Here is a 57,671-nt window from a genome sequence, read left to right on the forward strand (position 1 = left end):
GACACGGGGCCGGTGATCATCATCGCGATGGGCTGCGAGAGGATAAACAGCCCAAGGATCTTGCCGCGATGGCGCACCGGGAACCATTGGGTGATGTAGTACAGCACGCCCGGGAAGAACCCGGCTTCGGCCGCACCGAGCAGAAAGCGCATCACATAGAAGCTGTGAGGCCCCTGCACGAACGCCATGCCGATGGTGATGGTGCCCCAGGTGATCATGATGCGGGCGAACCAGCGCCGCGCGCCGAAGCGGTCGAGCATCAGGTTGCTGGGAATCTCGAACAGGAAGTAGCCAATGAAGAACAACCCAGCACCCAGGCCATAAGCCGCATCACCGATGCCGACGTCGGCGCCCATGTGCAACTTGGCAAAGCCCACGGCGGAACGGTCCACGTAGGCGATCAGGTACAGCAAGATCAGGAAGGGAATCAGTTTCAGCGTGATGCGCCGGATAAGCCGTAATTCCTCGCTCATGGGGTCGATCTCCGATTGTTGTTCTTATAGGAATCGGGGATGCCTCTCGCAGAAAATCCGCCAGGGTCATACCTCAGTTAAGTCAGACTATATAGTAGGACTATTTGCAAAACAACTCTTCCAAAGCGAACATTTTGCGCTTATGTTTAGCCGTAGAGAGAACATATAGTCATACAATAAGAGAATCGATCATGTCTGATAAAAAGCCCGGCCTACGCTCTGCCCAGTGGTTTGGTACCGCCGACAAAAACGGCTTCATGTACCGCAGCTGGATGAAGAATCAGGGCATTGCCGACCATCAGTTCCATGGCAAGCCGATCATCGGTATCTGCAATACCTGGTCGGAGCTGACCCCGTGCAACGCGCATTTCCGCCAGATCGCCGAGCACGTCAAACGCGGTGTGATCGAGGCCGGTGGCTTCCCGGTCGAATTCCCGGTGTTCTCCAATGGCGAATCCAACCTGCGCCCCACTGCCATGCTGACGCGCAACCTGGCGAGCATGGACGTGGAGGAAGCCATTCGCGGCAACCCGATTGATGGTGTGGTGCTACTGACCGGCTGCGACAAGACCACCCCGGCCCTGCTGATGGGCGCCGCCAGTTGCGACGTGCCGGCCATCGTGGTCACCGGCGGGCCGATGCTCAACGGCAAGCACAAGGGCCAGGACATCGGCTCGGGCACCGTGGTGTGGCAGCTCAGTGAACAGGTCAAGGCCGGCACCATTACCCTGGACGACTTCCTTGCGGCCGAAGGCGGCATGTCGCGCTCGGCGGGTACCTGCAACACCATGGGCACCGCGTCGACCATGGCCTGCATGGCCGAGGCACTGGGCACTTCCCTGCCCCACAACGCGGCGATTCCGGCAGTGGATGCGCGGCGCTATGTGCTGGCGCATATGTCGGGCATGCGCGCGGTGGAGATGGTGCGCGAAGACTTGAAGCTGTCGAAGATCCTCACCAAGGAGGCGTTTGAAAACGCTATTCGCGTGAACGCGGCCATCGGCGGTTCGACCAACGCGGTGATTCACCTCAAAGCCATCGCCGGGCGCATCGGCGTCGAGTTGGACCTGGACGACTGGACCCGCATGGGTCGTGGCATGCCGACCATCGTCGACTTGCAGCCGTCCGGGCGCTTTCTAATGGAAGAGTTCTACTACGCCGGCGGCCTGCCTGCCGTGTTGCGCCGCCTCGGCGAAGCCAACCTGATCCCGCACCCGAACGCCTTGACCGTGAACGGCAAGTCCCTGGGCGAGAACACCAAGGACTCGCCGATCTACGGCCAGGACGAAGTGATCCGTACCCTGGATAACCCGATCCGCGCCGACGGCGGTATCTGCGTGCTGCGCGGCAACCTCGCCCCGCTCGGCGCAGTGCTCAAGCCGTCAGCCGCCAGCCCGGAGCTGATGCAGCATCGCGGTCGTGCGGTGGTGTTCGAGAATTTCGACATGTACAAGGCGCGCATCAACGATCCGGAGCTGGACGTGGACGCCAACTCGATCCTGGTCATGAAAAACTGCGGGCCCAAGGGTTACCCGGGCATGGCCGAGGTCGGCAACATGGGCTTGCCGGCCAAGCTGCTGGCCCAGGGCGTGACCGATATGGTGCGTATTTCCGATGCGCGCATGAGCGGCACGGCGTACGGCACGGTGGTGTTGCACGTCGCGCCGGAAGCAGCAGCGGGCGGGCCGTTGGCCACGGTGAAGGAAGGCGACTGGATCGAACTGGACTGCGCCAACGGCCGCTTGCACCTGGACATCCCCGATGCAGAGCTGGCGGCGCGCATGGCAGACCTGGCGCCACCGGAAAAACTCATCGTCGGCGGCTACCGCCAGCTGTACATCGACCATGTGTTGCAGGCAGACCAAGGCTGCGACTTTGACTTCCTGGTGGGCTGCCGGGGGGCGGAAGTCCCGCGTCATTCCCACTAATTGGGATGCTATGATGCCGCGTCTTTAAGCCAGAGCCTCCCCGTCGTTATGGATCACCAGCCGCCCAAGCCGCGCAAGAGCATGCATGCCCAGATCGTTCAGGACTTGGGCATGCACATAGTTTCCGGTCGCTTCAAGCCGGAAGAAAGACTGCCCATGGAGGCCACGCTCTGCGAGGAGTACAAGGTCAGCCGCTCGGTGCTGCGCGAGGCGACCCGGGTTCTCAGCGCCAAGGGCCTGGTGTATTCCAAACCACGGGTGGGCGCCGTGGTGCGGCCGCGCTTGAAGTGGCACCTGCTCGACCCGGATGTGTTGTCCTGGCTGATGCAATCCACGCCCCACAGCGAATTCTTCAATACCCTGGCCGGCGTGCGGCGCATCCTCGAACCGGAAATCGCCGCCATGGCCGCCACGACGGCGACCGATGACGACATCGCCACCATCGAAAAAGCCTACCAGGGCATGGAAACCGCGAAGACCCACGAAGACCTGTTGCAGGCCGACCTGGACTTCCACCGCGCCATCGCCGACGCCACGCGCAACGACTTGCTCGCCTATATGTGCAACATGCTGTCGTTGCCGTTGCGCGAGTCGATCAACATCACCAACCGTCGCCCGGACATCCAGGGCCTGAGCCTGCCCCGGCACAAGGCGATTCTCACCGCGATCCAGAACCGCGATGCGCTGGGTGCACGGCATGCCTCACTGGTGCAGTTGGATGACACGCGGGTGGCGTTGGATACGGTGATGAATGTGCTGACGCCGCTGTAATGTAAACGCAATCAAATGTGGGAGGGGGCTTGCCCCCGATGGCGGTGGGTCAGTCACAGCATCATCGACTGGTCTACCGCTATCGGGGGCAAGCCCCTCCCACATTGAAGCTGTGCAGGCCTTTACAGGGTGTAGGCGATGCCGACCTGCACAGTGCGGGGTGCGCCTGGGTAGGCGTAGATATTGCCGAACGCGCCCTCTTCATACTCGCGGTTGAACAGGTTCTTTACATCCAGGTTCAGTCGTACCTTGTCATTGACCTTGTAGTAGCCCAGCAGGTCCACAACGGTGTAGGCGTCCATCGAGAACGCCGTATTGGCGGTCTGGCCGGCACGCTGGTCGACATACTTGCCACCCGCGCCCAGGCCCAGGCCTTTGAGGGCGCCGTCCTGGAATTCGTAGACGTTAAGCAGGCTGAAGCTGTTGCGGGGAATGTTCAGCAGGCGCGTGCCGGGGCGAATGGTGTTGTCCTTGGTGACTTCGGCATCCACGTAGGCGTAACCGCCGATCACGCGCCACTCGGGGGTGATATTGCCCGCCACATTCAGGTCGAAACCACGGCTGCGGACTTGGCCAGCGGCGACGCTGAAGGTTGAGTCGATAGGGTCGGTGGTGAGGACGTTTTTCTTCTCGATCTGGTAGATCGCCGCGTCGACGCTCAGTTGACGGTCCAAGGCTTCCCATTTGACGCCCATCTCATAGGACTTGCCCTTTTCCGGCTCAAACCCGCCACCTTGGCGAGCAGCGCCAGTGTTCGGCTTGAACGAACGTGCGGCGTCAGCGTAGACCGCGACGGTATCGGTAAGGTCGTAGATCACGCCCACACGTGGGGTGACCGCGTTATCAGCGGCTTGCCAAGGTTTAACCCCGGTCACGTAGCTTTCGTAGTCATGCTCAAAACGCTCAAAACGCGCACCGGCCAAGACTTTCAGGCGCTCGGTGAGGGCCACTTGGTCCTGCACAAAGGCTGCGTAGGTCTTGAGGTTTTCTTTGTCGTGGGTCGGTGTTCGCGTGAGCGGTGGGCGTGCCTGGCCGTAAACAGGGTCAAAGATATCGATCGGGTAAGTGCCCGCGGTGGCACTGGAACGCTGGATGATCGACTTGTAGTCGTAATCCTCATACTCGATGCCGGTCAGCAAGGTGTGCTCGAAACCACCGGTGGTGAAATGCCCGGTGAGGTTGAGTTGGTAATCCTTGTCGGTCCATTCCAGCTTGCGATAGTTGAAGTTGCGTTGCAGCGTGCGGCCATCGGCGCTCAGGCCGTTGGCTTCAATGGCGTTGCCCTGCAAGGTGCCGTCCAGCCACTGGAAACCGCCGCCCAGGGTCCAGTTTTCGTTGAGCAGGTGTTCGAAGCGCAACTGCGCCATGCTGTTGTCGTTGTGCAATTTGCCGACGTCTTTATCGCCCCAGAAGGTATCGCGCGATGCGTTGCCTTTTTGGGTGGGATAGCGCGTCAGGCCACGGTCCAGCGGGTGGTTGTTACGCATGAAGTCGCCTTCGAAGATCACCTTGGTGTCGTCGGTGGCTTGCCAGGTGATGACAGGCGTCACGCCGTAGCGTTCGGTTTCCACATGGTCCCGGAAGGTGTCGCCGCCCTCGCCCACCACGTTCAGGCGATAAGCGAGGCGACCTTCTTCATCCAAAGGGCCGGAGGCATCCAGGGTGCCGCGTTTCATGCCTTGATCATTCAACTGGCTGCCCAGGGTCACGGTACGCTCTGCCAGCGGCTGCTTGGACACCACGTTGAACGTGCCGCCTGGATCGCCACGGCCATACAGCATGGTTGCGGGACCGCGCAGTACTTCGAGGCGTTCGATGGTGTTGGCGTCCGGCATGTTCGGGTAGCCGCGGTTGATCGGGAAACCGTTGCGGTAGAACTCGCCAGTGGTAAAGCCGCGCACGGTGAAGGTGGTCAGGCCCTGGCCGCCGAAGTTGTTGGCGCGGCCGACGCCGCCGGCATAGTCAAGGGCATCCTGCAGGCGGGTGGCGCCAATGTCTTCGACCACATCCTTGGACACCACGCTGATGGACTGCGGTGTTTCATGAATCGACGTGTCGGTGCGCGTCGCGCTGGCTGAGCGTGTGGCGTGGTAGCCCTTGACCGGCCCCTGAGCTGTTTCATAGTCCGCCGTGCCCGTCACAGTGGTCGCTTGCAACTCCAGACTGGTTTGCTCGGTGGGCGCCACTTCTGCCCAGGTGAACGGGGAAAACGCCTGCAACACACAGATGGAAATCAGGGTACGACGCATGGATGTTGGACCTAGTGAATGAGCCAGATGGGACGGCAAACCTGCCAAGAATTCGCGGCGCATGGTATATCAACGCATTCTCGTTTGACATCCATTCTCATTCGTTATTTTTTGAGTATCCGCTTTGTATCAATTCTCAGATAAAAAAAAGCCACTCGATTGAGTGGCTCCATAAACCGCTTGGCTCGCCTCAGCGATAGCGTTCCAACCAATGCGCATACGGCGCTGGCAAGGTCCAGGAGGACTTATCCACGCCCAGCTCTTTGGCGGCAAAGTACGCCCAATGCGGGTCAGCGAGGTGCGCGCGGCCCACTGAGACCAGGTCCAAATGCCCCGCCTGCAACGCGCTTTCTGCCAATTGTGGCGTACCAAAACCCCACGCCGAGGTCACCGGGATACCGGCTTCGCGGCGCACGCGTTCGGCAATCGGGCCCATAAAGGCCGGGCCCCACGGGATGTTGGTGTCGGGGATGGTGAAACCGACGCTGACGCTCAGCAGGTCCAAGCCACCGGCTTTGAAATTACGCGCCAGTTCGATGGATTCGGTGAGGGTTTGCTCGTCACGACCGTCGTATTCGATCACACCGAAACGCGCGGTCAGCGGCAGGTTTTCCGGCCAGACTTCACGCACGGCGGCCAGGGTTTCCAGGAGGAAACGGCTGCGGTTGTCGAAGCTGCCACCGTAGGCATCGGTACGTTGGTTGGAATGCTCGGAGAAAAAGCTTTGGGCCAGGTAACCGTGGGCGAAGTGCAGTTCGATCCACTCGAAACCGGCGTCACGGGCGCGACGGGCGGCGTCGACGAAATCCTGTTTAACGCGAGCGATGTCGTCCAGGGTCATGGCGCGCGGCACATTGGGCAGGTTGGCACCGAAGGCGATGGCCGACGGCGCAATGGTTTCCCAATGGCGTGCGTCGGAAGCCGGAATGTGGTCATCCCCTTCCCATGGACGGTTGGCACTGGCTTTACGCCCGGCGTGGGCAATCTGAATGCCGGGCACTGAACCTGCGGCCTTGATCGCCTTGACCATCGGCACGAACGCCTGAGCATGTGCATCGCTCCAGATGCCGGCACAGCCCGGAGTGATGCGGCCTTCAGGCGCAACGGCAGTGGCCTCGACCACTAACAAACCGGCACCGCCACGGGCCATGCCGGCCAGGTGCACGTGGTGCCAGTCGTTGACGATGCCGTCTTCGGCCATGTATTGGCACATTGGCGGGATGGCGATGCGATTGCGCAGGGTTACGTCTTTGAGTTTGAAGGGTTCGAACAGAGCGGACATGGGAACTCCAGCAGCGAGTGAGTGATTCGATAGTTCGATGGTAATCGAACTATGGTATTCGGCGATACCCCCCTGTTATCATCCGCCCCATGCGAGCCTTCAAACACCCTACCCCTGAAGATCTGACCCTGGAGCGTCTGCTGTACGCCCTGAGCGACCCGGTGCGCCTGGAAATCGTGCGCTGCCTGGCCGGCGTGCCAGAAGCCACTTGCGGCGAACTGGACGGCGGGCGCCCCAAGTCCAGCATGTCCCACCACTTCCGCGTACTGCGCGATGCCGGCCTGGTGCACACCCGCAGCGTGGGCACGACCCATATGAATTCGTTGCGCGGCGATGTGCTTGAGGAACGGTTTCCAGGGTTGTTGCAGAGCATCCTGGCGCAAGCATAAACCCCGATCAGTCCAGCAGCGTGATCAGTTGCGACTCGATCGTCAGCGCCTGCACCTCCAGCACCGCCAACGTCACCGGCAACTTGAAGCGCCGCCGCCCTGCACTGCCGGGGTTCACATACAGCGTTGCGCCCCGCCATTCGATCACGGGCTTGTGCGAATGACCGGTGATCACCAGCCGTACATGCGTATCGAGTCGTGCGGGGACGTCGGCGATGTCATGCACTACCAACGTCCGCCACCCGTCCACATCCAGCATCAGATGGTCGGGCACCTGCCGTGCCCACGGCGCGTCCTGGTCATTGTTGCCGCGCACCACGTGCAGGGGTGCGATCTGCGCCAATTGCTGAAGAATTTCAGGGCTACCGATATCGCCGGCATGGATGATCTGTTCGCATCCCTGCAACGCCGCCACGGCTTCAGGCCGCAGCAGGCCGTGAGTATCGGAAATCACGCCAACTTTCATAGGGCCTCCGGGGTGGACGTCGACCCCTGAAACACCGGCGCGCCATCCAAATACACGCGGTCTTTACCGTTGCCCTTGGCAGCGTAGAGGTTGCGGTCGGCACGCTTGAGGACCGCCGACATTTCGGCCCCGGCCGTAAAGCGCGCCATGCCCGCACTGCAAGTGTAGTCATGGGGCGGCGCGACACTGCTGCGGATCGCTTGCAGCAGGCGCAGCGCGTAATCGGTGGCGAGACCAGGGTCATCGCCCACCAGCAGCACCCCGAATTCTTCGCCGCCAATCCTGCCGAAACTGTGGCTGCCTGGGGTGGATTTAAAGCACGCGGCCATGGCGCAGAGAATCCTGTCGCCGACGTCATGGCCGAACTGGTCATTCTTCAATTTGAAACTGTCGATATCCAGCATCATGAAGTAGCCGGTATCACCGGCCGCAATCAGTTTGGCGAAGCTCTCCATAAAGGCCCGCCGGTTCAGGATGGAGGTCAAATAATCGGTCTCGGCCAACTCCCGAAACTCACTCTCCACCAGTAACACGGAACGCAGGTTCTTCAGGTAGTAGACATTCAAGATAAATCCGATGGCCACCGACGCGGCGCAAAAGATGAACACGTAGGTGTCGACGCCTGCGTAAAGGCTCAGCTGAATCTGGGGCCACGTCAGTAACCACACCAATGCGGCGCAGAACAGAAAATCCTGAACCACGATAAACAGGATTGCGCTGCTCATTACCAAGGTCACGGCCAGCGGCAAGGCGAACACCTGCAGGTCGGGGCGGGTGTGAACCACATAGGCAAAACCCGCGGACAGCAGCACCATATAACCCACGCCCAGCGCCCGCCACAGCACATACTGAGTCACCACCCGGTGAACCCCATACACCACGCACAGCCCCATCGTGACCAGCACGACCGGCCAGCCGAACATCCCCCCGCGATCAACCAGCAACACCGCCAACCAGGCGAAAATCCCGATCAATTCCGCCTGGGCAATTGCGGGCGACAACAGCCTTTGCATCCGTGGCCTGAGCTTCACATTAGCCGGCATCCCGTCACTCCCTATGCATGAGTGGCCGCTTTGGTATCGACATGACTCAGTTGAAGACTGTGCAGGCAGGTCGCAAACGAATACGCCATGAAGCGCCTTACCAACACGATAAAAGGTGGCAGGACTTCAAGCAATGTCTTGGAATGAATCTTGAAATAGCCCCGGTCAGCCCCCTCTTGCACCAAGCGAATAACATGGGTCTTGGACACCGAGAGTTGCTCAGCGATGGAAAGGTAGGACGAAGACCTGAAACTTGCCCCCTGGTTATCCAACGCACACGCATCGTTATAGATCGCCAGCATCAACATATGCCCGGCATCGCGCTTTACCAGCCAATAACAGTCGGGCATCAGCAGGTCGATGGTCACATTATGGGAGAGAAGGACCGAAAACCCTTTGAAATAACGTGCCAGATAAGCGCGATCATCCAACCCGTTCATTGAGCCGCAAACCGCGGTTTCCGGGCACATCACGCCCAGCGGCTCGACCACGGACGTGAGCATCAGCCTGATCTCCTCGCAGGCTAGGGGTGACGGGCTGAATACCCGCAGACGGCTGTCATCCGCATGCCTCGACACCGTCATGAACCCCAACGCCCTGAACAGCAGGAAGATCGACTCCAGACTGTTTCTGGAACAGAACCCGCGCGCCGTACAAAACTCTTTCACCTCGGACAGTAAAGGCACCTGCTTGGAGAAATAGGTGCTCAATAACGTAAAGGACACCATCAAGCGACTGAACTTCAGTGCGGTCTTGTAGAAAAATGGTCTTTTTGAATAGGACTCCAGCAAGATCGAATAATGGGTACGAATACACGCTTCAAAATCCACATGGCGCTCAAACGCACGCGCCGACTGTTCCACCGCCAACTTCAACGAACCACTGCACATGAGAAAGAGCCCTGATCAAACAACTTGGATTCACTGATCTCAATTGCAGCACAGATAATGGCGTTTTGCCTTGAGCGCAATCTATCGTGATTAACGCAGGGGACACCGTCGCTACCAAAATTGTTCCAAAAAGACCCCGGTGGCTTAACCGTTTCAGTCACCACAGCGAACCTTCCCCGCAAACCAGCGTCCGAGCTAAGGCACAGTTGTCTACCGCTCGCCACGAGGTTGTCGTTTGAAAGCCGCCATCATCAAAAAGTACCGCCTGATCATCAAGACCATGGGCTATGTGGGCTGGTCGCTGTTCTGGCTGTTGCTGTGGGACGTCGCCGTCACCGTGGACTTCATGCTGTTTCTCACCGCCAAGATCAACTTGCCGCTGATGCCCCTCACTCTGCTGGGCTCGGCACTGATTGTGCTCATCAGCTTTCGCAACAGCAGCGCCTACAACCGCTGGTGGGAGGCGCGCACGCTATGGGGCGCGATGGTCAACAATTCGCGCAGCTTTGCGCGCCAGGTGCTGACGCTACTGGACGACCCCGACGGTGAAGTGAACCCGGTCAAGTCCACCCTGCTGCGCCGCCACGTGGCCTACGTGAATTGCCTGGCCGCGCACCTTAAGGGCGAGCCATGCCCGGATGAAATCCGCGCGTTTATCCCCACTGAGGAATTCGCCCGCAACGGTGCCACCAATAACTTTGCCAACGATATCCTCACCGGCTCGGCGGCCATCCTGGCCCGGGAATACAAAGCCGGGCACCTGGACAGCATTCGCCTGGCCCGGCTGGAATCCACCCTGGTGGACTTGTCCAACGCCCAGGGCGGCATGGAGCGTATCGCCAACACCCCACTGCCCTACCCTTACGTGTATTTCCCGCGGTTGTTTATCTCGCTGTTCTGCCTGATCGTACCGGTGGGCCTTGTGGAGTCCCTGGGCTGGTTCACGCCGCTGGCCTCGACGGTGGTGGGCTTTATGCTGCTGGCCATCGAACGCATCGGCACCGATTTGCAAAGCCCGTTCCGCTCCAGCGAACACCAGATCCAGATGGAAGCCATCTGCGAAACCATCGAAAAAAACCTGCAATCGATGCGCCGCGACGCCCTGGCCGATACCCAAATCGGCTGATCACGACTGCGGCCCTAAAGTGCGTGACTCCTCGGTCGATAAACCGGGGGTACGCATGGGCTACACCTCTTCATAACAACACATGCGACGTTCTGCGCTACCCACTGCCTTGCCAAAACTATAAATACTCCGCAGGTGAAGTCATGAATATCAAGCAGAAGCTGACCTGGGCGTTCGCGGCTATCGCGTGCGTCCCCGTCATCCTGGTCGCCGTGTTGGTAGTGTTGAATCTGCGCGAGGGGGCCCTGGCCAACTTCCTCGACAGCAGCGGCCGCGAAATCCGCCAGATCGACAATGGCATGAAGCAGTTCTTCGACGGCATCAGCCAGAACGTCGAATTTGTGGCCAAGGACCCGCGCGTTGTCGCGGCCAAGGACCTCAAGAGCTACGCCGGCGCCGACGCCGCGCAAATTCCCCTTACACCCACCAACAAAGAACTGCTGGATATCTTCGACCAGTTCGCCAAGAGCCATCCGAGCACCGCTTACCTGTCCCTGGGCCTGAGCGACGGCGGTTACGCCAGTTGGCCGGACGACACCAAACTGAACAACTACGACCCACGCGTACGCCCTTGGTACCAAGCGGCCATCGCCGCGCCTGGCGCTACCGTGCGCACCGGCGCCTACTACTGGGCACCGGATGATGTGGTGCTGATCGGCACCGTGCACACCGTCGCCGACGCCAGCGGCAAAATCCTCGGCGTGGTCGGCCTGGACGTGTCGCTCAAGCAGCTCACCGAACTGGTGCGCAACATCAAGCTGGGCGACAGCGGCTACCTGATGCTGGTCGAAGCCAATGGCAACGTGCTGGTGGACCCCAGCGACGCCAAGCACAACTTCAAGCCGATGGCAGACCTCGGCCCCAACTACGCCGAACTGTCCAAGCGTGGCGACGGCGTGACCCAAATCGACATCGACGGCGTGGCTTATATGGCTAACGTGGTCAGTTCAAAAGACTTGGGCTGGCGCTTTATCGGGCTGATCAAGCGGGACGAAGTGATGGCGGGTGCGACCAGCCTCACCTGGCTGATCGCCGCGATCGCTGCCGCGTTGGCCTTAGTGTTCGCGATTGTCGGCGCCAGTTTTGCCAGCGTCATTGTCCGCCCGATCCGTGGCGTGGCCGACGGCCTGCAAGAAATCGCCGAAGGTGAAGGCGACCTGACCCGCCAGCTCAAGGTGCAAGGCAAGGACGAAACCGCCAGCCTCGCCGGCTGGTTCAACCAGTTCCTGAGCATGATCGCGCAGTTGGTGCAGCGCATCGGTAACGCATCATCCGACCTGCAAACCGCCGCCGCCGACACCAGCGAAGTGGCCAATAACATGAACCAGGCCGCCGGCCGCCAGCGTGAAGCCGTGGAACTGGTCAGCACTGCGTTCAACGAAATGGTCGCCACCGCCAACGAAGTCGCACGCTCCTGCAGCGCCGCGGCCACCAGTGCCGACGAAGGCTATCGCGATGTGCACGCCGGTCAGCAGCACATCGGCGAAGCCACGGGCAGCGTGCTCAAGCTTAGCGAAGACCTGCAGAAATCGACTCAGACCATGCAGTTGCTGGAGCAGGACAGCCAGAACATCAACACCATCCTCGATACCATCCGTTCGATTGCCGAGCAAACCAACCTGCTGGCACTCAACGCGGCGATCGAAGCGGCCCGCGCCGGTGACCAAGGCCGAGGCTTCGCCGTGGTTGCAGACGAAGTCCGCGCCTTGGCGCGTCGCACCGCGGACTCCACCGGCGAAATCGACAGCCTGCTGGGCAACCTCGCCCGCCGCACCCAGGAAGTCACGCAGCAGATGCAAGGCAGCCTGTTGGTGTCCCACACCAGCGTGGAACGCATCCAGCAGGCTCGCGACAGCTTCGACAAGATCCTTGGCTCCGTGGACTCGATCCGCGACCAGAACACCCAGATCGCGACCGCCGCTGAGGAACAGCACCAAGTGGCGGAAGAGATCAACCGGCACATCGCGCAGATCCATGCCGATGCGCAGTTGGTGGAAGGTTTTGCCCATTCGGCGCAGACCGGCTCAGGTCGTTTGACGGATATTTCCGGTCAGCTCAAAGGGTTGGTGGGACGCTTCAAGTTTTAGGCATTGTCAGACAGAGGGCGTATGCGGACACACACGTCAGCCGCATCGCCCTCAAGGAAGACGTCAACCCATACATGGCCAGTGACTTGAGCCACGACGGTACCGGGATCGGAATGACGAGGGTCATCTGATCCGCTCCGATATGCTCGAAGAGTTCGAGCAAAGCTGCCTGTAAAGACGGTGGTCGAACGCTACGCCCCATCCACTCAACCGATGGGGCGTTTCGTTGAGGCTCAAAGTGCGCTCATCCTGATACGGCTATCGACACGCCTGAATACGCGCTCCCCGCACCGCTGCCCATCGAGAAAACCCTCCTATCCAACGCGGCATTTGACCGCACTGCATCATCGCAGCAACTGTAATAGTCTATTGCAGGACTCTAATGTACTAACCAGTTACTTATCTTGCTAAAATCGCGTCTTTGCCCTCTCACATTCGAGTCCTTTCGACATGAAACGAGCATCGCGCGCTACTGGCGTCTCTAGATTCTTACTCCTGGGCCTGGGCGTTATCATCGCCCTGCTCGGCATCGCGCTCGCCGTCGGCGGCGCCAAACTGGTTAGCCTGGGAGGTTCCTGGTACTTCCTGATCGGCGGCGTGGCCATGGCGATTGCCGGCCTGTTGATTGCCCGGCGTAACCCGGCGGGTGCGTGGTTGTTTGCCGCGTTCCTGGTGGGCACGGCCATTTGGGCCGTGGCGGATGTGGGCCTGGTGTTCTGGCCGCTGTTCTCGCGGCTATTCATGTTCGCCGCGATTGGCCTGGTGGTCGCGCTGGTGTACCCACTGCTGGTCGGCAAGCCTGCGCGCGGTGCCTATGGCGTTGCCGCCGTACTGGCGGTGGGCGTAGTGGTTGCGGCGGGCAATATGTTTGTCGCCCACCCAAGCGTCGCCCCGACCGGTGCCGGCCCAGGCGTCACGCCGGTGGCCCCGGCCGATGCGCAGAAAGATTGGGCGCACTACGGCAACACTGAAGGCGGCAGCCGCTTCGCCGCGCTGGACCAGATCAACCGCGACACCGTCAACAAGCTCAAAGTAGCCTGGACCTACCACACCGGCGACGTGGCGATCAGCGACGGCAACGGTGCCGAAGACCAACTGACCCCGCTGCAGATCGGCAACAAAGTGTTCATCTGCACCCCGCACAACAATCTGATCGCCCTCGACGCCGACACCGGCAAAGAACTGTGGAAGAACGAAGTCAACGCCAAATCGGCGGTCTGGCAGCGTTGCCGCGGCATGGCCTATTTCGACGCCACCGCGCCGATTGCCCAGCCGACCCAGCCCAACAGCTCGCCGATCATTGCCGCCAGCGTTCCAGCGGGTGCGCAGTGCCAGCGCCGTCTGCTGACCAACACCATTGATGCCCGCCTGATTGCGGTAGACGCCGACACCGGCAAATTCTGTGAAGACTTCGGCACCCACGGCCAGGTGGATTTGAAAGCCGGCCTGGGCAATGTGCCGGACAGCTACTACCAGCTGTCTTCCGCGCCATTGATCGCCGGTACCACCGTGGTGGTCGGCGGCCGCGTGGCGGATAACGTGCAGACCGACATGCCAGGCGGCGTGATCCGTGGTTTTGACGTGATCAGCGGGCAAATGCGTTGGGCCTTCGACCCCGGCAACCCGGAAGACAAACAAGCCCCAACCGGCGACAGCACCTACGTGCGCAGCACGCCGAACAGCTGGGCGCCGATGTCCTACGACCCGCTGATGAACACGATTTTCCTGCCGATGGGCAGCTCATCCACCGACATCTACGGCGTGGAACGCACCCAGCTCAACCATAAATACGGCGCTTCGGTATTGGCGCTGGATGCCTCCACCGGTGCTGAAAAGTGGGTGTACCAGACCGTCCACAACGACCTGTGGGACTTCGACCTGCCGATGCAGCCAAGCCTGATCGACTTCACCCCGCCGGGCAGCGACAAAGCCGTGCCTGCGGTAGTGATCGGCACCAAGGCCGGCCAGATCTACGTGCTCGACCGCGCCACTGGTAAACCGCTGACTGACGTAAAAGAAGTGCCGGTCAAGGCCGCCAACATCCCCAATGAACCGTACTCGCCAACCCAGCCTAAATCGGTAGGCATGCCGCAGATCGGCGCGCAAACCCTGACTGAATCGGACATGTGGGGCGCCACCCCGTACGACCAGTTGCTGTGCCGCATCGACTTCAAAGGCATGCGCTACGACGGCCTGTACACCGCGCCGGGCACCGATAAATCCCTGAGTTTCCCGGGTTCCCTGGGCGGCATGAACTGGGGCAGCATTTCCACCGACCCGGTGCACGGTTTTATCTTCGTCAACGACATGCGCCTGGGCCTGTGGATCCAGATGGTGCCGTCGCAGAACAAAGCCCAGTCTTCGTCCGGTGGCGAAGCGCTGAACACCGGCATGGGCGCGGTCCCGCTCAAGGGCACGCCGTATGCCGTGAACAAAAACCGCTTCCTGTCGGTGGCCGGCATTCCGTGCCAGGCGCCGCCGTTCGGCACCCTGACCGCCATCGATATGAAGACCCAGAAAGTCGCGTGGCAGGTGCCGGTTGGCACCGTTGAAGACACCGGCCCGCTGGGCATCCGTATGCACCTGCCGATCAAGATCGGTCTGCCGACCCTCGGCGGCACGCTGTCGACCCAGGGCGGCCTGATCTTTATCGCCGGCACCCAGGATTTCTACCTGCGCGCCTTCAACAGCGGCAACGGTGACGAAGTGTGGAAAGCCCGCCTGCCGGTCGGCAGCCAAGGCGGCCCGATGACTTACGTATCGCCGAAAACCGGCAAGCAGTACGTAGTCGTCACCGCCGGCGGTGCACGCCAATCCACTGACCGTGGCGACTACGTGATCGCCTACGCCCTGCCATAACCTCCCCCAAGCGCGGTGCCCCCCGGCACCGCGCTTTCTGTCTGGAAGACCCGCATGACACCCACTTCTCATCTCTCTTTTGGGCGCCTGTTGCTCGGCCTGGCCCTGGGCGCCGCCCTGCCCGTCCAAGCCGATGACACCACCCTGACCGGCGACTGGGGCGGCCTGCGCCGTGAACTGGAAGACACCGGTGTGCGCTTCACCGGCGACTACAGCGGCGAAACCGCCTACAACGCCCACGGCGGTCAGCACCGCTCGGCGCGCTACTCGCAAAACCTCAAGCTCGGTGTGCAGTTCGACCTGGGCAAGCTCTACGGTTTCACCAACGGCGACCGCATCCAGGTCACCGTCAATGACCGTCGCGGCAACAGCGCGTCCGAGGACCTGGTGGGCAACCGTCTGCCGATCCAGGAAAACTACGGCGGTCTCTACACCCGCCTCACTGAGCTGAGCTACGAGCGCACGCTCTTCACCCCAGCACTCAACGTGAAGCTCGGCTACATGGCCATGGGCAATGACCTCGGCGGCCTGGACAGCGGCATCCTGTGCAACTTCATGAACGCCGGTTTCTGCGGGCATCCGCTGAACATGTCCGGCGGCAGCGGCTGGACCAACTACCCGAACGCGCGTCTGGGCGCACGGGTGAAATACGACCTCTCGCCGGCCTGGCAAGTGCGGGTGGCGGCGTTCAATGTCGACCCGGAAAGCAACGGCGACTCCAGCCGCGCCTGGAAGTTGAGCCCCAAGCACACCACCGGGACCGTGGTGCCGATTGAGCTGGTGTACAAGCACGCAGGCCCCCTGCCCGGGGAATATAAGGTGGGTTACTACTACGACAGCTCCGATGTGAAACGCATCGGCAGCACTGAAAAAGTCAGCGGTCGCGGCGGTCACTATCTGCTGATCGACCAGGCGGTGTGGGCCTCCGAATCGTCGGCCGGCCGTGTGCTGCACGCCTTCGGCCAATACTCCGCCGCCAGCGAAGCGGCCTCGCCGTTCAGCAAGTGGTATGGCGCAGGTGTAGTGCTCTACAAACCGTTCGAAGGCCGCCCGCGGGACACCCTGTCCCTGGGTTATGGCCGCGCCGTGCCAAACCCGCGCAGCCGCGACGTGCAGGAACTGGCAGCGTTCAACGCCGGGTCCAGCTACCCCAACCTCGACAACGCCGAACAACTGATCGAACTCAGTTACGGCTACCAGGCCACGCCATGGCTGAACCTGCGCCCGGATGTGCAATACATCATCGAGCCAGGCGCGTTTTCGGGTGACAACATCGACAATGCGCTGGTGTTGGGGTTGCAGGTCAAGGCAGTGTTCTAAGCGCCTGAACGCGGTCAAAAAATGTGGGAGGGGGCTTGCTCCCGATGGCGGTGTGTCAGTCAATGAATGGCTTGACTGACACACCGCCATCGGGAGCAAGCCCCCTCCCACAGTGGGTTCAGCAGTGTATGTAAGGCCTTACTCAGGGACAGATAACGCAAACTCCGCGCCCCGCTGGTACTCCCGGGGCGTACAGCCAAACTCGCGACGAAACACGGTGTGCAGGTACTGCGCCGAGGTGAAGCCGCAGGTCGACGCGATGTCGGCAATCGCCAGGTCGCGGTTTTCCAGGCCTCTGGCGGCAGCCGCGAGTTTGAAGCGCAGGATTTCGTCATGCACGCTGCAATTGCGCACCTTACGAAAGTGCGCTTCCAGGGATGAACGCGACACACCGACATACGCCGCCACTTGAGCGGTCTTGATGCCCTGGCAAGCGTATTGGCGGATAAACAGCAGCGCCTGCATCACGTACGGATTGCCCAAGGGTTGATGAAGGCTGGAGGCCTGGACGTTGATTGCGTCCGGCGGCACGAGGATTTGCGTACCGGTGCAAGGCTTGCCGTGCAACATCTGGTGCAACAGCGCAGCGGCAGTGCGACCCATGGTTTCGGTGCCCTGGATCACCGAACTCAGCGGCACTCGCGTAAGGGTTCGGGTCAGCGGATCGTTGTCGATGCCGATCAGCGCCACTTGTTCCGGCACGGCGATGCCGGCTGTGAGGCAGGCTTGCAGCAATTGCCGGGCACGGGCATCGGTCACGGCAATAATGCCAATGGGCTTTGGCAAGCTGTGCAGCCAGGCGATCTGCTGCTCCACTGCGCTGTCCCACAACGGCGCGCTGGTGCCGAGGCCGCGATACACCTCCACCTGCAAGCCGTCGCGCAGCATCAGGCGGCGAAAGGCTTTTTCGCGCTCCTGGGCCCAGCGGTTGGCCTGCGCTTCGGGCAGGCTGAAGCAGGCAAAGCGCGTCAGCCCTGCCTCGATCAAATGCGCGTAGGCCAACTTCATCAATGCGTAATTATCGGTGGCCACATAGGGGATGCCCTTGGGGTACGCGCGGCCGTCTTCATAGGAGCCGCCCACCGCTACCACCGGCAACTGACTGTCGGCCAATGCCTCGCCTATCAGCGGGTCGTCGAAGTCGGCAATGATACCGTCGCCCTGAAAACGCTCGATGCCTTTGAGGCGGCATAGAAAGTCCTCTTCCAGGAACAAATCCCAGGACACACGCGTACTGCTCAGGTAATTACCGATGCCGGCGATGATGCCGCGGTCGTAGATTTTGCTGCCGTTGAACAGCAGCGCGATTCGGTGCACGGGCGGTAGGGTTTTCATTGTTTTTGTCCTGGGGCCTGTCGCGACAGACTAGCCCTCGCTGCACAAAATCGCACTACGCCTTGGTGATTTTCATAATCGCCAGCCCCATCGCCGTTGCTAGTATCCAGACACCGCCAAGAACAATAAGGAAAACGCCATGCCGTACTTCCCCGGTGTCGAGAAGGTTCGCTTCGAAGGCCCCAGCAGCGATTCCCCCCTCGCCTTTCGCCATTACGACGCCAACAAGTTGATCCTCGGCAAACCCATGCGCGAGCACCTGCGCATGGCTGCGTGTTACTGGCACACCTTCGTGTGGCCCGGTGCCGATATGTTTGGCATGGGCACCTTCAAGCGCCCGTGGCAGCGCAGTGGCGACCCGATGGAGGTGGCCATCGGCAAGGCGGAGGCGGCCTTTGAGTTTTTCTCCAAACTGGGCATCGGCTACTACAGCTTTCACGACACCGACGTGGCGCCCGAAGGCAGCTCGCTCAAGGAGTACCGCGAGCACTTCGCACAGATGGTCGACCATCTGGAGCGTCACCAGGAACAAACCGGGATCAAACTGCTGTGGGGCACCGCGAACTGCTTCAGCAACCCGCGCTTTGCCGCCGGCGCTGCCAGTAACCCGGACCCTGAAGTGTTTGCCTACGCCGCCGCCCAGGTGTTCAGCGCGATGAACGCCACCCTGCGGCTCAAAGGCTCAAACTATGTGCTGTGGGGCGGCCGTGAAGGCTATGAAACCCTGCTCAACACCGACCTCAAGCGCGAGCGCGAACAGCTCGGGCGCTTTATGCGCATGGTGGTGGAACACAAGCACAAAATCGGCTTCAAGGGCGACCTGCTGATCGAGCCCAAGCCCCAGGAGCCGACCAAGCACCAGTACGACTACGACAGCGCCACGGTGTTCGGCTTCCTGCATGAGTACGGCCTGGAACACGAGATCAAGGTGAATATCGAGGCCAACCACGCCACCCTGGCCGGGCACAGCTTCCATCACGAGATCGCCACGGCCGTATCCCTCGGTATCTTCGGCAGCATCGACGCCAACCGTGGCGACCCGCAGAACGGCTGGGACACCGACCAATTCCCTAACAGCGTCGAGGAGATGACCCTCGCCACCTATGAAATCCTCAAGGCTGGCGGGTTCAAGAACGGCGGCTATAACTTTGATTCCAAGGTACGGCGTCAGAGCCTGGATGAGGTGGATCTGTTCCACGGGCATGTGGAGGCCATGGACGTATTGGCGCTGGCCCTGGAGCGTGCGGCGGCCATGGTGCAAAACGACCGATTGCAGCAGTTCAAGGACCAGCGTTATGCCGGTTGGCAACAGCCGCTGGGCCAAGCCGTGCTGGCGGGTGAGTTCAGCCTGGAATCGCTGGCAGAACACGCGTTTGCCCATGAACTGAACCCGCAGGCGGTGAGCGGGCGACAGGAGATGCTCGAAGGTGTCGTGAACCGGTTTATCTACACCTGACCGATGCTGTGCGCAGTTGATTGTGACTGCAGTTGTAGTGAGCGGGCTTGCCCCGCGCTGGGGCGCGAAGCGGCCCTGAAATCAGGCACCTCGGTGTGTCACGTAAAATTGCATCGTCTGGTTTGGGGTCGCTTCGCGCCCTAGCGCGGGGCAAGCCACTCACCACAAAAAAGCCAGGCTACACACAACGCAAACAGCAACAGCAGTGTTCGGCTAGAGTCTTCCAACAACAATAAAAGGACGCACCAACATGAAGTCATTCAAACGTACCCTGCTCGCCACCGCCCTGGCCCTGCTCGCACTGCCGGTGATGGCCGATTCCGCCCACCCGAAAATCGGTTTTTCCATCGACGACCTGCGCCTGGAACGCTGGTCCCGCGACCGCGATTACTTCGTCGCCGCTGCGGAAAAACTCGACGCGAAGGTCTTTGTGCAGTCCGCCGATGCCAACGAGCAGAAGCAGATTTCCCAGATCGAAAACCTGATTTCCCGGGGCGTCGATGTGATCGTTATCGTGCCGTTCAACGCAACGGTGCTGACCAACGCGGTGGCCGAAGCCAAGAAAGCCGGGATCAAGGTGGTGTCCTATGACCGCCTGATTCTCAATGCGGACATCGACGCCTACATCTCCTTTGATAACGAAAAGGTCGGCGAAATGCAGGCCAGCGGTGTGCTGCAAGCGGCGCCCAAGGGCAACTACTTCCTGCTCGGCGGCGCGCCTACCGACAACAACGCCAAGGTGCTGCGCGAAGGCCAGATGAAGGTGCTGCAACCGGCCATCGACAAGGGCGATATCAAGGTAGTCGGCCAGCAGTGGGTCAAGGAGTGGAACCCCACCGAAGCCCTGAGCATCGTCGAAAACGCCCTGACCCGGAACAACAACAAAATCGACGCCATCGTCGCCTCCAACGACGCCACCGCCGGCGGTGCGATCCAGGCCCTGGCCGCGCAGAAACTGGCGGGCAAGGTGCCGATCTCCGGACAGGACGCTGACCTCGCCGCGATCAAACGCGTGATCGACGGCACCCAGACCATGACCGTGTACAAACCGCTCAAGCTGATTGCCACCGAAGCCGCCAAGCTCTCGGTGCAACTGGCACGTAACGAGAAGCCCACCTACAGCTCGCAGTACGATAACGGCAGCAAGAAAGTCGACACCATCCTGCTCACCCCGACTTCGCTGACCAAGGCCAATATCGATCTGTTGGAGAAGGACGGGTTCTATACCAAAGAGCAGATCGGCGGGCAGTGACCGCCATGGCTGACTATCTGCTGCAAATGAACGGCATCGTCAAAAGCTTTGGCGGTGTCAACGCGCTGAACGGCATCGACATCACTGTGCGGCCGGGGGAATGTGTCGGCCTGTGCGGTGAAAACGGCGCGGGTAAATCCACACTGATGAAGGTGCTGTCGGCGGTCTACCCGTACGGCACCTGGGAGGGTGAAATCCTCTGGGATGGGCAACCGCTCAAGGCTCAGTCCATCAGCGAAACCGAGGCCGCCGGTATCGTGATCATTCACCAGGAACTGACCCTGGTGCCCGACCTGTCGGTGGCCGAAAACATCTTTATGGGCCACGAACTGACATTGCCCGGCGGGCGCATGAACTACCCGGCGATGATCCACCGCGCCGAAGCGTTGATGCGTGAACTCAAGGTGCCGGACATGAACGTCGCCTTGCCGGTGTCGCAGTACGGCGGCGGCTACCAGCAACTGGTAGAAATCGCCAAGGCGCTCAATAAAAAAGCGCGCCTGCTGATCCTCGACGAGCCCTCTTCGGCCCTGACCCGCTCGGAAATCGAGGTACTGCTCGACATCATCCGTGACCTCAAAGCCAAGGGTGTGGCCTGCGTGTACATCTCCCACAAGCTCGATGAAGTGGCGGCGGTGTGCGACACCATTGCGGTGATCCGCGACGGTAAACACATCGCGACCACGGCCATGGCCGACATGGACATCCCCCGGATCATCACGCAGATGGTCGGCCGTGAGATGAGCAACCTCTACCCCACCGAGCCCCATGCCATCGGCGAGGTGATTTTCGAGGCGCGCAACGTCACCTGCTATGACGTGGACAACCCCAGGCGCAAGCGTGTCGATGATATTTCCTTCGTGCTCAAGCGCGGCGAGATCCTCGGCATTGCCGGGCTGGTGGGCGCCGGACGCACGGAGTTAGTGTCAGCGCTCTTCGGCGCCTACCCCGGCCGCTACAGCGCCGAGGTGTGGCTCGACGGCCAGGTAATCGACACGCGCACGCCGCTCAAATCGATTCGCGCCGGGCTGTGCATGGTGCCCGAGGATCGCAAGCGCCAAGGCATCATTCCCGACCTGGGCGTGGGTCAGAACATCACCCTGGCGGTCCTCGATACCTATGCGCATATGACCCGCATCGACGCCGAAGCTGAACTGGGCAGCATCGACCAGCAGATCGCACGCATGCACCTCAAGACGGCCAGCCCGTTTTTACCGATCACCAGCTTGTCCGGCGGCAATCAGCAAAAAGCCGTGCTGGCGAAAATGCTGATGGCCAAGCCCAAAGTGCTGATCCTCGACGAACCCACGCGCGGGGTGGACGTGGGCGCCAAGTATGAGATCTACAAACTGATGGGCGCCCTGGCGGCCGAAGGCGTGTCGATCATCATGGTCTCCTCGGAACTGGCCGAAGTGCTCGGCGTGTCCAACCGCGTGCTGGTGATCGGCGACGGCCAGTTGCGCGGCGATTTCATCAATGAAGGGCTCACCCAGGAACAGGTGCTCGCCGCTGCGCTCAGCCAAAACAACAATAATGATCGGAAGACCGCGTAGATGAATCAGGTCAAACAGCTGTTTACCCGCTACAAAATGCTTGCGCTGGTGATCGCCGTGGCGGTGATCTGGCTGTTTTTCAGTTGGCAGACCGAGGGCGGTTTCCTCACACCGCGCAACCTGTCGAACCTGCTGCGGCAGATGGCAATCACCGGGATTCTGGCGTGCGGCATGGTGCTGGTGATTATTAGCGGCGAGATTGATTTGTCGGTGGGTTCGTTGCTGGGGTTGTTGGGCGGGTTGGCGGCGATCCTGGATGTGGTTTATCACATTCCGCTGCTGGCCAATCTCAGCCTGGTGGCGCTGTGTGGGCTGATGATCGGTTTGGCCAACGGTTACATGACGGCCTACCTGCGCATCCCCTCTTTTATCGTTGGCCTGGGCGGCATGCTGGCGTTTCGCGGGATTCTGCTGGGGATCACCGGCGGCACCACCATCGCGCCGGTGTCGCCGTCGCTGGTGTATGTAGGCCAGGGGTATTTGCCGCATTCGGTGGGGATTGGCCTTGGAGTCTTGCTGTTTGCCCTGACCCTGTTGTTGACCTGGAAACAACGGCGCAACCGCGCGCTGCATGGCTTGGCGCCGCACGCCCTGGTGCGCGACGTGCTGCGCGTGGCGGTGATCGGCGCGGTACTCGCCGGGTTCGTCACCACCCTCAACAGCTACGACGGCATCCCCGTACCAGTGCTGCTGTTGCTGGTGCTGCTCGGCGTGTTCAGCTACGTCACCAGCCAGACCGTGTTCGGCCGCCGCGTGTATGCGGTGGGCAGCAATATGGAAGCCACGCGCCTGTCGGGCATCAACGTGCAGGCGGTGAAACTGTGGATCTTCGGCATCATGGGCGTGATGTGCGCCCTCGCCGGCCTGGTCAACACCGCGCGGCTCGCGGCGGGCTCACCGTCGGCGGGCAATATGGGCGAGTTGGATGCCATCGCTGCGTGCTTTATTGGTGGTACGTCGATGCGCGGCGGCTCGGGCACGGTGTATGGCGCGTTGCTCGGGGCGTTGGTGATTACCAGCCTGGATAACGGCATGTCGATGCTGGACGTGGACAGTTACTGGCAGATGATTGTGAAGGGCAGCATCCTGGTGTTGGCGGTGTGGGTGGACGTGAGTACGCGCACGGGGCGGCGCTGACGCCACCCTCACAAACACCACAAATCCCGTGTGGGAGGGGCGGTGGTCGTCTCACTTTCCGAGCAACACGGCCCCATCCCCCAACTGCCCCAGGCGATCCCCCGGATTGCGCAGCGGGCAATCATCCAGGGACAGGCAACCACAGCCGATACAGCCATCGAGTTGGTCGCGCAGTTGAGTGAGGCTGTTGATGCGCTCACTCAACAGGTCGCGCCAGCGGGTGGAGAGTTGGGTCCAGTCCTTCGCCGTCAACGGCCGTCCTGAAGGCAGTTCGTCCAACGCGTCCTTGATGGTCGCCAACGGAATGCCCGCGCGCTGCGCGACCTTGATCACCGCGATCCGGCGCAGTACGTCACGCTGATAGCGACGCTGATTGCCCGCGCTGCGTTGTGCGTGGATCAACCCCTTGGCTTCGTAGAAATGCACCGTGGCCACGGTCACGCCGCTGCGGCGGGCCAATTCGCCCACGCCGAGGGGGATGCGCACATCGATTTTCGCTTCCATCCAGCTCTTGACCTCATCTAAACATGAGGTTTTATAAAGGGTGTCGGCTTGCCTTGGCAAGCCTTCAGTCCTTTGAATCGGAGCCTACATGGACACACCTCAACCCTCCCCTTCCAACTGGGCCGCGCTGTTGTCCGGTGCCAACGGCGTACGTTCGCTCGCACTGGCAGGCGGCGTGGTGCTGCATGCGATCAACGTGTACATCGCCACCACGATTCTGCCGTCAGTGGTCCAGGACATCGGCGGCATCGACTACTACGCCTGGAACACCACGTTATTTGTCGCCGCCTCGATCCTCGGTTCGGCGTTGTCGGCGCGCCTGCTCGGCAGCCTCGGGCCGCGTGCGGCGTACCTGGTCGCCAGCCTGGTGTTTGCCGGCGGGGCCTTGGCCTGTGCGTTTGCGCCGTCCATGCCGGTGATGCTCGTAGGGCGGTTGGTGCAGGGGCTGGGCGGTGGGTTCTTGTTCGCGCTGTCCTACGCGATGATTCGGTTGGTGTTCGATGAAAGCCTGTGGCCGCGCGCGATGGCGTTGGTGTCGGGGATGTGGGGCGTGGCGACGCTGGTCGGGCCAGCGGTGGGCGGGGTGTTTGCCGAGCTGGGCATATGGCGCGCGGCGTTCTGGTCGTTGATTCCGGTGGCCGGGTTATTCGCGGTGCTGGCGGCGGCGGTCCTGCCCAAGCGCAGCACCGATAGCGTTGAGCCGACACCGCTGCCACTCGCCCAACTGGTGCTGCTGACGGCTGCGGTACTGGCGGTGTCGGCCGGCAGCGTCTCGTCCACCCTGCCTCTGAACCTGCTGGGGCTGGCCGTGGCAGCGGTGTTCACCGCGCTGCTGATCGTCACGGAAAGCCGCGCCCACCATCGACTGTTGCCCGCCGGAGCGTTTCGGATCACCACTGCACTCGGCGCGCTGTACGCGACGATGTCATTGCTGGCAGTGGCCGTGACCAGTGGCGAAATCTTCGTGCCGCTGTTTCTTCAAGTCCTGCACCACCAGTCGCCGTTGGTGGCCGGTTATCTGGCGGCACTGATGGCGGCCGGCTGGACGCTGGGGTCAATCGCCAGCGCGGGTGTGACGGGCGGCAACATTCGACGAGCGATCCTGGCCGGGCCGATCCTGGGCGTGGTGGGCATGGTGGCGCTGGCCATCTTGATGCCCGTCGAAAGCAACGGCAGCGGGCAGACGCTCACACCGATCTGCCTGGCGCTTATCCTGATTGGGTTGGGCGTGGGGCTGGCGTGGCCGCACTTGCTGACTCGGGTGTTCCAGGTGGCGCCGGCCGGCGAGCAGGACCTTGCCAGCGCGTCGATTACCACCGTGCAACTGTTCGCTACCGCGTTTGGCGCGGCACTGGCGGGCATGGTCGCGAACGTCGCCGGCCTCACTGAACCCGGCGGTGTCGAAGGCACCGCGAGCGCTGCGGTGTGGCTGTTTGGGGTGTTTGCGCTGGCGCCTGTGGTGGGTGTTCTGATTGCCAGGCGGGTGGTTCGCATGATCGGTTAGTGGCCATTTCTGGAGATTGCCAAGACCACCGTGGATTATGAACGGCTCAAAAATCACTGCTTGAACGGGGTCAAAGGTGGGAGGGGGCTTGCCCCGATAGCGGTGGACCAGTCGACACCTTCTTGACTGAGGCACCGCCATCGGGGGCAAGCCCCCTCCCACATTGGATCTCCATTTGTCAGGACCGGCCGAGTATGTGGCTCATGGTGGTCTTGAGCTTCAGCGCCGCCAATCTTCCAGACACAACACCAGTCAAAGGTGGGAGGGGGCTTGCTCCCGATAGCTGTGGACCAGTCGACACCTTCTTGACTGAGGCACCGCCATCGGGGGCAAGCCCCCTCCCACATTGGATCTCCATTTGTCAGGACCGGCCGAGTATGTGGCTCATGGTGGTCTTGAGCTTCAGCGCCGCCAATCTTCCAGACACAACACCAGTCAAAGGTGGGAGGGGGCTTGCTCCCGATAGCTGTGGACCAGTCGACACCTTCTTGACTGAGGCACCGCCATCGGGGGCAAGCCCCCTCCCACATTGGATCTCCATTTGTCAGGACCGGCCGAGTATGTGGCTCATGGTGGTCTTGAGCTTCAGCGCCGCCAATCTTCCAGACACGACACCAGTCAAAGGTGGGAGGGTTGCCCCCTCCCACACTGGATCTCTGCTTGTCAGGGCCGACTGAGTATGTGGCTCATGACAGCCTTGAGCTTGAGCGCCACCAATCTTCCAGGCACAACACCGGTCAACGGTGGGAGGGGGCTTGCCCCCGATAGCGGTGGACCAGTCGCACCTTCTTGACTGAGACACCGCCATCGGGGGCAAGCCCCTTCCACATTTGGATCGGTTTACACCTGATGAATCAGGCTGGCTTTTGCACTGCGGTCACTGGCTCAACACCACATCCCGCATCGCCGGAATGTAACCGTAGTCGTATGCCTCCTGCACAAACGAGCGAGCGCCCTTCAACACGATCCTGACCGTCGGTGCCTCGGTGCCGCCGATGCGATAGTCATCGCCGGTGGTGGGCACGCTGTCGATAAACGACGTCACCAGGCCGTTGGGCATCACGCAGTGAGAGTACGTCTGGAACGGCTGCGAAGGCGGGTTGCCAAGTACCAGCCCCGACGCATTCATCAGCGTATAGGGGCCGAACAGATGATCACTGACGAACCCATAGACGCCATCCGGCCCCGTCACGCCATCCGCATAGGTGAACTTGTGGCTGATGGTGAACAGGTAGTACTTGTTGTCCTGGAACACATAGTGCGGCCGTTCGGTCTGGTCGTTCACGCCAACGGCCGTGACCAATGGCGGCAGGATTTCCCACTCGTCACCGTTGAGGTCCTTGGCCACGGCAATGCCGATGCACCCCACCTGATAACGCGCGCCCCCCACATCTTCATGCCCTGGCGGCACCAGGCCTATTTCATTCGGGCCCACTTCGTGAGTCCCGCGCTCGCCGGCCACATTGCCTTCGAACACCATGTACAACTTGCCATCGACGGGATCGATAAAGGGGCTGGGATCGCGAAAGTTCCAGGTCGCATTCTGCGCTTCGGTTTGGTAGTAGGTGCCGTCGGCATCGAACAACGACTTGACCTGATCAAAGCCCTGGAGCGTGACACCGGTGTCCGACGTGACAACCTGGCCCCTGACTTTGGCAATCGTGGCACCCGGCGTGACGCAGGTGTAGTACAGATCGATGTCACCGTTGTTATTCAACAGAATCGGCGTGCCCGCCCATTCACGGGTGGTCGGCGAAACCCCCTCGGCCATGACACGGCCGCCGAAGATCCAGTCTTTGCCGGTGCGCGAATACCAGTAGCAGATCCGCGCATGACCATGGCGGTCTTCCCAATCGCGCTTGATGTCGTAACGGCCATCAGCATTGATGAATTGTGGATCATGGGGGCGACGGTCGGCGGTCAAGGTGAAGATCACCGACCAGCCATTCACCGATACCACCGTGCCATCCAGTTCACGCAATGGCATGGTGTCCCAAATAAAGACCGTGTCACTCATGACAGGAAAGTCAGGACTCACTAACGGCTGTGTCGTCGTCGGGTCATTCTCATTAACTTTCAGCGCATCGGCCCGTGTCCAGCGAGTGGGTGTGTGATTCGCATGTTTCATGATGATGTCCTTTTGCTAACGCTTAAGTGACAAGCGAAGATTAAATAGCACCTGGCAGCCAGTAACTTAATACTGACTGAAAGAGCAAGAGATAGTTGGCCCTGCAAGTGCGCACCAAGGTTTAACATGGGCACTTGCTTATAGCAACATTAAGAATTATTCATATTACAAAGGCCATCACTGTATTTATATCCTTGATATACATACAGTGGCACTTGCAATAAATGACAGCCAAGTAGAAAGCTAGCTACTCAACTACCGAATACTAGCGTCCCAGCCTGGGCGCCGGCATTCTTCTGTGTGAAGTCCTTGGCTTGCGCCGCCGTCTTCAAGGTATAGGCGTAGTTTGAACTTGCCGTCCATTGTGCTTTGGGTGACTTCTGGTTGGTGATCGGCGGCACACTGTTTGTATCAGTGAACGTCCCGGTACCTTTGTCATCCAACATGCCTTTATTTTGGCTGCCTTCGCCAAAATAGTTGCTTTCAGAGAGGATATTGGCGTTCTGTGCGAGGGTAAAACCGAGATGGAAGTTATTGACGTAGTTGTTATACACATGAAAATAACCGTAACGCATCAAGCCGGGCGCGCGTACTTCCATGTTGTCGAAGCGGTTGTGGCACAACGTCAGGCGCGGATAACCGTTGAACTCTGCCTTATTATCATCCGCCGGGTGCCCGAAGATCAGCCCGTACTTGTGGCTGCCAAAGAAGCAGTTGCTGATGGTGGCATAATCGGCTTTTTCACCGATATACAGCAGCTTGTCTTCACTGCCGTCAGTGGTGGACCAGGTGTGCCCGACAAAAGAGCAATGATCGATCCAGTACTTGCTGCCGTAGTTCAAGTACACCTGAATATCGTCATTGGCCTTAATGCTCGCCGAATGTTTGAAGATAATATTCTGCAGAATAATGTTCTGGGACTGCGCGGTTGCACGCAGGTGAATATTCTCCAAAGTACGGTTCTGGAATGAACCGATCAGGGTCTTGTTGGCACCCATATTGACCTTGGTCAGGCTCGACGCCGAGATATTGCTGTTGATCACCAACACCCGTGGGGTGGTGTCGCCAATGTTGGCCTTGAGTTGATCCAGCGTGGTGATACTGACCACTTGGCCAGACCAGCCGCCGGTGACTTTTGCCGCAAGGGCGAAACCGGTCAGGCCGGTGAGTTTGCTTTCTGGATACGACATGAGTTCCCTCTCTCTATAAAAACGGCTCGATGTAACGAGCCTGTGGGGTAAGTTAATCCATTAACTTTCACACAGTGTTTGGCATGACTGAGGTTGCCAAGGGTTGGTTGGCCAGTGCTTAAACACTGTGTTTATGTACAGTATTCGTCATTCGCCTGGCCGTCAACCCTCAAGTGAAAAACAACCAAAAGTGGGAGGGGCTTGCCCCCGATGGTGGTGTATCAGGCACATATACAGTGACTGTCATTCCGCCATCGGGGGCAAGCCCCTCCCACATTTGCCCTGCGATGTTCTTCCAAGCGTTATTTGGACACCGGCATCGCAAACTCCGCGCCTTGCTCGATGCTCTCCGACCAGCGCTGCATAATCGATTTCTGCTTGGTATAGAACCGAACACCCTCAGTGCCGTACGCATGCATGTCGCCAAACAGACTCTTCTTCCACCCCCCAAAACCGTGCCACGCCATCGGCACCGGGATCGGTACGTTGATGCCCACCATGCCCACCTGAATACGCCGCGCAAATTCGCGGGCGATGTTGCCGTCGCGGGTGAAACAGCTGACGCCGTTGCCGAACTCGTGGTCGTTGACCAGCTTGATCGCCTCGCCAAAGTCGTTCACCCGCACACACGCCAGGACCGGGCCGAAGATTTCTTCGCGGTAGATGCTCATCTCTCGGGTCACATGGTCGAACAGGGTCGCGCCGAGCCAGAAGCCGTTTTCCAGGCCCGCTTCGGTGGGCACGTAATCACGCCCGTCCAGCAGCAGTTGCGCGCCGGCCTGCACGCCTTGTTCGATGTAGCCGCTGATGCGCTCCAGTGCAGCGCGGGACACAATCGGGCCCATCTCGGCCTTGAGGTCGCGGCCGTCGGTGATGCGCAGTTGCTTGGCGCGCTCGGTCAAGGCAGCGATGACTTTGTCACCGACGTCACCAACCAGCACGGCGACGGAGATCGCCATGCAGCGCTCGCCGGCACTGCCATAAGCAGCGCCCATCAGGGCGTCGACGGTTTTTTCGATGTCCGCATCAGGCATCACCACCATGTGGTTTTTAGCACCGCCCAGCCCCTGCACACGCTTGCCGTTACGCGCGCCGGTTTCGTAGATGTATTGGGCAATCGGTGTGGAGCCGACGAAGCTCACGGCCTTGACGTCCGGGTGTTCGATCAGTGCATCCACCGATTCCTTATCGCCCTGCACCACGTTGAACACGCCTTTGGGCAGGCCGGCTTCACGCAGCAGCTCGGCCATGAACAACGAGGCGCTCGGATCGGTCGGGCTTGGCTTGAGGATGAACGTGTTGCCCGCCGCGATGGCGATCGGGTACATCCACATCGGCACCATCACTGGGAAGTTGAACGGCGTGACGCCGGCCACTACGCCCAACGGTTGGCGCAGGGTCCAGTTGTCCATGCCTCGGGAAACTTGGTCAGAGTGTTCGCCTTTGAGCAGGTTGGGAATGCCGCACGCGAATTCCAGAATATCGATGCCACGGTCCACTTCGCCCTGGGCGTCGGTGAAGACCTTGCCGTGCTCGGCGACGATGATGCGCGCCAGGTCGTCCTTGCGCTCACGCAACAGGTGCAGGTACTGGAACAGCACGCGGGCGCGGCGGATGGGCGGGGTATCGGCCCAGCTGTCGAAAGCGACTTGGGCAGCAGCAACGGCTTCGGATACGGTCTGGCGGCTGGCCAGCGCGACGCGCCCGGTTTTTTCGCCGGTGGCGGGGTTGTAGACGTCCTGATAGCGATCATCGCGGGACACGCGCTGGTCGTTGATGTAGTGCTCGATTGTGGTTGTCATGGCAGTCGATCCAGGTGGGTAGCGTTGGAACACACGATAGGCTTTCGCTTTGTTCCAAACCAGAGCAGAATCCTGAACTTATTGTCCACATACGCGAACAATCCACCCATGGAAAAATCTGAGATCGAAGGCCTATGGACCCATATACACTGGCTTTCCATATTGGAAGAGCAAGGCACTTACACGGCTGCCGCTGCGCGCCTGGGCGTCAGCAAGTCTGCGGTCAGCCAGCGTATTGCCGACCTGGAAAAGGCCACCGGCACTCAGTTGGTCACGCGCACCACGCGCAGTGTGCGGCTGACCGATGCGGGGCTGTCGCTGACCCGTGAAGTGCGCAGCGCCTATGCGCAGATCGCCCGCAGCTTCTCGTCAGTGCGTGATTCTGTGGGGGAGATTCGCGGGCTGGTGCGCCTTACCGCGCCGGTGGCATTTGCCCGACAGCAACTGGTGCCGCATCTGTCGGAATTCCTGCAGCGTTACCCGCAGGTGCGTATCCAGCTGGATGTGTCCGATGCGCTGAGTTCCCTGGCAGCCGAAGGTTACGACCTGGCCGTGCGCCACGGTTTCCAGGTGCCGGAAACCCACGTCGCCTGGAAGCTCTGCGACACCGGGTCGGTGCTGGTAGCCACCCAGGATTACCTGCAACGCCACGGAGAGCCCCGCGAACCCGGCGAGCTGTCGGCACACAACTGCCTGTTCTACCCACGGGGCACCGACCAGCCCGCCTGGACCTTCGAACGCGGCAGTAAAAACGTTGAACGCCTGACCGTGCCCATCGCCGGCAGCTTCGCCACCAATAACAGTGAGGCGCTGCGCGACTCCGCTCTCAACCACCTGGGCATCGCCCTGCTCCCGGACTTCAGCGCCCATGCCGCGCTGACCAGCGGCAAGCTGGTGCAGGTGCTCAAGGACTGGACGCTCAAGGGCGCATTTGCCAATGAGATCTACTTGATTCGGCCGTATTCGCCCCATGTGCCGAAGTCGGTGAGTGTGTTGGTGGGTTATCTGAAGGAGAAGCTGTCGGGGGGCTTTCGTTATCTCGGATAAGGTTTGCCTCTTGCTCGACGGAACTAAAAGTCCATAATGGACAAATAAGTTCAACAAAAGAGGCATTCATGTCCAGCACCCCGCATGTGATCAACCAAACCCAGGCCCGCGAACTGCTGGGCCAAGTCGATGTGCTGCAGATCCTACGCGCACTGTTCCGCGACCTGGCGGCCGGGCATGCGGTGCAGCCGCCCCAGCAATGGGTGGAATTCCCCCAGGGCGCCGGTGACTTCATCAACTACCTGGGCGTGCTGGCGCAGGACGGCGTGTATGGCATGAAAACCTCGCCGTATATCGTGCGTGAGCAAGGGCCATTGGTAACCGCCTGGACGCTCTTGATGTCCACGCACACCGGCCAGCCGCTGCTGTTGTGTGATGCCGCAGAACTGACCACCGCACGCACCGCCGCGACCACTGCGCTGGCGGTGGATGCGCTGGCGCCACAGGCGGCTCGGCGACTGGCGATCATCGGCAGCGGCAAGGTGGCCCAGGCTCACCTGCACTACGTGAAAAACCTGCGGGATTGGCAAGGCATCAACTTCTTCTCGCCCAGCCTGACCGCTACTGACTCCACGCTTCAACGCCTGGACCCACGCGTGAGCATCGCCCCAACCTGCGAAGCCGCCCTGGAAGACGCCGACGTGATCCTACTGTGCACGTCATCAGCCGGCCCGGTGATTGACCCTTCGCGCCTGAGCAAACCAGCGCTGATCACCTCCATCAGCACCAACGCACCGCGCGCTCACGAAGTCCCCCCCAATCACTGAACGAAATGGACGTGTTCTGCGACTACCGCCAAACCACGCCAGGCTCGGCGGGCGAGATGCTGATCGCCGCCGAACAACATGGCTGGAACCCAAGCGCAGTCATGGGCGACCTGCCCGAACTGCTCAGCGACCAAGTGCAGCGCCCGTCCTACGACCGTCACGTATTCTTCCGCTCCATCGGCCTGGGCCTGGAAGACATCGCACTGGCCAATGCCCTCTGGAGACTTCTATGAACCACGCAGATTTCATCATCATCGGCGGCGGCATTGCCGGTGCGTCCACGGGTTTCTGGTTGTCGCAACACGGCAAAGTGAGAGTGCTGGAACGTGAATCTCACCCGGCCTATCACTCCACCGGGCGTTCGGCTGCGCTCTACACCGCCGCCTACGGCACTCCGCAGGTGCGGGCGTTGACCCTGGCCAGCCGGGAGTTTTTCGACCACCCGCCGGCAGGGTTCTGCGAGCATCCCTTGCTCACACCGCGCGGCGAGATGACGGTGGACTTCACCGGCGATGCGGCCGAGTTGAACGCGCAGTACCTCAGCGCCAAGGCCACCGTGCCGCAGGTTGAACAGCTGAGTGTCGACGAGGCCTGTGCGAAGTTGCCGATCCTGCGTCGGGAAAAGGTTCACGGTGCGATCTATGATCCCACTGCCAGCGACATCGACACCGACGCCCTGCACCAAGGCTATTTACGCGGTATTCGTCGCAAGGGCGGCGACGTGCATACCGACAGCCATGTGCTGGGCTTGAGCCGTGACAGCGGTGGTCTTTGGCACGTCACCACCCAACACGAAACCTTCACCGCGCCGATCATTATCAACGCCGCTGGCGCCTGGGCCGACCACATCGGTGGGCTGGCCGGTGCCGCATCCATTGGCCTGCAACCCAAGCGCCGCTCGGCGTTTATCTTCGCCGGCCCCGAAGGCGTGGACAGCCATGCGTGGCCAATGCTGGTGGCGCTCGACGAAGCGTTCTATATGAAGCCCGACGCCGGCATGTTCCTCGGTTCACCGGCCAACGCAGACCCGGTCGAGCCTCAGGACATCCAGCCCGAAGAATTGGACATCGCCATGGGCATCTACCAGATCGAAGAAGCCACCACCCTGACCATCCGCCGCCCCACGCGAACCTGGGCCGGACTGCGCAGTTTTGTGCACGACGGTGACTTGCTTTCGGGCTTCGACCCGCGAGTGCCAGGGCTGTTCTGGGTAGCGGCGCAAGGCGGTTACGGCATCCAAACCTCACCGGCCATGGGCCAGGCCAGTGCGGCACTGGTGCGCGGCGCACCGCTGCCGGAGGCACTGACCCGGTTCGGCCTCGACGCTGGTATGCTCTCCCCCGCCCGCCTGGAGCCCCATTGATGAACACCGTCGAACCCGACAACGTCTTGCAGAATTTTCGCGCGATCGCCGATGCCATCGCCACGCTGTTCTTCCCCCACGCCGAAGCGGTGCTGCATGACCTGCGCACGCAAAAAGTCGATTACATCGCCAATAACCTGTCGAAACGCGCGATTGGCGACGACTCGGCGCTGGAGGACATGCTCAGCGATGACGTGAGCGAAGTGAATATCGGCCCCTACGAAAAACTCAACTGGGACGGTCAGAAAATTCGCAGCCTGAGCACCGTACTGCGCGACGCCAACGGTCGGCCCCTGGCGGTGCTGTGCATCAACCTGAATATTTCACTGTTCGAAAATGCCAAGGCGGCATTGGACCTGTTCCTGTCGCCAAGCAAGCTGATCCCACAGCCGGACGCGCTGTTTCGCGATGACTGGCAGGAACGCATCAACACCTTCCTGCATGCCTGGATGCGCGAGCGCCAGTTAAGCCTGAACCTGCTGACCCGCGACCACAAACGCGAACTGGTGCTGGCACTGCATGCCGAAGGCGCGTTCAAGGGCAAGAGCGCCTCGAACTATGTGGCCAACGTTCTGGGTATGGGGCGGGCAACGGTTTACAAGCATCTGAAGGAATTAAAGGGCTGAACCTTCAACCCTGGATGAGTTTTTTGGTGAGCGGGCTCTTTGTCTTGAGCAGGTCTTATGTGATGAACAGGATTTTGTAGTGAGCGGGCTTGCCCCGCGCTGGGTGGCGAAGCCGCCCCAAATTCAGACGCCTCAGTTCCAACTGAAGGTATGCACTGTCAGTAATGGGGCGGCTTCGCCACCCAGCGCGGGGCAAGCCCGCTCACCACAAAAGCAGAACTGCTCACCACAAAAGCAAGCCCGCTCATTACAACTGCAGGACTGCTCATCAAAAAAGCAAGGCTACTCACCACAACAGCAGCAGCCCCGCTGCATCAATCACCGTAAATGTCAGCCTTGAAGTACTGCTGCGAAATCTTCTGGTACTCACCACTGGCACGAATGCCGTCGATGGCCGTGTTCAATTCGCTGACCAGCGTCTCGTTGCCCTTGCGCACCGCAATCCCCGCGCCTTCGCCTACGTATTTCGGGTCCTTGAGCTCCGGCCCGACAAAAGCGTAGCCCTTGCCCCGTGGCATTTGCAGGAAGTCATTCAAGGGGATGGTGTCGGCAAAAATCGCATCCAGGCGCCCTGCCGCCAGGTCCATGTAGATCTCTTCGTTATTGCTGTAGCGCTTGACGTTAATGCCCTTGGGCTCAAATACCTCGGTGGCGTAACGGTCGGTGGTGGTTGCACGCTGCACACCGACGGTCTTGCCCTTCAGGCTGGCGTACTGGTCATCCACCACCGCGCCGTCTTTCATCACAAGACGCGATGAGGTGAAGTAGTACTTGTGGGTGAAATCTACTGACTTCTTGCGGTCTTCGTTGATGGTCATGGACGACAGGGCCATGTCGATTTTCTTCACCTTGAGGGAAGGAATCAGACCATCGAACTCACCTTCAACCCACACGCACTTGACCTTCATCTGCGCGCACAGCGCGTTGCCGATGTCGTAGTCGAAGCCGACGATGGTGCCTTCCTGGGTCTTGGAGGCAAACGGCGGGTAGGCCGCCTCGATGCCGATGCGCAGGGTTTTCTCGGCGGCCCATACGTGGCTGGAAGCGATCAAGGCCAGGGCGGTGATAAGCAAGCGTTTCTTCATGGGGGATCTCGCAAGTTGTTGTTGGTTTGGCAAGAGAGAAGAAAAAATCCAGCAAGAGCTTTTGTACTTATAATTCCATACTGGACTTTTATGTATTGATCGTCAATCCAGCCCCTGCACCCATGACTTTTTTGCACAACACACCGGTGTTTTTGAGCGTTCATCTCTGGATTTATGCGTGCCTATACTCGGTTCAGCCTCTCGGTTGAACCGTGGGTCACCGCAGCACAGAAATGTCCCTACAACAATAATCAAGGACACCGACCATGACGCATCCCTTCCTGGCCGCGCGGGATTTTCTGCTCGCCCATCGCATCGACTACGCCACCGCCGTTCGCGACTTCCGCTGGCCGCAGCTGGGTGCGTTCAACTGGGCCCTGGACTACTTCGATGCCATGGCCGAGGGCAATGCGGCCAACGCGCTGTGGATCGTCGAAGAAGACGGCAGCGAGCAGCGCTACAGCTTCCAGCAACTGGCGACGCGCTCAAACCAGGTGGCCAACCATCTGCGTGCCCTCGGCGTGCGACGCGGCGACCGAGTGCTGTTGATGCTCGGCAACGACGTGGCGTTGTGGGACACCATGCTCGCCGCCTTCAAACTAGGCGCCGTAGTGATCCCGGCCACCGCCCTGCTCAACCCGGATGATCTGCGCGACCGTATCGAGCGTGGCCAGGTTCGCCATCTGGTGGTCGGCGAGGCGCATGTCGGCAAGTTCGACGGCCTGGGCGATGGCTGTAGCCGCATCTGCGTGGGAGCTGCGCCCAGCGGCTGGGTCGCGCACAACGCCGCATTTGAATACCCCGAGCAGTTCGAAGCCGAAGGCCGCACCCTGGCCACCGACCCCATGCTGCTGTACTTCACTTCCGGCACCACCTCCAAACCCAAGATGGTGCTGCACAGCCACCAAAGCTACCCGGTGGGCCACCTGTCGACGATGTACTGGATCGGCCTGCAACCCGGCGACCTGCACCTGAATATCTCGTCTCCAGGCTGGGCCAAGCACGCGTGGAGCTGCCTGTTCGCGCCGTGGAATGCCGGCGCGTGCATTTTCATCCATAACGTCGCGCGGTTCAGCGCGCCGGCCTTGCTGACAGCGCTGGAACAATACCGCGTGACCAGCCTGTGCGCCCCGCCGACCGTGTGGCGCATGCTGATCCAGGAAGACCTGGCCAGTCACAAGGCGCGCCTGAATCTGCGTGAATTGGTGGGTGCGGGCGAACCCCTGAACCCGGAAATCATCGAGCAAATCCAGCAGGCCTGGGGCTTGCCGCTGCGCGATGGTTTCGGCCAATCGGAGACCACCGCCCTGGTCGGCAACACCCCCGGCCAGTTGCTCAAGCCAGGGTCCATGGGCCGTCCACTGCCGGGCTATCGTGTCGTGCTGTTGGACGCCGACGGCCTACCGGGCAACGAAGGGGAAGTCGCGCTGCCGCTGGATGTACGCCCTCTCGGTTTAATGGTGTGCTACGAGGACAGCCCGGAAAAAACCGCCGAAGTGATGCGCGACGGTTACTACCGCACCGGCGATACCGCGCAGATCGACAGCGACGGCTACATCACCTTCGTCGGTCGCGCCGATGACGTGTTCAAGGCCTCCGACTACCGCATCAGCCCGTTCGAACTGGAAAGTGCGCTGATCGAACACCCGGCGGTGATGGAAGTTGCCGTAGTGCCCAGCCCAGACCCACTGCGCCTGGCGGTGCCCAAAGCCTTCCTGATCCTGGCCCACGACGCCCCCGGCAGCGCCGAGCTGGCCCGCCACATCCTCGCCTTCGCCCGCGAACACCTCGCCCCGTACAAACGGGTGCGGCGCATCGAATTTGTCAGCGAACTGCCCAAAACCATTTCCGGCAAGATCCGGCGGGTAGAGCTGCGGCAGATGGAGGTGGTGCGTCGCCAAGGGGATGCGCGGGGTGAGCACGAGCATTTCGAGGAGGATTTTTCCTGAACGCAGAACCCGGCGCCGCAGCGCCGGGGCACGCAGGAATACAGCTTACAGGTCGTAACGCAGCGCCATGCCAAAGGTGCGCGGCGCGCCGGCGTCGATGATTTCGTCATCGCGGTTGTTGGTGACGTAGCGCTTGTCGAAGGCGTTTTTCACGAAGCCCGAGACAGCCACGTTCTTGGTGACTTTGAATTCGCTGCTGAAGTTGGCCAACACGTAGTTGTCGCTCCTGCGCTCGCCGTTGACCTTGCCCGCTGAATCGAACTCGTACGCCGAAGGCGCGCTGCTCTGGTACGTCACGTCGGTGTTGAAGGTCAGGCGCTCGTTGAAGCGATAGATGCCGCCCACTGAAGCCTTGTACTTGGGCGAGTAGTAGAACGCTTCGCCGCTGCGGTCCTGGCCGTTGCCGACGATGAAGTCCTTGTACTTGCCATCGGTGATCGCGCCACCAAGGGTCAGGGTCAGTTGCTCGCTCAGGTCTTTCTCGATGAACACTTCCAGGCCCTTGATATCGCTGCGGCCGGCGTTGTACACGTTGATGACATTGCTGTTGGCTTGCCGCACGCTGACCTGCTGGTCTTTCCAGTCGGTGTAATACAGGTTGGCGCGTGCACGCAGGGTGTCTTCGAGAAATGAACCGCGGTACGACAGCTCATAGTTGGTGGTGTATTCCGGGTCATATGCCTCGTGACCGCTGCCGGAGCGCACGTTCACGCCACCGCCGCGATAACCTTTCTGCACCATGAAGCCCAGGTACTGGCCGGTGGCGAGTTCGTAGTTGATGCCCAGTTTTGGCAGCACGGCCGCGAACGACTTTTTGACCTTCGCCGCGTCGGACAGGTCGTCCTGCTTGATGTCGGTGTCGTTGGTTTCGTGGTCGTAGCGCAGGCCGGTGACCAGAGTCCAGCGCGGTGCGAAGGTCCAGTCGACTTCACCAAACAGCGCCTTGTTTTCGATGACTGTGTCGCCTTTCACCGTGACCGCCAATACGTCATCGAACAGCAGTCGGTCGTGGAAATTGTTGGAGTTGTGGCCGTAATAGGCGCCGACGAAACTTTTCACCGTGTCCGAGCTGTAGTTGAGGCGCAGCTCCTGGCCGAAGAGGTTGCCATCCTGCTTGCGTCGGATGACTTCATTGGCGTCGGCAGTCTGGTCGAAGTCCAGGCGGTTGGTGTAGTCGGACCGGGTGTTGGTGGTCAGGCTGGTCAGCGACCATTGGTCATCGAGGCGGTAGTCGACCTTGGCGCTGACGGTGTCCTGGTTGAGGTTGTCGAACGCTTGGGTATCGGAGGACACCTTGTAATAGCGCACCTTGTCCGGGGTGCGGATGACCGAGTTGTCACCCTGGCGGTGCTCGTTGTGGGCGTAGGTCAGCAAAACGTCGAGATCGTCGTTGGGCAGGATCAACAGCTTGCCACGCGCGTTGCTCGTGCGGTGCGGGTTGGCATCCTTGCCGAGGGCGATGTTGTCGATGTAACCATCGCCATCTTGATAATCCAAGGCGATGCGACCTGCGATCTTGTCATCGACAATGCTGCCGCCACCGGCCACCGCTGCGCCTTTTTCTCCGTAGTTGCCCACGTTGGTTTGCGCCGAAAAAGTCGGTTGGAACGTCGGGTTGCGGGTCTGGATCACTACGGCGCCGGCCAGGGAGTTACGCCCCTGGGTGGTGGATTGCGGGCCGAGGAAGACTTCTACCTGTTCCACATCCCACAAGCCGGTAGGGCTCAGGGTCAGGGTGCGATTGGGTTGCACGGCACCATCGACATACACCGAAACGGCGCCATTGAGGGTCGCGGGGCCCTGGTCATCGAATCCGGACACCGGTACACCGCGAATGCCCCAGTTTTCGTTACCGGCCTGGCTGTACACACCCGGCGTGCGCGCGAACACATCGACCAGGCTGTGATCGGCCTTGTCCCGCAGTTGTTGTTCGGTCACGACCACAACGCTGGATTGGGTCTGCTCAAGGGAGCGGTTGATTTTCTCGCCACTCACCGTAATCGGCGCGATTTCCATCGTGTTGGGTTCGGCAGCCCAAGCCCCTGAAGCCAGGCAAACCGACCCGACCGCCAACGCAATTGTGTTCTTTTTGAAATTCACGCCCAGCTCCCCTAGCACCCTTCGTTATTGTTTTTTATGGCGGGCTGAAGGCAGCCAAACGCCAGCGGGGCTGAGTCTAAGGGATAAAAAAACCAAAGTGAATTTAATTGATAAGAAATCTCATTTGAGATAACTGCGCATTCACGTATCAGCTTGAATACATAGCGCGGCACAGCGTCCCGCGAAAAAAAAGGCCCGGTGGCGCACCACCGGGCAAAACGAAGCGACCAGCTTCAATAACGCGGTTTGACGGTTTTCCACTCCGGTTGATAGCGCTGCATCTGTTTCACGTCGTCGCGCTGGCGGATGCCACAGGTAAGGTATTGATCATGCAGCTTGCCCAATTGGTCATGGTCCAGTTCCAGGCCCAGCCCCGGTGCGCGGGTGATTTTTACGCAGCCGTCGACAATCGGCAGCTTGCCGCCCTTGATCACCTCCTCATCCGGCTCTTGCCACGGGTAATGGGTGTCGCAGGCGTAGTCGAGGTTGGGCACCGACGCGGCCACGTGGGCCATGGCCATCAGGCTGATGCCCAAGTGCGAATTGGAGTGCATCGACACGCCCAGGCCGAAGGTCTGGCACATCTTCGCCAGCGCCTGGGTGTCGCGCAGGCCGCCCCAGTAGTGGTGGTCGGCAAGTACGATCTGCACGCTGTTAAGCGCCACGCTGCGGCGAAACTCGTCAAAGTCGGTGACCACCATATTGGTCGCCAGGGGCAAGCCGGTGCGTTTGTGCAGCTCGGCCATGCCGTCCAGGCCGGGGGTCGGGTCTTCGTAATATTGCAGGTCATCGCCGAGCAACTCGGCCATGCGGATCGAGGTTTCCAGGGACCAGTTGCCGTTCGGGTCAATGCGCAGCGGCACGCCGGGGAAGGCCCTTTTCAGCGCCTTGATGCATGACACCTCGTGCTCGGGTTGCAGCGCACCGGCCTTGAGCTTGATGCTTTTGAAGCCGTAGGTGTCGATCATGCGCCGGGCCTGGGCGACGATCTGTTCCTCGTTCAGCGCTTCGCCCCAGCTGTCGGGTTTATACGGCGAATCAATGTGCGTGGCGTATTTGAAAAACAGGTACGCGCTGAACGGGATCTGGTCACGGATCGCGCCGCCGAGCAGGTCCACCAATGGCACGTTCAGTGAGTGCGCCTGCAAATCAAGAAACGCCACTTCGAATGCCGAATAGGCATTGCTCACCGCCTTGCTGGCGTGGGAGCCCGGTGCCAGTTCGGCGCCGGCCAGGCTCGCCGGTTTATGGGCGGCGACGGTGGCCTGCACGATGGCGCGCAATTGGTTGAGGTTGAAGGGGTCGAGCCCGATCAACTGTGACTGTACCTGCTGCTGGATCGCCAACGCCGGGGCATCGCCGTAGCTCTCGCCCAGGCCGATGTAGCCGGTGTCGCTCTCGATCTCGATGATCGAGCGCAGCGCGAAGGGTTCGTGAATACCACTGGCGTTGAGTAATGGCGGGTCACGGAAGGCAATCGGGGTGACGGTAACGCGGACAATTTTCAAGAGGCGGCTCCCTGTGGACCGGAACGCAAGGCGTGAGGATGGGTGGACGATTTGGACGCAGGCGGCACAGTGCCCCGAGGCGCGGTGCGGGCAAAAAACACCACTACCGCCGCCACCAGCGAGGTGGCCGCCAAGCCATACAGGCCGCCCTCGATGGAGCCGGTGGTCTGCTCCAGCAAGCCGAAAGTGGTGGGCGCAACAAAGCCGCCCAGGTTGCCGACCGAATTGATCAAGGCGATCACCGCCGCGGCGATGCGCGCATCCAGGTAACCCTGGGGAATCGGCCAGAACAACGCCGAGGCAGCCTTAAAGCCGATCGCGGCAAAACAGATAGCGACAAAGGCAAACACCGGCCCGCCGGTGGTGGACATGAACATGCCGAATGCGGCGATCACCAGCATCAGTGACACCCACGCCTGTTGGTGCTTCCACTTGCTGGCCAACGAAGCAAAACCGTACATCGCGACGATGGAAATCAACCAGGGGATGGAGTTGAACAGACCAACCTGGAAGTCTCCCAGGTTGCCCATTTTCTTGATCATGCTCGGCAGCCAGAACGTGGCGCCGTAGATGGTCAGGGCAATGGAGAAGTAGATGAAGCAGAACAGTGCGATCTGTTTGTCGGCAAGCAATTTGAACATCGACGGCCGCACGCTCTGGCTCGCCTCACGGGCTTGCTGCTCCAGCGCGATGGCAGCGGCCAACGCGTGTTTTTCGTCGTCGCTGAGCCACGTGGCCTGATGGGGATGGGACTGCAACCAGAACCACACGAACCCGCAGAGCACGATGGAGGCAAAGCCTTCGATCAGGAACATCCACTGCCAACCATGCAGGCTCAGGCCGCTGACGTTGAGCAGTGCCCCCGACACCGGCCCGGAGATGACCGAGGCGATCGCCGAGCCACTGAGGAAAATCGCCATCGCCTTGCCACGCTCGGCGGCCGGCAGCCATTGAGTGAAGTAGTAGATGATCCCCGGGAAAAACCCGGCTTCGGCGGCGCCGAGGATAAAGCGCAGGATGTAGAAGCTGGTTTCGCCCTGAACAAAGGCCATGGCCATCGCCGCCGCGCCCCAGGTGAACATGATGCGCGTCAACCAGGCCCGCGCGCCGTAGCGCTGCAAGAGCAGGTTGGACGGCACTTCGAAGATCGCGTAACCGATGAAAAACAACCCGGCGCCCAAACCATAGGCCGCTGCGCCAATGCCCAGGTCGGTCTCCATATGGCTGCGCACAAAGCCGATATTGACCCGGTCGATGTAATTGACGATGAACATCACCACGAACAGCGGCAGTACATGACGCTTGACCTTGGCGGCCGCGCGGGCAAGCACGGTCGGGTCTGGCGGATTCTGGAGGGTTTCCACGGGCAACTCCCATTCATTGTTTTTTTAGGGGCAGAACAATGATGGACGCCGTGAATTGTTCCCGTCTAATCTAACTTGGCATCCGATTGATACCGGGATTAGATCAATGTTCGAGCTGACGCAACTGCGCTGCTTCACCACCGTAGCCACTGAGCTGAATTTCCGCCGCGCTGCGGAACGGCTGAACATGACCCAGCCGCCGCTGAGCCGGCAGATCCAATTGCTCGAACACCACTTGGGCGTAGAGCTGTTTACCCGCACCACTCGCAGCGTCGCGCTCACCGCTGCTGGCCGCGCGTTTTTCATCGAAGCCCAGAACCTGCTGGAGCTTGCCCAGCAAGCGGCCGTGACCGCGCGACGGTTTGCCGAAGGCGATATCGGCACGGTCAATATCAGCTTCGTCGGCAGCGCGGTGTATGAGTTTCTGCCCAAGGTGATCGCCGAGGCGCGTCTCAAGCAGCCTCACGTCAAGATCGACCTGGCCGAGATGAACACCTACCAACAATACGAAGCCCTGCGCGCCCGACGCATCGACCTGGGCATCGTCCGCGCGCCCCTGCTGGAACCGGGCTACGCCACCGAATGCCTGGTGCGCGAGCCCTTCGTGCTGGCGGTGCCGAGCAGCCATCGCCTGGCCAACGCCGAGACGGTCAGCGTGCACGACCTCGACGCCCAACCCTTCCTCATGTACGCCCACGCCGCCTACCCGCCCTTCAACGAACTGCTCACCGGCCTGCTGCGCTCGGCCCGCGTCGCGCCAGATTATGTGCAGTGGCTCGGCTCGTCCCTGACCATCCTCGCGCTGGTCAACGCCGGCATGGGCCTGGCCCTGGTACCTCGTTGCGCCAGCAGCGTAGTGTTCAAGAACGTGGTGTTCCGCGACATCGACCTGGGCGAAGGCGCGCAGAGCGAATTGCACCTGATCTGGCGTGAAAACAACGACAACCCGGCATTTGCCATGTTGCTGGAAGGGATTCGCAATGCAGTGCGTGAGGGGTGGGCCTGAATAGCGATAGATATGGGGTGCTCTTGCTGTTGGGGTGAGCGGATTTTTTGTGATGAGCGGATGTTATGGGGTGAATGGATTTGTTGTGGTGAACGGATGTCCTGTGGTGGGTGGATTGTTGTGGTGAACGGATGTCCTGTGGTGAGCGAGCTTGCCCCGCGCTGGGCTGCGAAGCGGCCCCCATCAAGAACACCGCATTTCTTCCGGTAAATCTCGGTGGCAGTTTTGGGGCTGCTCCGCAGCCCAGCGCGGGGCAAGCCCGCTCACCACAAAAAAGACCGTGCACCACGGAAACCCTAACGACCACAAAAAGACGGTGCACCACAGAAAGCCTGGTCATCACAGAGGCCCTGCCAACCACGGTAAATATGGGTTGTTATAGCTGGTGAACAGGCTGTCCATGGTGAGTGTATTTGTTGTGGTGAACGGGTGCCCTGTGGTGAGCGGGCTTGCCCCGCGCTGGGCTGCGAAGCGGCCCCATCAAGAACACCGCATTTCTTCCGGTAAATCTCGGTGGCAGTTTTGGGGCTGCTCCGCAGCCCAGCGCGGGCAAGCCCGCTCACCACAAAAAGACCGCGCACCACAGAAAACCTCACAACCACAAAAAGACTGTGCACCACAGAAAACCTGATCATCACAGTGGTCCTGCCAACCACGGTAAATATGGGTTGTTATGCCTGGTGAACAGGCTGTCCATGGTGAGTGGATTTGTTGTGGTGAACGGGTGTCCTGTGGTGAGCGGGCTTGCCCCGCGCTGGGCTGCGAAGCGGCCCCCATCAAGAACACCGCATTTCTTCCGGTAAATCTCGGTGGTAGTTTTGGGGCTGCTCCGCAGCCCAGCGCGGGGCAAGCCCGCTCACCACAAAAAAAACTGTGCACCACAGAAAACCTCACAACTACAAAAAGACGGTGCACCACAGAAAACCTGATCATCACAGTGGTCATCACAACCACGGTAAATATGGGTTGTTATAACTGGTGAACAGGCTGTCTATGGTGAGTGGATTTGTTGTGGTGAACAGGCTGTCTATGGTGAGTGGATTTGTTGTGGTGAACGGGTGTCCTGTGGTGAGGGGGGGGGGGGGCGGGCTTGCCCCGCGCTGGGCTGCGAAGCGGCCCCATCAAGAACACCGCATTTATTCCGGTAAATCTCAGCGGCAGTTTTGGGGCTGCTCCGCAGCCCAGCGCGGGCAAGCCCGCTCACCACAAAAAGACCGCGCACCACAGAAACCCTCACAACCACAAAAAGACGGTGCACCACAGAAAGCCTGGTCATCACAGAGGTCCTGCCAACCACGGTAAATATGGGTTGTTATGCCTGGTGAACAGGCTGTCTATGGTGAGTGGATTTGTTGTGGTGAACGGGTGCCCTGTGGTGAGCGGGCTTGCCCCGCGCTGGGCTGCGAAGCGGCCCCATCAAGAACACCGCATTTCTTCCGGTAAATCTCGGTGGCAGTTTTGGGGCTGCTCCGCAGCCCAGCGCGGGGCAAGCCCGCTCACCACAAAAAGACCGCGCACCACAGAAACCCTAACGACCACAAAAAGACTGTGCATCACAGAAACCTGTTCATGACAGAAAGCCTGATCACCACGCAAAGGCCAGACTCCACCACCGGGCTTCACCGCTGTCAGTCACCCAATCCTGTTGAATCCTTGCCTGATCCTCTGAATATGGCGGCCAGCAGATAGATACCCCTTGCGCGGTGGTCTAGAGTTCGACGATGGGCGACTTCTCGTCGCACCACTCCTATAAGAAATCAGCACCACCAACCGATGATCAGCAGGTGAGCCAGCCATGGAATTACGTATCAACCAAAAGGCCTATCAGGTCGAGGCCGAAGCCGACACGCCATTGCTGTGGGTAATCCGCGACAATCTGGGCATGACCGGTACCAAATACGGCTGCGGCCTGGCCCAATGCGGCGCCTGCTCGGTGCTGGTGGACGGCAATGTAGTGCGTTCGTGCGTCACCCCGGTAGCCGGGGTCGTTGGCCGCGAGATCACCACCATCGAAGCCATCGAAGCCGATGACGTGGGCAAACGTGTCGTGAGTGCCTGGGTCGAGCACCAGGTAGCGCAGTGCGGTTACTGCCAGTCCGGACAAGTGATGGCAGCCACCGCGCTGCTCAAGCACACCCCCGCTCCCACCAAAGAGCAGATCGACGCAGCGATGGTCAACCTGTGCCGCTGCGGTACCTACAACGCCATCCATACCGCCATGTACGACCTGGCCGCCGGGAAGGAGACTGCCTGATGAATATGCCAGGACTCATCCCCGGCCTCTCCCTGGACGAGCCAGTTAACCTGTCCCGCCGACGCTTCCTGGCCAGTACGGCCGTGGGGGCGCTGGTCATCGGTTTCGGCCTGCCGCTCGGCTCGGGCCGGGTGCAGGCTGCCACCGGCGCGACAACAGAACGTGGCACCCAAGTGCCGGCCTTTCTGGAGATTCGCCCGGACGGCACTGTTCGCCTGCTCAGCCCCTTTATGGAGGGCGGTCAGGGCACCCACACCGCCATGGCGCAGATTGTCGGCGAAGAACTCGACGCCGACCCGGCCACGTTCATCGTTGAAGCCGCGCCGCCCGGTGAGGCTTATGTGGTGATGGACAACGGTATGCGCATCACCGGCGGCAGCATGTCGGTGCGCATGAGCTATCCGACCATGCGTCGCCTGGGCGCCCTCGCACGCGCCATGCTGCTGCAGGCCGGCGCCGAGCAGCTCGGTGTGCCAGTGGCCCAATTGACCACCCAACCCGGCCGCGTGGTTCACGCTGCGTCCGGTCGTTCCCTGGGCTATGGCGAGTTGGCTAGCCGCGCCCTGGACATGCCGGTGCCTGATGCCGCGAGCATTACCCTGCGCGACCCGAGTCAATTCCGCTGGATAGGTAAACCGGTCAAGCGTGTGGACGCCTACGACAAATCCACCGGCAAGGCGCTGTACAGCATCGACCTGAAAGTCGACGACATGCTCCACGCCGCTGTGCAACACGCGCCGCGCCTGGGCATGACCGTGGGCAGCCTGCGTAACCAGGCGCAGGTCGAAGCCATGCCAGGCGTGCACTCGGTGCATCAACTGCCTGGCGCAGTGGCGGTCGTCGCCGAACGCTGGTGGCATGCCAAGCGCGCGGTAGAAGCCATCCAGGTCGACTGGTTGGAAGCGGCCGCTGACGCCAAAGTCCGCGCGATGCCCGCCGACTTTTCCAGCGATGGCTTCCGCGATTTCCTCGCCACCCAGCAAGGCCCGGCCCGTGACGATGAAAACGAAGGCGATGTGGCCGGCGCACTGAAAAACGCCAAGACCCAGATCGAGGCCACCTACCACAACCAGTACGTCAATCACGCCCAGTTGGAGCCGCCTTCAGCCCTGGCGCGTTTCAACCCCGACGGTTCCCTGGACATCTGGCTGCCCAACCAGGCGCCGGACATGTTCCGCGCTGACATCGCCAAGCGCACCGGCCTAGCGCCTGAACAAATCAATCTGCACTCACCGCTACTGGGCGGTTTTTTTGGCCGGCATTTCCTCTATGACTCGGCCAGCCCTTACCCGCAGGCCATTGCGCTGGCCAAGGCGGTGGGCCGACCGGTCAAGCTGATCTGGAGCCGTGAAGAAGAGTTCCTGCGCGATGTACTGCGCCCGGTTGCGGTGGTCAAGTTCCGCGCCGCGCTGGATGCCGACGGCCTGCCCGTTGCCATCGAAGCCGTCAGCGCCACCGAAGGCCCCAGCGAAGCCATCGCCGGCAAACAGGGCGAAAAACTCGACCCCACGGCCCTCGAAGGCCTGACCGGCAAGAGCTACGCCATCCCCAACAAACGCATCGCACAGATCTATGTCAAAGGCCCGGCCATGCTCGGCTACTGGCGGTCGGTGGGTAACTCGCTCAATGACTTCTTCTACGAAGCGTTCCTCGATGAACTGGCCGACCAAGGCAAACGCGACCCGTATGAGTTGCGCCTGCATTTGCTGCGGGACAACCCGCGGTTGACGACCTTGCTCAAAGCGGTGGCCGAGTTGTCCGGCGGCTGGAAGCGTGGCCCTTACACCGCCGAAGACGGCACGCGACGAGCGCGTGGCGTGGCCATGGCCTCGCCGTTCGGTTCTCATGCGGCGGTGATCGCCGAGGTGTCGATTGAACACGGCCAGGTCAAGGTGCACCACATCTGGGAAGCCATCGACCCTGGCAGCATCGTCAACCCGGCGATTGTCGAAGCGCAGGTCAACGGCGCGGTAGCCCTGGGCTTATCGCAGACTTTGCTGGAGGAAGCGGTGTACGTGGACGGCAAGCCACGGGCGCGCAATTACGACCTTTACCCGATCCTGCCGCCGTCACGCATGGCGCAGGTGCACGTAAAGATCATCGAGAGTGGTGAAAAGATGGGCGGCATCGGTGAGCCTCCGCTCCCCGCTGTGGCGCCGGCCGTGGTCAACGCGGTGGCGCAATTGACCGGCCAGCGTGTTCGCAGCCTGCCATTAAGCCGACACACCTTCAGCTAACCGAGCGAGACCGCCCATGAACAACCGTCGATTCGCAAGAACCGTAGGCTGGCTCGCGCTGCCCTGCGTCATCGCCGCCGGCCTGATGGCCTGGTATGTCACCCGCCAACCGGCCACACCGTTTGAACCGGCACAGGCCGCCAGTTTCGACCCGGCCCTGGTCAGTCGCGGCGAGTACGTCGCCCGCCTCAGCGACTGCGTGGCCTGCCACAGTCTGCCCGACAAGGCACCGTTCGCCGGTGGCCTGGAAATGGCCACGCCGCTGGGTGCAATTCACGCCACCAACATCACCCCGGACCGTACCCACGGGATCGGCACTTACAGCCTCGCCGACTTCGACCGAGCGGTACGCCACGGCGTGGCACCGGGCGGCCGACGGTTGTACCCGGCCATGCCCTACCCGTCGTATGCCAAGCTCAGCGACGACGATATACAGGCGATGTACGCGTTTTTCATGAAAGGCGTGCAACCGGCCAACCAGCCGAATATCCCCAGCGATATTCCCTGGCCGCTGAATATGCGCTGGCCCATCGCACTGTGGAACGGCCTGTTCGCACCCACGGCCACCTACGCCGCCAACCCCAACCAGGACGCGCTGTGGAATCGCGGCGCCTACATCGTCCAAGGGCCTGGCCACTGCGGCAGTTGTCACACGCCGCGTGGTCTGGCCTTCAACGAAAAGGCCCTGGATGACTCCGGCAAGCCGTTTCTCGCTGGCGCCCTGCTCGATGGCTGGTACGCCCCCAGCTTGCGCCAGGACCCCAACAGCGGTTTGGGCCGCTGGAGCGAGCCTGAGATCGTGCAGTTCCTCAAGACCGGCCGCAACCAGCACGCGGTGGTCTACGGCTCGATGACCGAAGCGTTCAACAACTCCACCCAGTTCATGGCCGACGACGACCTGGCGGCCATCGCCCGCTACCTCAAGTCGCTGCCCGGCGACCCGCAGCGCGACGGCACGCCCTGGCAGTACGTGACCGCCGACGCGCGCCCGGACGCACCCGGCGCCCACACCTACGCAACCCGCTGTGCCTCGTGCCACGGCGCTGATGGCAAAGGCCAGCCCGAGTGGATGCCGCCCCTGGCCGGCGCCACCTCGGCGCTGGTCAAGGAGACGGCGTCAGCGATCAACATCACCCTCAATGGCGCACAACGCGTGGTCGCCGCTGGCGTGCCGGATGCGTATCGCATGCCGGCGTTTCGTGAACAGTTGTCTGATCAGGAAATCGCCGACGTGCTGACGTATGTGCGCGGTACTTGGGGTAATCAGGGTGGCGCGGTGGACGCCAAGGCGGTGGGTAAACTGCGTGGGCATACGGACCCTGCGAGCAGCAGTCCGATTATTTTGCATATGCGTTGAGGCGGACCAACCCTCGGATTTTCAGAGCGCCTCAGGCAGAAAAAACCTGCGCGCGCTCTGTGTTGTTGGTGCGTGCCTGAGGGGTTGCTGACGGGCGAGTTGCGCCTGAACCTGCGCGACGGCCTCCAACACCCGCTGCGCCCAGTGCTCGTCCTGAGGGTCCACCACCACCACGCGAAAACCGTGGTCATGGCCTTCAATGCGCACACCTTCGGAGTCATCCACATGCAGGTCGATGTCGAAGGCCGGTGGGAATTTCGACGGTGAATTCGACAGCCCGTGCGCCGTCAGTGCCTGGTTATGCAGCACGCTGTTGACCACGCCGTCGACGCGGATGCCGTACAGCATCAGCCACCGTCGGATATAGGACGGCGTGCGACCGGACGAGGTATAGACCCAGATGCTGCAGCCCTGGCGGCGTAGTTCGCGGGTCAGGGAGCGCGTGCCGATTCGCAGCGGTTCACCCAGCCAACGGTGCACGCAGGCCGGCAGCCGGCTCGGCTCGACGTCGCAGTGGTGGAGCTGGCAGGCCAGGGTGTCGTCTATGTCGAACGAAATGCGGATGCGCGGGCGCTTAAGCAGTTGCATCGGGAGAAGGCGCTGGAGGGCCTGCCCTGCCCTGGCGAACAGGAGAGAACCGCTCATCAATGGCCCCCTTGATAGACGGGCACGGGCTGGTCCTTAAGAAAAAACTTCATTGGATCCGGTGCCTGTTCTTCGAGGAAGGCTGCGTATTTTTTCTTGATCTTGGGCAATTCGTACAACGCCTTGACGCCATGTTTGGCTGAGTTGCGGATGACTGATGAGGGGTTGAAGTAGCCTTCGGCGTTCTCCAGCGACAGCACGAACGGCGGCAACCCTGCACGCATCAGCAAATAGCTGACAATCAGCGAGCCGCTGCGGTTGTTGCCTTCGATGAACAACTGCGGCTTGCTGAGGATGCGTACGTACACCCCGGCTGCACGCTTCCAGACCGACTCACTGCGGTACGCGCAGTACCAGTTGTACAAGTCCTTGATGCCGCCCTCGACGTTGTTGAAGAAGTGTTCTTCGGTCGCCGCCAGGTGCTGGGCGTATTCCAGTCGGCGGGTCGGGTCGCTGCCACAGAGTACGGTGGCGTTGATCTCCAGCATCAGGTTCAGTTGCTGAAGGTCAAACAGGTCGACGCCCCGCGCCACGTAGTCGTCAATCAGCGCATAGCCTTCAAGCACGTTATGCAGCACTTCGTCAGTCAACGGATCGCGCGGCTCGGTAAAGTCCCGACTGAGCTCGGCAAAGCGCTGCTGTACCTCACGCAGTGCACGTTCAATCGCGGGCAAATCAAGGCGTCGTGTTGCTGGCATTGGCATTCCTATAAACAGGTGAAAATGCGCGAGCGTCCGAGCTCGCGCAGGGTTCAGCTGAACTTACCGGTGATGTAGTCACCGGTCATTTGCTCGCGCGGGTTCTGGAAAATCTGCTCCGTAGGGCCCATCTCAACCAGATAGCCGGTACGCGTGCCTTGGGAAATATCCACCGAGAAAAACGCCGTGGTGTCAGCCACACGAATGGCTTGCTGCATGTTGTGGGTCACCAGGGCAATGGTGTAGTCCTTCTTCAGCTCAACCATCAACTCCTCGACACGGCGCGTGGCAATCGGGTCGAGTGCCGAGCAGGGCTCATCGAGCAACAGCACTTCTGGCTCGGTGGCGATGGCACGGGCGATACACAGGCGTTGCTGCTGACCACCGGACAGCGACAGGCCGCTGACCTTGAGTTTGTCCTTGACCTCATCCCACAACGCCGCACCTTGCAGGGCGTGTTTGACGCGGTCGCCCAGGTCGCCTTTGTAGCGGTTCAGGCGCAGGCCGAAAGCGACGTTGTCGAAGATGCTCATCGAGAACGGGTTCGGCTGCTGGAACACCATGCCGATATAGCGGCGCACGACCACTGGATCCACGCCCTTGCCGTAGACGTCCTGCCCGAGGAAGTGCACGTGGCCCTCAAAGCGGAAACCTTTGACCAGGTCGTTCATGCGGTTGAGGCTACGCAACACGGTACTTTTGCCGCAGCCGGAAGGACCGATGAAGCCAGTGATCTTGTTCTTTTCGATCGGCACATGGCTGTCACGTACGGCCAGGAAGTTGCCGTAGAAGATCTTATCCAGCTTGCAGTCCATGACCACAGGCGCCTGGGTGACAAACGGAGCGGCTATTTGCGCAGTTGAGACGTTCAAGATTCAGATGCTCCCGTTTTCAATACTTTGGCTTGCCGAAAATACGGCTCACGATATTCACGACCAGCACGATCATTACCAGTACCAGCGACGCCGCCCAGGCGAGTTCAAGCTGGTTGTCGAAGGGCATGCCGGAGAAGTTGTAAATCAGCACGGCCAGCGAGGCCGTCGGGTTCATCACCGCCAGGCTGCCGTCGTGGTAGATCCAGTAGTTGCTGAACAGTGCGGTAAACAACAGCGGCGCGGTTTCGCCTGCGGCGCGAGCCACGGCAAGCATCACGCCGGTGAGGATTGCCGGCAGGCCGGTGGGCAGGACGATTTTCCAGATCACTTGGGAGCGGGTGCAGCCCATGCCGTAGGCGGCGTCCTTCATGATCTTGGGCACCATGCGCATCGATTCTTCAGCAGTCAGGACCACGATCGGCAGCATCAGTACCGCCAGTGCCACACCACCGGCCGGAGCCGAGTAGGTGCCGGTGGTCATGACCACCAAGGCGTAGGCGAATACACCGGCCAGGATGGAAGGCAGGCCGGTGAGCATCTTCGCGGCAAAACGCGCGGCGTTCGCCAGCTTGCTGTCTGGGCCCAGTTCGGCGAGGAAGATCGCCGCCATGATGCCGACCGGCACGGCGATGGCAGCGGCGATGCCGACCATCACGAAGGTACCGGCCATTGCGTTGCCGAAACCACCGCCGGTCTCGAAACCAGTCGGCGGCAGCTCGGTGAACACTTCAAGGCTCAGGCGCGCGCCGCCGCGCATGATCAGCATGTAGAGCACGGAAATCAGCGGCACGCTGGCCAGTAGCGCGCCTGTCCAGACCAGGGTGGTCAATACCAGGCTGCGCAGGGCGCGGCCTTCAAACCGGCGCTGCAGGCTGGGCATCGCGCCGGCGGGGGACGTCAGGTCGGTTGCTGCAGTGAGATCAGTCATCACTTATTACCCCGTTGGGCGTACATCATGATCATGGAGCCGAAGATGTTGACGATCAGCGTGATCAACATCAGCACCAGTGCGGCGTACATCAGCACCTCGATCTCGTTCGGCCCGGCTTCCGGGAAGTTCAGCGCCAGCAAGGCCGCCAGGGTGTTGGCCGGTGCGAACAGCGACAGAGAGATGTTGTTGGCATTGCCCACCAGCATGGCCAGGGCCATGGTTTCACCGAGTGCGCGGCCCAGGCCCAGCACCAGGGAGCCGAAGATGCCGGTAGCGGCGGACGGCACCATCACCTTGAGAATCGCTTCCCAGTGAGTGGTGCCCATACCGTAGGCCGCTTGCTTGGTTTTCATCGGCACGGCGGTGAGGGCGTCCTGGGACACGGCAGCGATGGTCGGCAGAATCATGATCGCCAACACCAGCGCGGCCGGGAGCAGCCCCGGACCGCTCAACGAGGTGCCGAAAAAAGGGATCCAGCCGAGTTCGGTGTTCAACCAAGCGGTCAAAGGCCGGATCGCCGGAATCACCACGTAAATGCCCCACAGGCCATAAACGACGCTGGGAATGGCCGCGAGCAGTTCGACGATGGTGCGAAACACCGCCGCCAGCTTCGCCGGCAAAAAATCTTGGGTAAGGAAAATCGCCATGCTGACGCCGAAAACACCTGCGATCAGTAACGCGATGAAGGCACTGTAAAGCGTGCCCCAGATGGCCGGCAGAATGCCGTACTTGCCTTGGTTAACGTCCCAGACGCTTCCGAAAATCACATCAAAACCGTGCTTTTCCATGCCTGGAAGGGCCTTGCGCCCGACTTCAAACACCAGGGCAAACACCAACGCCAGCACCAGAACCACACCTATCCGCGCAAGCGCACGGAAGGTGCGATCAACCAGGAAGTCCTTCGTAGAAGGTGGCTGGCAGGCAGAGTCCGGGTTACCCGGTACGACAAAAGGTGTGTTCATTGGCTAATTCCGGAACAGGGGGGTAACTCTCCCGGCAAGGCTGACAGCACCCGCCGAGAGAGGCCTCACGGGCGTTACTGGATGTTGGCGGACGCTTTGCGAACCTGATCGACTACCGATGGCGGCAGTGGGATATAGCCCATCGAATCAGCGATTTTCTGGCCTTCGGTCAGGCTGTATTCGACCATTTCACGCATGGCCTTGGCCTTGGCCGGGTTGCCGTTGTCTTTGCGGAAGATCATCCAGGTGTAGGAGGTGATCGGGTAGGACTTGGCACCGTCCGGATCCGGCAGCCAGGCCACCAGGCTTTCCGGCATCTTCACCGCTGCCAGTGCTTCGGCACCGCTTTCGGCGTTAGGAACCACGTACTTGCCGGCCTTGTTTTGCAGCTGGGCAAAGTCAACCTTGGCCAATTTGGCGAAGCCGTATTCGATGTAGCCAATCGCGCCTGGGGTCTGGCGTACGGTGGCGGTCACACCATCGTTCTTCGGCGATTTGATGAATTTGTCGCTGGAAGGCCAGTTGACGGTGTTGCCTTCACCCAAGTCCTTTTGGAACTGTGGGTTGATGGCCGCCAAGTGCTTGGTGAAGACGGCAGTGGTACCGCTGGAGTCTGCACGCACGACCACAGTGATCGGCATATCCGGCAGTTTCAGGCCAGGGTTGGCAGCGACGATCTGCGGATCGTTCCACTTGGTGATCTTGCCCAGGAAGATGTTGGAGTACACATCGCGTGGCAACTTCAGCTCTTTAGGATTGCCTGGCAGGTTGAACGCCAGCACGATTTCGCCCGCGGTCATCGGCAGCAACTGCACGCCTTCGGCGACCTTGGCAATGTCTTCATCTTTCATGGCCGAGTCACTGGCGGCGAAGTCCACGGTTTTGTTCAGGAAGTCCTGAACACCCGCCCCGCTCCCCTTGGATTGGTAGTCAACCGTGACGCCATCGGTCTTTTTGCTGAAATCCTTGAACCAGGTGAGATAGATCGGCGCTGGGAAACTGGCGCCAGAACCTGTCAGACGGACGTTTTCGGCGGCAAATACCGAGGTGGCACTTAGAGAAACCGCAACGGCGAGTGCAGCAGACTTCATCAGACGTTTCATTCAGGGAAATCCTTGTGATTACGGGCTCCCGGAACTCTGCATCAGCATTGTTACGCTTTTATGAAAATTGAATGGCAAGCCGCTATTTTGTCCCCCTTTTGCGCCACAGCTACGCATTTCGCTGTTGTTTAGTGGCGCCGGTAACCCTTTTTTGCCCGGAAGGCGTAAGGCAAAACACCCCGCCCCGTGGCCCGGTACAGTACGCACCGCTACCGCAGCTGCAACTCTGCGAGCGACCTTGCAGCGGCTGCACGGCGGGGCGTGCCAGGCGGTTGCCCGTGTAGGCGGTGCAACTTTTTTTAGAGGCGCTTATGGAGCCGTCGTTGCACAGGAATACATCCCCATCACAACCGGCGATACCTCCTTTACGACCTGAACACGGCGTATTGGCCGCCAGGACGGACAGGCTCGACAGCATCAAAATAAAGCCCAGGACAAGTACGCGGATAAGGCCAGGAGACATTAGGAATACTCGAAATAAGTGGCCCAATGCTATCAATCTTTGAGCACAGCCGCTGGCGATTAACGCAGCTTTCTCATGCATGCAGCCGAGCTTCGTTCTTCGTCTCCCGCGCGCCAAAGCCTGAGCAAAGCGAGGTCTATCTGATCTACGGAAATCAAAATGTGGGAGGGGGCTTGCCCCCGATGAGTGAGTGTCAGCTAATCATCGGTGACTGACACACTGCCATCGGGGGCAAGCCCCCTCCACATTTGGACGGAGTTCGACTTAAGAAACCGGTCGGCGCCAAGGCCACCGCGCTCTGGCTTTTGATCCGCAGTGGCACCGTTGCCCACACTGCTACGTACGTTTAGGGCGTCGGCTCCACGTCCTTGAACACCAGTCCCTGGCTACCACTCACCTGCCACGGATTGCCACCACCGGTCTGACTGAACACCACACGCTCGAAGCGTGAATCTTTCAGCCCATCAATACGCGCCTTGGCCGCGCCGCTGAAGCGCACACGCTCGAACACCAACCCCTGATGATAGGCATTATGCGCGGCATCGCCCTTGACCTCGATCGCCGCGCCCTGGGCATTTTCCACACTGACGTCACTCACACGGATGTCCCTGAACTGCCCGGCAATCGTGGAGCGCTGATAATCGAGTTTGGCGTTCGGGTCGTTGTAGTCGAGGGTGAAGATGAACGCCTGCTTGACCGTGTTGCGAATCGCCGAATCACGGAAGATAACGTTGCGCGCGCCGCCGCCCATGAAGTTGGTGCTCTTCATACGCAACCCGGCATCAGTGCCGTCGGAGACGTTGTCTTCAGCCAGGATGTTCTGGATCCACGCACCGGTATGACTGCCGGCCACCACCATGCCGTGGCCCTTGCGGAAGTAGTTGTTGAAAATCCACGCGTCTTCCTGGGGCGGCTGGTGCACGGCATTCGCACCGGTGCCGGCGGCGAAGTTGACGCAGTCGTCGCCGGTGTCGAAGAAGTTGTTGAAGACCATCGCGCCCTTGCTGTTGGCAAACTCGATGCCGTCGCCGTTGTTGGCGTCGTAGGTCTTGTGGGTGGTGTTGGCCAGCACCACGTTTTCGGTCTCCAGGTTCATGATGCCGTGGAACGCCGGGTTCACCACGGTGAAGCCGCCGTAGAACACGTTCTTGACGTTACGCAGGGTGATCAGCGAGGAGCGCATTTGCCCATACGCGTCCTTCACATTCATGCCGCGAGCGACGGCTTGCTCCACCTGGGCCTTGGCAAGCAGGCCGTCCTGGGCATAGCGGGTGTTGTCGCTGGGCAGGTAAAACGGCAGTGCCTGGCCACGCTCATCGACGACATCGGCGTTGCGCTTCCAGCCATTGCCGTCGAGGGTTCCCTTACCGACGATGCGGATGTTTTCAAATGACTGATGCTGGCGCGGATCGCGGGGCAACGCGTTGATCAGCGAGGCCGGGCGTACGGTGGTGGAATACGGGTATTGGATGTAACCAGCCAACGGGTAATCTTCGGCGCGCTCTGAGCCGAGCAGGGTCGCCCCTTCGGCGATCTCCAGGGTCATGTTGCTCTTGAGGTAGAGCGCACCGCTTTTGTAGGTGCCTTTAGGCAGCAGGACTTTGCAGCCTGGGGTGCAGGCATCAATGGCGCTCTGGATTGCCAGGGTATCGAGTTGATTGCCATCGCCCTTGGCGCCGTACTTTTTCACGTCAAACAGGGCCGCGACCTTGGTGGTGCGTTGCTGCACGGGGGCACTGTCTGCCGACTCCTTGCCGTTGCCATCCACCGAACGCACGGTGAAACGGTAGGCCGTGTCGGGCTTCAGGCCTTGGGCGGTGTAGCTGTGAATGCCGATGCGATGGTGGAAATTGGCCGTGTCCTGGCGGTAGAACTGGTCGATGTAGGGCTTGGCCGGTGACACCTGATCGTTGTTGGCGTTGGCACTGCCCAGCAAGGTGCCGTTGGCGTACACCCGGTAATCCTTGATGCCGGCATGATCAGCGGGTTTTTCCCAGACCAGGATGATGTGCTGGTCGTCATAAGCCAGGGTCGGGACTTGCACTTTCGACGGTGCCTGCAGCGCCCAGGACAGCGGGCTGCAACCCAGGGCGATGAAGGCCAGTGCGCAACGCGCTGAGGATTTTTGCGAGGGTTGATACGGCATGTTGTTCTCCTTGTTTTTGCCGGTATTAACGTTGAGGGCTACATCGGTCGCCCGGACTCTTCGAGGTATTGGCTGCGGTTGATGAAGGTTTCTCGGGGCATTTCGCGCACGTCCATGGACAGTGCTTCGACCTGTGGCAGCAATTCAACCAGGGCGGCGAGTGTCGCCGAGGCGAGGCTGCGTTGTTGTTCGGCCGTGCGCCCCGCGAACAGATACAGGGCCACGTGCACGAAGTCGTCTTGAGTGGTGCCGCAGCGATAATGGGTGAAGCCGTTGAGGCGCACTTTAATGTCGCCGGGTTTGAACACGCCGAACCCGTCGAGGGCGTCATGCACGGTGGCGAGCAGACGTTGTTCGCCGACGCGCTGGGCCAGGGTCGCGGGGCAGTCGATGATGCAATGGGGCATGGTGGACTCCTTGCAGGCAGACCGGACAGCGGCG

At 60.7% G+C, this 57,671-nt stretch carries 42 protein-coding genes and 4 pseudogenes (1 of these 46 running past the window's edge); 22 read left to right on the forward strand and 24 right to left on the reverse strand.

Annotated features, from left to right (window positions below):
- A protein-coding gene (locus tag AB4N82_RS28850) for an MFS transporter (RefSeq protein WP_032885423.1) crosses the window boundary here: on the reverse strand, window positions 1-473 show its 5' end (the start). 850 nt of this gene lie to the left of the window's left edge; only the first 473 of its 1,323 coding nucleotides appear in the window; its start codon is at window positions 471-473; its stop codon lies beyond the left edge, outside the window.
- A gap of 191 nt (window positions 474-664) precedes the next feature.
- On the opposite strand from AB4N82_RS28850, the gene AB4N82_RS28855 reads away from it, so the two are divergent.
- Window positions 665-2,401 (forward strand): IlvD/Edd family dehydratase, encoded by a 1,737-nt coding sequence (locus tag AB4N82_RS28855; RefSeq protein WP_032885424.1) that lies wholly within the window; start codon window positions 665-667, stop codon window positions 2,399-2,401.
- Window positions 2,402-2,449: 48 nt separating this feature from the next.
- Window positions 2,450-3,172, forward strand: coding sequence for a FadR/GntR family transcriptional regulator (locus AB4N82_RS28860; RefSeq protein WP_032885425.1), 723 nt, complete (start codon window positions 2,450-2,452; stop codon window positions 3,170-3,172).
- A 122-nt stretch (window positions 3,173-3,294) separates the two neighbouring features.
- On the opposite strand, the gene AB4N82_RS28865 is transcribed toward AB4N82_RS28860, so the two are convergent.
- Window positions 3,295-5,421, reverse strand: coding sequence for a TonB-dependent siderophore receptor (locus tag AB4N82_RS28865; RefSeq protein ID WP_122764078.1), 2,127 nt, complete (start codon window positions 5,419-5,421; stop codon window positions 3,295-3,297).
- A gap of 190 nt (window positions 5,422-5,611) precedes the next feature.
- Entirely contained in the window at window positions 5,612-6,703 is a 1,092-nt protein-coding gene (locus AB4N82_RS28870; RefSeq protein WP_122764077.1) for an NADH:flavin oxidoreductase/NADH oxidase, read from the reverse strand.
- Between the two features lie 89 nt (window positions 6,704-6,792).
- Here AB4N82_RS28870 and AB4N82_RS28875 point away from each other — a divergent pair, with 89 nt between their 5' ends.
- Complete coding sequence (locus AB4N82_RS28875) at window positions 6,793-7,092, forward strand: ArsR/SmtB family transcription factor (protein ID WP_032885428.1); 300 nt, start codon at window positions 6,793-6,795, stop codon at window positions 7,090-7,092.
- Window positions 7,093-7,099: 7 nt separating this feature from the next.
- Here AB4N82_RS28875 and AB4N82_RS28880 read toward each other — a convergent pair whose 3' ends face one another.
- The 3 genes from AB4N82_RS28880 to AB4N82_RS28890 are packed head-to-tail and all read right to left on the reverse strand — an operon-like array spanning window position 7,100 to window position 9,464.
- Window positions 7,100-7,558 carry a metallophosphoesterase family protein gene (locus AB4N82_RS28880; RefSeq protein ID WP_122753798.1) on the reverse strand — a complete coding sequence of 153 codons (459 nt, stop codon included), beginning with the start codon at window positions 7,556-7,558 and terminating at the stop codon, window positions 7,100-7,102.
- The gene (locus AB4N82_RS28885; protein WP_099603346.1) at window positions 7,555-8,601 is read right to left on the reverse strand and encodes a GGDEF domain-containing protein; all 1,047 of its coding nucleotides are present in this window, start codon (window positions 8,599-8,601) and stop codon (window positions 7,555-7,557) included. The genes AB4N82_RS28880 and AB4N82_RS28885 overlap by 4 nt, the downstream gene beginning before the upstream one ends.
- 11 nt (window positions 8,602-8,612) lie before the next feature.
- Complete coding sequence (locus AB4N82_RS28890) at window positions 8,613-9,464, reverse strand: hypothetical protein (RefSeq protein WP_233897064.1); 852 nt, start codon at window positions 9,462-9,464, stop codon at window positions 8,613-8,615.
- Between the two features lie 262 nt (window positions 9,465-9,726).
- Here AB4N82_RS28890 and AB4N82_RS28895 point away from each other — a divergent pair, with 262 nt between their 5' ends.
- From AB4N82_RS28895 to AB4N82_RS28915, 5 genes and pseudogenes are all read left to right on the forward strand, one after another.
- The gene (locus AB4N82_RS28895) at window positions 9,727-10,617 is read left to right on the forward strand and encodes a bestrophin family protein (RefSeq protein WP_032885432.1); all 891 of its coding nucleotides are present in this window, start codon (window positions 9,727-9,729) and stop codon (window positions 10,615-10,617) included.
- Between the two features lie 143 nt (window positions 10,618-10,760).
- A pseudogene (locus AB4N82_RS28900) lies at window positions 10,761-11,840 on the forward strand (HAMP domain-containing protein); the annotation flags it as partial.
- A 348-nt stretch (window positions 11,841-12,188) separates the two neighbouring features.
- Window positions 12,189-12,704, forward strand: a pseudogene (locus AB4N82_RS28905) (methyl-accepting chemotaxis protein); the annotation flags it as partial.
- Window positions 12,705-13,154: 450 nt separating this feature from the next.
- Window positions 13,155-15,563, forward strand: a complete 2,409-nt coding sequence (locus tag AB4N82_RS28910) for a glucose/quinate/shikimate family membrane-bound PQQ-dependent dehydrogenase (RefSeq protein ID WP_095186436.1) — start codon at window positions 13,155-13,157, stop codon at window positions 15,561-15,563.
- A gap of 54 nt (window positions 15,564-15,617) precedes the next feature.
- The gene (locus tag AB4N82_RS28915) at window positions 15,618-16,883 is read left to right on the forward strand and encodes a carbohydrate porin (protein ID WP_122764076.1); all 1,266 of its coding nucleotides are present in this window, start codon (window positions 15,618-15,620) and stop codon (window positions 16,881-16,883) included.
- A 138-nt stretch (window positions 16,884-17,021) separates the two neighbouring features.
- On the opposite strand, the gene AB4N82_RS28920 is transcribed toward AB4N82_RS28915, so the two are convergent.
- Window positions 17,022-18,218, reverse strand: coding sequence for a XylR family transcriptional regulator (locus tag AB4N82_RS28920; protein WP_099603344.1), 1,197 nt, complete (start codon window positions 18,216-18,218; stop codon window positions 17,022-17,024).
- A gap of 139 nt (window positions 18,219-18,357) precedes the next feature.
- Between AB4N82_RS28920 and xylA the strand changes: the two genes are divergently transcribed.
- From xylA to AB4N82_RS28940, 4 genes are all read left to right on the forward strand, one after another.
- Complete coding sequence (gene xylA / locus AB4N82_RS28925) at window positions 18,358-19,674, forward strand: xylose isomerase (protein WP_460104063.1); 1,317 nt, start codon at window positions 18,358-18,360, stop codon at window positions 19,672-19,674.
- Window positions 19,675-19,924: 250 nt separating this feature from the next.
- Window positions 19,925-20,926 (forward strand): D-xylose ABC transporter substrate-binding protein, encoded by a 1,002-nt coding sequence (xylF, locus tag AB4N82_RS28930; protein ID WP_122764075.1) that lies wholly within the window; start codon window positions 19,925-19,927, stop codon window positions 20,924-20,926.
- A 5-nt stretch (window positions 20,927-20,931) separates the two neighbouring features.
- Window positions 20,932-22,479, forward strand: coding sequence for a D-xylose ABC transporter ATP-binding protein (gene xylG, locus AB4N82_RS28935; RefSeq protein ID WP_177326417.1), 1,548 nt, complete (start codon window positions 20,932-20,934; stop codon window positions 22,477-22,479).
- Window positions 22,480-23,616, forward strand: coding sequence for a sugar ABC transporter permease (locus AB4N82_RS28940; RefSeq protein ID WP_095186434.1), 1,137 nt, complete (start codon window positions 22,480-22,482; stop codon window positions 23,614-23,616).
- Between the two features lie 51 nt (window positions 23,617-23,667).
- Here the strand turns inward: AB4N82_RS28940 and soxR are convergent, their stop codons facing one another.
- Window positions 23,668-24,120 carry a redox-sensitive transcriptional activator SoxR gene (gene soxR, locus AB4N82_RS28945; RefSeq protein ID WP_095186433.1) on the reverse strand — a complete coding sequence of 151 codons (453 nt, stop codon included), beginning with the start codon at window positions 24,118-24,120 and terminating at the stop codon, window positions 23,668-23,670.
- 88 nt (window positions 24,121-24,208) lie between these two features.
- Here soxR and AB4N82_RS28950 point away from each other — a divergent pair, with 88 nt between their 5' ends.
- On the forward strand, window positions 24,209-25,624 hold the full coding sequence (locus AB4N82_RS28950; RefSeq protein ID WP_099603340.1) for an MFS transporter: 1,416 nt from the start codon (window positions 24,209-24,211) through the stop codon (window positions 25,622-25,624).
- Window positions 25,625-26,501: 877 nt separating this feature from the next.
- Here AB4N82_RS28950 and AB4N82_RS28955 read toward each other — a convergent pair.
- The 3 genes from AB4N82_RS28955 to AB4N82_RS28965 all read right to left on the reverse strand — a co-directional run bounded on the left by AB4N82_RS28955 (window position 26,502) and on the right by AB4N82_RS28965 (window position 30,744).
- A complete protein-coding gene (locus tag AB4N82_RS28955; RefSeq protein WP_032885445.1) occupies window positions 26,502-27,752 on the reverse strand; it encodes a glycoside hydrolase family 68 protein in 1,251 nt (416 codons plus the stop codon).
- A gap of 251 nt (window positions 27,753-28,003) precedes the next feature.
- A complete protein-coding gene (locus AB4N82_RS28960; protein ID WP_032885448.1) occupies window positions 28,004-28,942 on the reverse strand; it encodes a pectate lyase family protein in 939 nt (312 codons plus the stop codon).
- Window positions 28,943-29,244: 302 nt separating this feature from the next.
- The gene (locus tag AB4N82_RS28965; protein ID WP_122764074.1) at window positions 29,245-30,744 is read right to left on the reverse strand and encodes a CoA-acylating methylmalonate-semialdehyde dehydrogenase; all 1,500 of its coding nucleotides are present in this window, start codon (window positions 30,742-30,744) and stop codon (window positions 29,245-29,247) included.
- 108 nt (window positions 30,745-30,852) lie between these two features.
- Between AB4N82_RS28965 and AB4N82_RS28970 the strand changes: the two genes are divergently transcribed.
- From AB4N82_RS28970 to AB4N82_RS28985, 4 genes and pseudogenes are all read left to right on the forward strand, one after another.
- Window positions 30,853-31,791: a LysR family transcriptional regulator gene (locus tag AB4N82_RS28970; protein WP_032885451.1), complete on the forward strand. Its 939-nt coding sequence runs from the start codon at window positions 30,853-30,855 to the stop codon at window positions 31,789-31,791.
- Window positions 31,792-31,859: 68 nt separating this feature from the next.
- Window positions 31,860-32,791: pseudogene (locus tag AB4N82_RS28975) on the forward strand (ornithine cyclodeaminase family protein).
- Entirely contained in the window at window positions 32,788-33,921 is a 1,134-nt protein-coding gene (locus AB4N82_RS28980) for an NAD(P)/FAD-dependent oxidoreductase (protein WP_032885453.1), read from the forward strand. Before AB4N82_RS28975 ends, AB4N82_RS28980 begins: the two are co-directional and overlap by 4 nt.
- Complete coding sequence (locus AB4N82_RS28985; RefSeq protein ID WP_032885454.1) at window positions 33,921-34,547, forward strand: helix-turn-helix transcriptional regulator; 627 nt, start codon at window positions 33,921-33,923, stop codon at window positions 34,545-34,547. The genes AB4N82_RS28980 and AB4N82_RS28985 overlap by 1 nt, the downstream gene beginning before the upstream one ends.
- A 314-nt stretch (window positions 34,548-34,861) precedes the next feature.
- Here the strand turns inward: AB4N82_RS28985 and AB4N82_RS28990 are convergent, their stop codons facing one another.
- Window positions 34,862-35,632, reverse strand: coding sequence for an ABC transporter substrate-binding protein (locus AB4N82_RS28990; protein WP_099603334.1), 771 nt, complete (start codon window positions 35,630-35,632; stop codon window positions 34,862-34,864).
- Between the two features lie 266 nt (window positions 35,633-35,898).
- Here AB4N82_RS28990 and AB4N82_RS28995 point away from each other — a divergent pair, with 266 nt between their 5' ends.
- On the forward strand, window positions 35,899-37,581 hold the full coding sequence (locus AB4N82_RS28995) for an AMP-binding protein (RefSeq protein WP_122764072.1): 1,683 nt from the start codon (window positions 35,899-35,901) through the stop codon (window positions 37,579-37,581).
- A 45-nt stretch (window positions 37,582-37,626) separates the two neighbouring features.
- On the opposite strand, the gene AB4N82_RS29000 is transcribed toward AB4N82_RS28995, so the two are convergent.
- The 3 genes from AB4N82_RS29000 to AB4N82_RS29010 all read right to left on the reverse strand — a co-directional run bounded on the left by AB4N82_RS29000 (window position 37,627) and on the right by AB4N82_RS29010 (window position 42,553).
- The gene (locus tag AB4N82_RS29000) at window positions 37,627-39,681 is read right to left on the reverse strand and encodes a TonB-dependent receptor (RefSeq protein WP_032885458.1); all 2,055 of its coding nucleotides are present in this window, start codon (window positions 39,679-39,681) and stop codon (window positions 37,627-37,629) included.
- 233 nt (window positions 39,682-39,914) lie between these two features.
- Complete coding sequence (locus tag AB4N82_RS29005) at window positions 39,915-41,189, reverse strand: glucarate dehydratase family protein (protein ID WP_095186425.1); 1,275 nt, start codon at window positions 41,187-41,189, stop codon at window positions 39,915-39,917.
- Window positions 41,186-42,553 carry an MFS transporter gene (locus AB4N82_RS29010; protein ID WP_099603357.1) on the reverse strand — a complete coding sequence of 456 codons (1,368 nt, stop codon included), beginning with the start codon at window positions 42,551-42,553 and terminating at the stop codon, window positions 41,186-41,188. The genes AB4N82_RS29005 and AB4N82_RS29010 overlap by 4 nt, the downstream gene beginning before the upstream one ends.
- A 106-nt stretch (window positions 42,554-42,659) precedes the next feature.
- On the opposite strand from AB4N82_RS29010, the gene AB4N82_RS29015 reads away from it, so the two are divergent.
- The 4 genes from AB4N82_RS29015 (at window position 42,660) to AB4N82_RS29030 (ending at window position 49,407) form a co-directional block, all read left to right on the forward strand.
- Window positions 42,660-43,559 (forward strand): LysR family transcriptional regulator, encoded by a 900-nt coding sequence (locus tag AB4N82_RS29015; RefSeq protein ID WP_032885460.1) that lies wholly within the window; start codon window positions 42,660-42,662, stop codon window positions 43,557-43,559.
- Window positions 43,560-45,354: 1,795 nt separating this feature from the next.
- Window positions 45,355-45,813, forward strand: a complete 459-nt coding sequence (locus AB4N82_RS29020; RefSeq protein WP_032885461.1) for a (2Fe-2S)-binding protein — start codon at window positions 45,355-45,357, stop codon at window positions 45,811-45,813.
- Window positions 45,813-48,050 (forward strand): xanthine dehydrogenase family protein molybdopterin-binding subunit, encoded by a 2,238-nt coding sequence (locus AB4N82_RS29025; RefSeq protein WP_032885463.1) that lies wholly within the window; start codon window positions 45,813-45,815, stop codon window positions 48,048-48,050. The genes AB4N82_RS29020 and AB4N82_RS29025 overlap by 1 nt, the downstream gene beginning before the upstream one ends.
- Before the next feature lie 16 nt (window positions 48,051-48,066).
- Window positions 48,067-49,407: a c-type cytochrome gene (locus AB4N82_RS29030; RefSeq protein WP_122681339.1), complete on the forward strand. Its 1,341-nt coding sequence runs from the start codon at window positions 48,067-48,069 to the stop codon at window positions 49,405-49,407.
- A 21-nt stretch (window positions 49,408-49,428) separates the two neighbouring features.
- Here AB4N82_RS29030 and AB4N82_RS29035 read toward each other — a convergent pair whose 3' ends face one another.
- The 9 genes and pseudogenes from AB4N82_RS29035 to AB4N82_RS29075 form a co-directional block, all read right to left on the reverse strand.
- Window positions 49,429-50,052: a hypothetical protein gene (locus tag AB4N82_RS29035; RefSeq protein ID WP_122764071.1), complete on the reverse strand. Its 624-nt coding sequence runs from the start codon at window positions 50,050-50,052 to the stop codon at window positions 49,429-49,431.
- Window positions 50,052-50,750, reverse strand: a complete 699-nt coding sequence (locus tag AB4N82_RS29040; RefSeq protein ID WP_032885466.1) for a hypothetical protein — start codon at window positions 50,748-50,750, stop codon at window positions 50,052-50,054. The genes AB4N82_RS29035 and AB4N82_RS29040 overlap by 1 nt, the downstream gene beginning before the upstream one ends.
- A gap of 53 nt (window positions 50,751-50,803) precedes the next feature.
- Complete coding sequence (gene pstB, locus AB4N82_RS29045) at window positions 50,804-51,565, reverse strand: phosphate ABC transporter ATP-binding protein PstB (protein ID WP_050442813.1); 762 nt, start codon at window positions 51,563-51,565, stop codon at window positions 50,804-50,806.
- A gap of 76 nt (window positions 51,566-51,641) precedes the next feature.
- Window positions 51,642-52,553 (reverse strand): phosphate ABC transporter permease PstA, encoded by a 912-nt coding sequence (gene pstA / locus AB4N82_RS29050; RefSeq protein ID WP_032885467.1) that lies wholly within the window; start codon window positions 52,551-52,553, stop codon window positions 51,642-51,644.
- A complete protein-coding gene (gene pstC / locus AB4N82_RS29055) occupies window positions 52,553-53,518 on the reverse strand; it encodes a phosphate ABC transporter permease subunit PstC (RefSeq protein WP_032885468.1) in 966 nt (321 codons plus the stop codon). Before pstC ends, pstA begins: the two co-directional genes overlap by 1 nt.
- Window positions 53,519-53,592: 74 nt before the next feature.
- On the reverse strand, window positions 53,593-54,621 hold the full coding sequence (pstS, locus tag AB4N82_RS29060) for a phosphate ABC transporter substrate-binding protein PstS (RefSeq protein WP_032885469.1): 1,029 nt from the start codon (window positions 54,619-54,621) through the stop codon (window positions 53,593-53,595).
- Between the two features lie 128 nt (window positions 54,622-54,749).
- Window positions 54,750-55,039: pseudogene (locus AB4N82_RS29065) on the reverse strand (YdcA family protein).
- Window positions 55,040-55,430: 391 nt separating this feature from the next.
- On the reverse strand, window positions 55,431-57,230 hold the full coding sequence (locus AB4N82_RS29070) for a glycosyl hydrolase family 28 protein (protein ID WP_122764070.1): 1,800 nt from the start codon (window positions 57,228-57,230) through the stop codon (window positions 55,431-55,433).
- 38 nt (window positions 57,231-57,268) lie between these two features.
- The gene (locus AB4N82_RS29075) at window positions 57,269-57,637 is read right to left on the reverse strand and encodes a 5-carboxymethyl-2-hydroxymuconate Delta-isomerase (protein ID WP_099603323.1); all 369 of its coding nucleotides are present in this window, start codon (window positions 57,635-57,637) and stop codon (window positions 57,269-57,271) included.
- Window positions 57,638-57,671 lie beyond the last annotated feature (34 nt).

This window comes from Pseudomonas sp. H1_D04 (genome assembly GCF_054683855.1).

Coding starts and splice junctions, on each gene's coding strand:
- AB4N82_RS28855 (WP_032885424.1), top strand. CDS start 665: ATGTCTGATAAAAAGCCCGGCCTACGCTCTGCCCAGTGGTTTGGTACC.
- AB4N82_RS28860 (WP_032885425.1), top strand. CDS start 2,450: ATGGATCACCAGCCGCCCAAGCCGCGCAAGAGCATGCATGCCCAGATC.
- AB4N82_RS28865 (WP_122764078.1), bottom strand. CDS start 5,421: ATGCGTCGTACCCTGATTTCCATCTGTGTGTTGCAGGCGTTTTCCCCG.
- AB4N82_RS28870 (WP_122764077.1), bottom strand. CDS start 6,703: ATGTCCGCTCTGTTCGAACCCTTCAAACTCAAAGACGTAACCCTGCGC.
- AB4N82_RS28875 (WP_032885428.1), top strand. CDS start 6,793: ATGCGAGCCTTCAAACACCCTACCCCTGAAGATCTGACCCTGGAGCGT.
- AB4N82_RS28880 (WP_122753798.1), bottom strand. CDS start 7,558: ATGAAAGTTGGCGTGATTTCCGATACTCACGGCCTGCTGCGGCCTGAA.
- AB4N82_RS28885 (WP_099603346.1), bottom strand. CDS start 8,601: ATGCCGGCTAATGTGAAGCTCAGGCCACGGATGCAAAGGCTGTTGTCG.
- AB4N82_RS28910 (WP_095186436.1), top strand. CDS start 13,155: ATGAAACGAGCATCGCGCGCTACTGGCGTCTCTAGATTCTTACTCCTG.
- AB4N82_RS28915 (WP_122764076.1), top strand. CDS start 15,618: ATGACACCCACTTCTCATCTCTCTTTTGGGCGCCTGTTGCTCGGCCTG.
- AB4N82_RS28920 (WP_099603344.1), bottom strand. CDS start 18,218: ATGAAAACCCTACCGCCCGTGCACCGAATCGCGCTGCTGTTCAACGGC.
- xylA (WP_460104063.1), top strand. CDS start 18,358: ATGCCGTACTTCCCCGGTGTCGAGAAGGTTCGCTTCGAAGGCCCCAGC.
- xylF (WP_122764075.1), top strand. CDS start 19,925: ATGAAGTCATTCAAACGTACCCTGCTCGCCACCGCCCTGGCCCTGCTC.
- xylG (WP_177326417.1), top strand. CDS start 20,932: ATGGCTGACTATCTGCTGCAAATGAACGGCATCGTCAAAAGCTTTGGC.
- AB4N82_RS28940 (WP_095186434.1), top strand. CDS start 22,480: ATGAATCAGGTCAAACAGCTGTTTACCCGCTACAAAATGCTTGCGCTG.
- soxR (WP_095186433.1), bottom strand. CDS start 24,120: ATGGAAGCGAAAATCGATGTGCGCATCCCCCTCGGCGTGGGCGAATTG.
- AB4N82_RS28950 (WP_099603340.1), top strand. CDS start 24,209: ATGGACACACCTCAACCCTCCCCTTCCAACTGGGCCGCGCTGTTGTCC.
- AB4N82_RS28955 (WP_032885445.1), bottom strand. CDS start 27,752: ATGAAACATGCGAATCACACACCCACTCGCTGGACACGGGCCGATGCG.
- AB4N82_RS28960 (WP_032885448.1), bottom strand. CDS start 28,942: ATGTCGTATCCAGAAAGCAAACTCACCGGCCTGACCGGTTTCGCCCTT.
- AB4N82_RS28965 (WP_122764074.1), bottom strand. CDS start 30,744: ATGACAACCACAATCGAGCACTACATCAACGACCAGCGCGTGTCCCGC.
- AB4N82_RS28970 (WP_032885451.1), top strand. CDS start 30,853: ATGGAAAAATCTGAGATCGAAGGCCTATGGACCCATATACACTGGCTT.
- AB4N82_RS28980 (WP_032885453.1), top strand. CDS start 32,788: ATGAACCACGCAGATTTCATCATCATCGGCGGCGGCATTGCCGGTGCG.
- AB4N82_RS28985 (WP_032885454.1), top strand. CDS start 33,921: ATGAACACCGTCGAACCCGACAACGTCTTGCAGAATTTTCGCGCGATC.
- AB4N82_RS28990 (WP_099603334.1), bottom strand. CDS start 35,632: ATGAAGAAACGCTTGCTTATCACCGCCCTGGCCTTGATCGCTTCCAGC.
- AB4N82_RS28995 (WP_122764072.1), top strand. CDS start 35,899: ATGACGCATCCCTTCCTGGCCGCGCGGGATTTTCTGCTCGCCCATCGC.
- AB4N82_RS29015 (WP_032885460.1), top strand. CDS start 42,660: ATGTTCGAGCTGACGCAACTGCGCTGCTTCACCACCGTAGCCACTGAG.
- AB4N82_RS29020 (WP_032885461.1), top strand. CDS start 45,355: ATGGAATTACGTATCAACCAAAAGGCCTATCAGGTCGAGGCCGAAGCC.
- AB4N82_RS29025 (WP_032885463.1), top strand. CDS start 45,813: ATGAATATGCCAGGACTCATCCCCGGCCTCTCCCTGGACGAGCCAGTT.
- AB4N82_RS29030 (WP_122681339.1), top strand. CDS start 48,067: ATGAACAACCGTCGATTCGCAAGAACCGTAGGCTGGCTCGCGCTGCCC.
- AB4N82_RS29035 (WP_122764071.1), bottom strand. CDS start 50,052: ATGAGCGGTTCTCTCCTGTTCGCCAGGGCAGGGCAGGCCCTCCAGCGC.
- AB4N82_RS29040 (WP_032885466.1), bottom strand. CDS start 50,750: ATGCCAGCAACACGACGCCTTGATTTGCCCGCGATTGAACGTGCACTG.
- pstB (WP_050442813.1), bottom strand. CDS start 51,565: ATGGACTGCAAGCTGGATAAGATCTTCTACGGCAACTTCCTGGCCGTA.
- pstA (WP_032885467.1), bottom strand. CDS start 52,553: ATGACTGATCTCACTGCAGCAACCGACCTGACGTCCCCCGCCGGCGCG.
- pstC (WP_032885468.1), bottom strand. CDS start 53,518: ATGAACACACCTTTTGTCGTACCGGGTAACCCGGACTCTGCCTGCCAG.
- pstS (WP_032885469.1), bottom strand. CDS start 54,621: ATGAAACGTCTGATGAAGTCTGCTGCACTCGCCGTTGCGGTTTCTCTA.
- AB4N82_RS29070 (WP_122764070.1), bottom strand. CDS start 57,230: ATGCCGTATCAACCCTCGCAAAAATCCTCAGCGCGTTGCGCACTGGCC.
- AB4N82_RS29075 (WP_099603323.1), bottom strand. CDS start 57,637: ATGCCCCATTGCATCATCGACTGCCCCGCGACCCTGGCCCAGCGCGTC.